This is a genomic window from Oceanobacillus oncorhynchi (assembly GCF_000821065.1).
Taxonomy (GTDB): Bacteria; Bacillota; Bacilli; order Bacillales; family Amphibacillaceae; genus Oceanobacillus; species Oceanobacillus oncorhynchi.
This window is the reverse complement of the sequence record NZ_CDGG01000001.1, coordinates 692,058-749,728: the sequence shown is the minus strand read 5'-3', so window position 1 is coordinate 749,728 and position 57,671 is coordinate 692,058. Positions and strand designations below refer to the sequence as shown.

General features: G+C 37.5%; 52 protein-coding genes, 3 pseudogenes and 2 riboswitches (2 of these 57 cut by a window edge). Of the genes and pseudogenes, 19 read left to right on the top strand and 36 right to left on the bottom strand.

Going from position 1 to position 57,671, the window contains the following annotated elements:
- The 4 genes in view from BN997_RS03405 to BN997_RS03390 are tightly spaced (at most 14 nt apart) and all read right to left on the bottom strand, a layout consistent with a single transcriptional unit that may run on beyond the window.
- Positions 1–395: the 5' portion of an ABC transporter permease gene (locus tag BN997_RS03405; RefSeq protein WP_042529682.1), read on the bottom strand. It extends 364 nt beyond the left edge of the window; the window shows 395 of its 759 coding nt (coding positions 1–395); the start codon lies at positions 393–395; its stop codon lies off the left edge, out of view.
- Positions 388–1,137, bottom strand: a complete 750-nt coding sequence (locus tag BN997_RS03400) for an ABC transporter ATP-binding protein (RefSeq protein WP_052484887.1) — start codon at positions 1,135–1,137, stop codon at positions 388–390. The genes BN997_RS03405 and BN997_RS03400 overlap by 8 nt, the downstream gene beginning before the upstream one ends.
- Before the next feature lie 14 nt (positions 1,138–1,151).
- Entirely contained in the window at positions 1,152–2,588 is a 1,437-nt protein-coding gene (locus BN997_RS03395; RefSeq protein ID WP_042529680.1) for an acyl-CoA reductase, read from the bottom strand.
- Positions 2,575–3,633: a LuxE/PaaK family acyltransferase gene (locus BN997_RS03390; protein ID WP_052484886.1), complete on the bottom strand. Its 1,059-nt coding sequence runs from the start codon at positions 3,631–3,633 to the stop codon at positions 2,575–2,577. The genes BN997_RS03395 and BN997_RS03390 overlap by 14 nt, the downstream gene beginning before the upstream one ends.
- A 93-nt stretch (positions 3,634–3,726) precedes the next feature.
- Positions 3,727–3,836: riboswitch (TPP riboswitch) on the bottom strand.
- Positions 3,837–3,935: 99 nt separating this feature from the next.
- A riboswitch (TPP riboswitch) is annotated at positions 3,936–4,036 on the bottom strand.
- Positions 4,037–4,305: 269 nt separating this feature from the next.
- On the opposite strand from BN997_RS03390, the gene BN997_RS23055 reads away from it, so the two are divergent.
- The 3 genes from BN997_RS23055 to tnpC all read left to right on the top strand — a co-directional run bounded on the left by BN997_RS23055 (position 4,306) and on the right by tnpC (position 6,476).
- Positions 4,306–4,476: a hypothetical protein gene (locus BN997_RS23055; protein ID WP_175296996.1), complete on the top strand. Its 171-nt coding sequence runs from the start codon at positions 4,306–4,308 to the stop codon at positions 4,474–4,476.
- On the top strand, positions 4,466–4,822 hold the full coding sequence (gene tnpB / locus BN997_RS03385) for an IS66 family insertion sequence element accessory protein TnpB (RefSeq protein WP_042528993.1): 357 nt from the start codon (positions 4,466–4,468) through the stop codon (positions 4,820–4,822). The genes BN997_RS23055 and tnpB overlap by 11 nt, the downstream gene beginning before the upstream one ends.
- Positions 4,823–4,919: 97 nt before the next feature.
- Positions 4,920–6,476, top strand: a complete 1,557-nt coding sequence (tnpC, locus tag BN997_RS03380; protein WP_052484885.1) for an IS66 family transposase — start codon at positions 4,920–4,922, stop codon at positions 6,474–6,476.
- Positions 6,477–6,795: 319 nt separating this feature from the next.
- On the opposite strand, the gene BN997_RS03375 is transcribed toward tnpC, so the two are convergent.
- The 3 genes and pseudogenes from BN997_RS03375 to bioB all read right to left on the bottom strand — a co-directional run bounded on the left by BN997_RS03375 (position 6,796) and on the right by bioB (position 9,442).
- Positions 6,796–7,137, bottom strand: coding sequence for a PHP domain-containing protein (locus BN997_RS03375; protein WP_084612830.1), 342 nt, complete (start codon positions 7,135–7,137; stop codon positions 6,796–6,798).
- 640 nt (positions 7,138–7,777) lie between these two features.
- Positions 7,778–8,106: pseudogene (locus BN997_RS23805) on the bottom strand (integrase core domain-containing protein); the annotation flags it as partial.
- 301 nt (positions 8,107–8,407) lie between these two features.
- Positions 8,408–9,442: a biotin synthase BioB gene (gene bioB, locus BN997_RS03365; RefSeq protein ID WP_042529678.1), complete on the bottom strand. Its 1,035-nt coding sequence runs from the start codon at positions 9,440–9,442 to the stop codon at positions 8,408–8,410.
- A gap of 195 nt (positions 9,443–9,637) precedes the next feature.
- Between bioB and BN997_RS22830 the strand changes: the two genes are divergently transcribed.
- Complete coding sequence (locus BN997_RS22830) at positions 9,638–9,826, top strand: ECF transporter S component (RefSeq protein ID WP_139088997.1); 189 nt, start codon at positions 9,638–9,640, stop codon at positions 9,824–9,826.
- Between the two features lie 203 nt (positions 9,827–10,029).
- Here the strand turns inward: BN997_RS22830 and BN997_RS03360 are convergent.
- The 5 genes and pseudogenes from BN997_RS03360 to BN997_RS03345 all read right to left on the bottom strand — a co-directional run bounded on the left by BN997_RS03360 (position 10,030) and on the right by BN997_RS03345 (position 13,530).
- Positions 10,030–10,415, bottom strand: a pseudogene (locus tag BN997_RS03360) (SRPBCC domain-containing protein).
- 372 nt (positions 10,416–10,787) lie between these two features.
- On the bottom strand, positions 10,788–10,925 hold the full coding sequence (locus tag BN997_RS23050; RefSeq protein ID WP_175296995.1) for a hypothetical protein: 138 nt from the start codon (positions 10,923–10,925) through the stop codon (positions 10,788–10,790).
- Positions 10,926–11,436: 511 nt separating this feature from the next.
- On the bottom strand, positions 11,437–11,856 hold the full coding sequence (gene arsC, locus BN997_RS03355; RefSeq protein WP_042529676.1) for an arsenate reductase (thioredoxin): 420 nt from the start codon (positions 11,854–11,856) through the stop codon (positions 11,437–11,439).
- Positions 11,857–11,870: 14 nt separating this feature from the next.
- Complete coding sequence (locus BN997_RS03350; protein WP_042529674.1) at positions 11,871–13,169, bottom strand: arsenic transporter; 1,299 nt, start codon at positions 13,167–13,169, stop codon at positions 11,871–11,873.
- Between the two features lie 16 nt (positions 13,170–13,185).
- Positions 13,186–13,530: an ArsR/SmtB family transcription factor gene (locus BN997_RS03345; RefSeq protein WP_042529672.1), complete on the bottom strand. Its 345-nt coding sequence runs from the start codon at positions 13,528–13,530 to the stop codon at positions 13,186–13,188.
- Positions 13,531–14,142: 612 nt separating this feature from the next.
- Here BN997_RS03345 and BN997_RS03340 point away from each other — a divergent pair.
- Complete coding sequence (locus BN997_RS03340) at positions 14,143–15,627, top strand: xylulokinase (RefSeq protein ID WP_042529670.1); 1,485 nt, start codon at positions 14,143–14,145, stop codon at positions 15,625–15,627.
- A gap of 483 nt (positions 15,628–16,110) precedes the next feature.
- Positions 16,111–16,428 carry a hypothetical protein gene (locus BN997_RS03335; RefSeq protein WP_042529668.1) on the top strand — a complete coding sequence of 106 codons (318 nt, stop codon included), beginning with the start codon at positions 16,111–16,113 and terminating at the stop codon, positions 16,426–16,428.
- A 494-nt stretch (positions 16,429–16,922) separates the two neighbouring features.
- Here the strand turns inward: BN997_RS03335 and BN997_RS03325 are convergent, their stop codons facing one another.
- The 13 genes from BN997_RS03325 to BN997_RS03265 form a co-directional block, all read right to left on the bottom strand.
- Positions 16,923–18,008 (bottom strand): NAD/NADP-dependent octopine/nopaline dehydrogenase family protein, encoded by a 1,086-nt coding sequence (locus BN997_RS03325; protein WP_042529664.1) that lies wholly within the window; start codon positions 18,006–18,008, stop codon positions 16,923–16,925.
- Complete coding sequence (locus tag BN997_RS03320) at positions 18,005–19,945, bottom strand: TRAP transporter permease (RefSeq protein WP_042529662.1); 1,941 nt, start codon at positions 19,943–19,945, stop codon at positions 18,005–18,007. The genes BN997_RS03325 and BN997_RS03320 overlap by 4 nt, the downstream gene beginning before the upstream one ends.
- Positions 19,946–19,987: 42 nt before the next feature.
- Positions 19,988–20,998, bottom strand: a complete 1,011-nt coding sequence (locus tag BN997_RS03315; protein WP_052484881.1) for a TAXI family TRAP transporter solute-binding subunit — start codon at positions 20,996–20,998, stop codon at positions 19,988–19,990.
- A gap of 32 nt (positions 20,999–21,030) precedes the next feature.
- Positions 21,031–22,506, bottom strand: coding sequence for an argininosuccinate lyase (gene argH / locus BN997_RS03310; RefSeq protein WP_052484880.1), 1,476 nt, complete (start codon positions 22,504–22,506; stop codon positions 21,031–21,033).
- 690 nt (positions 22,507–23,196) lie between these two features.
- Complete coding sequence (locus tag BN997_RS03305; RefSeq protein ID WP_042529660.1) at positions 23,197–23,910, bottom strand: GntR family transcriptional regulator; 714 nt, start codon at positions 23,908–23,910, stop codon at positions 23,197–23,199.
- A 543-nt stretch (positions 23,911–24,453) separates the two neighbouring features.
- Complete coding sequence (locus tag BN997_RS03300; RefSeq protein ID WP_042529659.1) at positions 24,454–25,092, bottom strand: class II aldolase/adducin family protein; 639 nt, start codon at positions 25,090–25,092, stop codon at positions 24,454–24,456.
- Between the two features lie 24 nt (positions 25,093–25,116).
- A complete protein-coding gene (locus BN997_RS03295; protein WP_042529657.1) occupies positions 25,117–26,508 on the bottom strand; it encodes a four-carbon acid sugar kinase family protein in 1,392 nt (463 codons plus the stop codon).
- 33 nt (positions 26,509–26,541) lie between these two features.
- Positions 26,542–27,054, bottom strand: a complete 513-nt coding sequence (locus BN997_RS03290; protein WP_042529655.1) for a TRAP transporter small permease — start codon at positions 27,052–27,054, stop codon at positions 26,542–26,544.
- A gap of 18 nt (positions 27,055–27,072) precedes the next feature.
- Positions 27,073–28,356, bottom strand: a complete 1,284-nt coding sequence (locus BN997_RS03285) for a TRAP transporter large permease (protein ID WP_042529654.1) — start codon at positions 28,354–28,356, stop codon at positions 27,073–27,075.
- The gene (locus BN997_RS03280) at positions 28,353–29,273 is read right to left on the bottom strand and encodes an NAD(P)-dependent oxidoreductase (protein WP_042529652.1); all 921 of its coding nucleotides are present in this window, start codon (positions 29,271–29,273) and stop codon (positions 28,353–28,355) included. Before BN997_RS03280 ends, BN997_RS03285 begins: the two co-directional genes overlap by 4 nt.
- Positions 29,274–29,380: 107 nt before the next feature.
- On the bottom strand, positions 29,381–29,863 hold the full coding sequence (locus BN997_RS03275; protein WP_042529650.1) for a PPC domain-containing DNA-binding protein: 483 nt from the start codon (positions 29,861–29,863) through the stop codon (positions 29,381–29,383).
- 51 nt (positions 29,864–29,914) lie between these two features.
- On the bottom strand, positions 29,915–30,931 hold the full coding sequence (locus BN997_RS03270; RefSeq protein ID WP_042535702.1) for a TRAP transporter substrate-binding protein: 1,017 nt from the start codon (positions 30,929–30,931) through the stop codon (positions 29,915–29,917).
- Between the two features lie 246 nt (positions 30,932–31,177).
- On the bottom strand, positions 31,178–31,894 hold the full coding sequence (locus BN997_RS03265; protein ID WP_042529648.1) for a FadR/GntR family transcriptional regulator: 717 nt from the start codon (positions 31,892–31,894) through the stop codon (positions 31,178–31,180).
- A 259-nt stretch (positions 31,895–32,153) separates the two neighbouring features.
- Between BN997_RS03265 and BN997_RS03260 the strand changes: the two genes are divergently transcribed.
- The 3 genes from BN997_RS03260 (at position 32,154) to BN997_RS22820 (ending at position 33,211) form a co-directional block, all read left to right on the top strand.
- On the top strand, positions 32,154–32,546 hold the full coding sequence (locus BN997_RS03260) for a helix-turn-helix domain-containing protein (RefSeq protein ID WP_042529646.1): 393 nt from the start codon (positions 32,154–32,156) through the stop codon (positions 32,544–32,546).
- Positions 32,547–32,712: 166 nt separating this feature from the next.
- On the top strand, positions 32,713–32,967 hold the full coding sequence (locus BN997_RS03255; protein ID WP_042529644.1) for a helix-turn-helix domain-containing protein: 255 nt from the start codon (positions 32,713–32,715) through the stop codon (positions 32,965–32,967).
- A gap of 37 nt (positions 32,968–33,004) precedes the next feature.
- A complete protein-coding gene (locus BN997_RS22820; protein ID WP_139088992.1) occupies positions 33,005–33,211 on the top strand; it encodes a hypothetical protein in 207 nt (68 codons plus the stop codon).
- A gap of 390 nt (positions 33,212–33,601) precedes the next feature.
- On the opposite strand, the gene BN997_RS03250 is transcribed toward BN997_RS22820, so the two are convergent.
- Positions 33,602–34,288, bottom strand: a complete 687-nt coding sequence (locus tag BN997_RS03250) for an SDR family NAD(P)-dependent oxidoreductase (protein ID WP_042529641.1) — start codon at positions 34,286–34,288, stop codon at positions 33,602–33,604.
- 153 nt (positions 34,289–34,441) lie between these two features.
- Between BN997_RS03250 and BN997_RS03245 the strand changes: the two genes are divergently transcribed.
- The 3 genes from BN997_RS03245 (at position 34,442) to BN997_RS03235 (ending at position 36,484) form a co-directional block, all read left to right on the top strand.
- The gene (locus tag BN997_RS03245; RefSeq protein WP_042529640.1) at positions 34,442–35,020 is read left to right on the top strand and encodes a TetR/AcrR family transcriptional regulator; all 579 of its coding nucleotides are present in this window, start codon (positions 34,442–34,444) and stop codon (positions 35,018–35,020) included.
- A 394-nt stretch (positions 35,021–35,414) separates the two neighbouring features.
- Positions 35,415–36,080 carry a PadR family transcriptional regulator gene (locus tag BN997_RS03240; RefSeq protein WP_052484878.1) on the top strand — a complete coding sequence of 222 codons (666 nt, stop codon included), beginning with the start codon at positions 35,415–35,417 and terminating at the stop codon, positions 36,078–36,080.
- A 29-nt stretch (positions 36,081–36,109) separates the two neighbouring features.
- Positions 36,110–36,484, top strand: coding sequence for a VOC family protein (locus BN997_RS03235; protein ID WP_042529639.1), 375 nt, complete (start codon positions 36,110–36,112; stop codon positions 36,482–36,484).
- Between the two features lie 667 nt (positions 36,485–37,151).
- Here the strand turns inward: BN997_RS03235 and BN997_RS03230 are convergent.
- The 5 genes from BN997_RS03230 to nagA form a co-directional block, all read right to left on the bottom strand.
- Complete coding sequence (locus BN997_RS03230; protein ID WP_084612823.1) at positions 37,152–38,483, bottom strand: UDP-glucose dehydrogenase family protein; 1,332 nt, start codon at positions 38,481–38,483, stop codon at positions 37,152–37,154.
- Positions 38,484–39,790: 1,307 nt separating this feature from the next.
- Positions 39,791–40,822, bottom strand: coding sequence for a YheC/YheD family protein (locus BN997_RS03225; protein WP_042529637.1), 1,032 nt, complete (start codon positions 40,820–40,822; stop codon positions 39,791–39,793).
- Between the two features lie 545 nt (positions 40,823–41,367).
- Positions 41,368–42,381 (bottom strand): YheC/YheD family protein, encoded by a 1,014-nt coding sequence (locus BN997_RS03220; RefSeq protein WP_042529635.1) that lies wholly within the window; start codon positions 42,379–42,381, stop codon positions 41,368–41,370.
- Positions 42,382–43,034: 653 nt separating this feature from the next.
- Positions 43,035–43,157 carry a transposase gene (locus BN997_RS23415; protein ID WP_244882326.1) on the bottom strand — a complete coding sequence of 41 codons (123 nt, stop codon included), beginning with the start codon at positions 43,155–43,157 and terminating at the stop codon, positions 43,035–43,037.
- A 725-nt stretch (positions 43,158–43,882) separates the two neighbouring features.
- Positions 43,883–45,073: an N-acetylglucosamine-6-phosphate deacetylase gene (gene nagA, locus BN997_RS03215; protein WP_042529633.1), complete on the bottom strand. Its 1,191-nt coding sequence runs from the start codon at positions 45,071–45,073 to the stop codon at positions 43,883–43,885.
- A gap of 756 nt (positions 45,074–45,829) precedes the next feature.
- Between nagA and BN997_RS03210 the strand changes: the two genes are divergently transcribed.
- From BN997_RS03210 to BN997_RS03190, 5 genes are all read left to right on the top strand, one after another.
- Positions 45,830–46,942: a C40 family peptidase gene (locus tag BN997_RS03210; RefSeq protein ID WP_042529631.1), complete on the top strand. Its 1,113-nt coding sequence runs from the start codon at positions 45,830–45,832 to the stop codon at positions 46,940–46,942.
- Between the two features lie 197 nt (positions 46,943–47,139).
- A complete protein-coding gene (locus tag BN997_RS03205) occupies positions 47,140–48,171 on the top strand; it encodes a YheC/YheD family protein (protein ID WP_042529629.1) in 1,032 nt (343 codons plus the stop codon).
- 259 nt (positions 48,172–48,430) lie between these two features.
- Entirely contained in the window at positions 48,431–48,823 is a 393-nt protein-coding gene (gene tagD / locus BN997_RS03200; protein ID WP_042535699.1) for a glycerol-3-phosphate cytidylyltransferase, read from the top strand.
- Positions 48,824–49,035: 212 nt separating this feature from the next.
- Positions 49,036–50,259, top strand: coding sequence for an LCP family protein (locus tag BN997_RS03195; protein WP_084612821.1), 1,224 nt, complete (start codon positions 49,036–49,038; stop codon positions 50,257–50,259).
- A 142-nt stretch (positions 50,260–50,401) separates the two neighbouring features.
- On the top strand, positions 50,402–51,382 hold the full coding sequence (locus tag BN997_RS03190; protein WP_042529627.1) for an ATP-grasp domain-containing protein: 981 nt from the start codon (positions 50,402–50,404) through the stop codon (positions 51,380–51,382).
- Between the two features lie 117 nt (positions 51,383–51,499).
- On the opposite strand, the gene BN997_RS03185 is transcribed toward BN997_RS03190, so the two are convergent.
- The 5 genes and pseudogenes from BN997_RS03185 to BN997_RS03175 form a co-directional block, all read right to left on the bottom strand.
- Complete coding sequence (locus BN997_RS03185) at positions 51,500–52,576, bottom strand: MraY family glycosyltransferase (protein WP_042529625.1); 1,077 nt, start codon at positions 52,574–52,576, stop codon at positions 51,500–51,502.
- 314 nt (positions 52,577–52,890) lie between these two features.
- Positions 52,891–55,122: a peptidoglycan-binding protein gene (locus BN997_RS22070; protein ID WP_425311625.1), complete on the bottom strand. Its 2,232-nt coding sequence runs from the start codon at positions 55,120–55,122 to the stop codon at positions 52,891–52,893.
- Positions 55,123–55,160: 38 nt separating this feature from the next.
- Entirely contained in the window at positions 55,161–55,556 is a 396-nt protein-coding gene (locus tag BN997_RS23800) for a hypothetical protein (protein ID WP_425311624.1), read from the bottom strand.
- A 214-nt stretch (positions 55,557–55,770) separates the two neighbouring features.
- Positions 55,771–56,055, bottom strand: a pseudogene (locus BN997_RS23795) (peptidoglycan-binding domain-containing protein); the annotation flags it as partial.
- 414 nt (positions 56,056–56,469) lie between these two features.
- Entirely contained in the window at positions 56,470–57,033 is a 564-nt protein-coding gene (locus tag BN997_RS03175) for a sigma-70 family RNA polymerase sigma factor (RefSeq protein WP_042529623.1), read from the bottom strand.
- A gap of 363 nt (positions 57,034–57,396) precedes the next feature.
- On the opposite strand from BN997_RS03175, the gene BN997_RS03170 reads away from it, so the two are divergent.
- Positions 57,397–57,627 carry a DUF1659 domain-containing protein gene (locus tag BN997_RS03170; RefSeq protein ID WP_042529621.1) on the top strand — a complete coding sequence of 77 codons (231 nt, stop codon included), beginning with the start codon at positions 57,397–57,399 and terminating at the stop codon, positions 57,625–57,627.
- 34 nt (positions 57,628–57,661) lie between these two features.
- On the top strand, positions 57,662–57,671 hold the 5' portion of the coding sequence (locus BN997_RS03165; RefSeq protein ID WP_042529620.1) for a DUF2922 domain-containing protein. The gene runs 203 nt beyond the window's last position; only the first 10 of its 213 coding nucleotides appear in the window; its start codon is at positions 57,662–57,664; its stop codon lies off the right edge, out of view.

Genomic DNA, 57,671 nt, shown 5'->3' with positions numbered 1-57,671 from the left:
AATGGAAAGAAGCAAACTAACGCTGTAATAACTACTTTAGAGGTCATACCATAGCCAAACCACAGCATAAATAAAGGCGCGAGTGCAATTTTAGGTATTGCCTGAGAAATGACAATATACGGAGAAAATACATTTCGCAAGAAGGCACTCTCACCGATAATAATGCCAGCCCCAATACCAAGTACTGTACCAATCAGTAAACCGATAAAAATCTCCGTCAATGTTGTCATTATATGCGGATAAAAATAACCATCTATGAATCCCTCCATCAGCACTGTAAAAACATCTGCCGGCTGAGGTAAAATCAAATCTGATACCCTGCGAGCACTATATTTCCATACAACAAACAATAACAATCCCACCATAATAGATGTTATTGCAGCTTTTTTACGCATGAGCTGTCTCCTCTAAGGATTGCCGGATACCCATACAATAATCACGAAATAATGGCGTATCCCGGCGGTGAGAATTCACATTACTCCAGTCCGGTGCCTGTTGACGATAAATAAAGGCTCCTTTTTCCATCACACCGATTTGATCAGCTAAAAACGCTGCTTCCGATACATCATGTGTGACAAAAAGCATGGCAATATTTTTACTTTGATTCAAATAAAGCAACTCGTTTTGCAGCTCTTCCTTCGTCAACAGATCCAACGCAGCAAAAGGCTCATCACAAAAAAGAAGTGTCGGCCTTGTAACCAATGCCCGTGCAATCGCAACTCGGCTTTTCTGGCCGCCGGAAAGTGTAGAAGGATACCGGTCAAAAAGATGCTGAATTTGAAGCATTTCCAGAAGTGCTTTGGCATAAGCAATATCTTCTTCTGTTATTTTTCGCTTCAACTGGATTGGTAATAATATATTATCGATGACTTTTTTCCATTGCAGAAGGGTGGCATCCTGAAAAACAAATCCAATATCCGAAAGAGGTTCTTCCACTGGAACATCCTGATGCAGAACTTTTCCACCTGTCGGCTGTTTCAACCCTGCTGCCAATTGCAGTAATGTTGTTTTTCCACTACCGCTTCTGCCAAGCCAGCAGTGAATCTCGCCACGATGCAGTTTCCAATTCAATTCTTGCACAGAAAATGTGTCCTTTTCATACTGATAGGAAACATTTCTTAATTCTAATTCCACCATATTACTGCTCCTCTCTAATCTGTATAGCTATTAAATGCATCAGCCTCCGATACGGCAGAAGGGTCTATATCAACCAATTGAACAAGCTCTCTCATTAATGACCTGCCATCTTGATGCCACCCTGCATGTAGCTTTGTCATCCTGCCAATACTGGTAATCCTGGTAATTCCAAATGCACTCAGCCGTGTTGAAATTTTAAATAATTCTTCCACAGGCGCGGCAATCCCCATTGTCTGTACAACAGCCCTTTTATCTCGAACAGCCTCCTTCATATCCTGCCAATTATCAATCTCGATGACATGAACTACTCGTGATAACGGGGAAGGCTCTATGGATGCTTCTTTTCCATAAGCCACAATCCATGAACCTTTTGAAGAAGAAAACAATTGCCACGATTCCTGCCATTCTTTCTTATTCCGCCATTCCGCTCTTTCCCCGGCTTCTTCTATGGACAATTTCCTAAGAGGATGCCGCTCTTCATATACTTGTAATTTTCTTGCAAGCAACGCTGCCCACTGTTTGGGTGACGTTTTTCCACCCTTCTCCACAAAAAAAGTATGCGGGGAAAAACACCCCTGCTGGTCATAACGAATAATATCCAAAGCCGCTTGCTTGGCAAGTGCCTCATCCTTTTGACGGTCCAGCACCTGATGATGCACTAAACCAAAGCTTAATTTATTCCCAAACGAAATAAAATGGGCAGGAGGAGTGACTTGCTGCTGCAGCATGGTTATCGTTTTATTGGTTCCATAACCTATAACAGCATCCGCTCCTGTAAATAATGCAGATTCACGCTCACTATCCCCTCCTTGCCATGATACAATCGCCATCGCATTGGCCAATCTCGGCTCCACTTCTGCTAAAATTTCACAAAATAAACCAATGAAAAAAGGTTCTGCGCTGGATACCTTTCCAATAACGCTCCCTTTCACCAATAAGCTTGCAATCAGGCTCCAAAGCGGCAGTCCCGGTACATTCCCTGCCCATACATGCGCGGTTAATTGCGGGCCAATAGCTTTTGTATACCCGCCATGCTGAAGGGGCTCAAACCTGTCCAATATAGACAGCGAATGAAAATTAACAGCCAGCCAACGATGCAGCTCATGCTCACGAAAGGTTTGTAATGATTGAGTCAGACCTAAGCGGATAATTTCTGCATCATATCCTGTAATAATAGGCAACAGCATTTCTGCCTTTATACGAACCGGATGATTCCGTTCTAACAACAAGTCGATTACCTTTGAGACAGCCTGTATGATTTCGGTCGTATCCATGGTTTGAACAGCAGAAGTTTTCATAATGCTTCCAAGTTGTTGGATCTGTTCTGGAGCAGGATAAGGCATATGGATATGCAGTTCCTCTTCTCCCTTTTTAAAGGAAAGCACACGCTTCTTTATCTCCATCTGCTTTGCTTTAGGCGGAAGATAACCGCCATACTCAACCGTTGACATGGTTATGTTCCTCCAGCCATTGCTTCGCAGATAATGAACATCCTTTAGGCTCCGCGCTTGCCTGCCGTCCCAGTAATTCAAACCCTGTTTCATGCTCCACCGCCAAGTCACTAGTCTGCACTGCCGGCACTGAATTGATATTCGCCAGATCAACATGAATAAGCAAACCCGCTTCGCCTTTTGGCATTTCTTCCCCGCTTACAGGGTCAACTACTTTAAAACGAATCCAGTGCGGATTCTTCTTTATATGCTTTTGTCCTTTACCAATCGCTGTATAATACTGTGTAGATAATTCTGTCATGCCATACATGTTCACCATATTCTCACGCTTCACATGAAAAATTTGTTCTAGCTTTTCATAAAACTCCTCTTCTTCTAAGGATCTGGAAATATTCTTAAATCCGCCCGTGTCAAATATAAGACTATCCTTATGTAAAGGCAGCGTTTGCTTTATCTCCTCCAACGCATCAAATAAATGAACAAAGCTGTAGCTTGCACCGAGAACAATCACAGGCGTATCCTTATACTCTTTCGTCCATTGAATGAATGATTGCACTTTCAATCCGCCCCTCGTGAAAAAATGCCTTGAATCCTTCGTCCCCTGATACTCCCGCAACATGGTCAAGTAATGGGCAAGCGATGAATTTGGCATCTCCTCTTCATCCGGGAATAGAATAGCTATTGGACGCTTCTCCCTGCTAACAAACTGTTGAAAGCTGTTTCGTGCAGAAAAATCGTAAATATCTAAGTTCTCATGATAATGCTTTCCTTGTTTCCCGCTAGTCGTCCCGCTGGTCATAAAAATACGCTCACAATCCTCCCCGGGAACCGTGCTTAAGAAAGTATTTTTAAAAGCGTCCGTAGATACAGCAGGAATATCCTTCCACGTACGGACTTGCCTGCTACCTATACCAATTCGTCTACAAAATTGCTGATATGCTTCATTCTCTCTATACAAATATCCAAATAGCTGCACAGCAAGCTCATTAAACGTATATTTACTTTCTTCCGGTCTTTCGATAAACATCTGGATATCTTCTTTCAACACATTCTCCTCCATTAAACTAATTTTGATAACAAACAAAAAAACACCCTAGGCATTTTGAGCCAAGGGTGCATACAATACTTCTTAAATAGAATGTAAATCTCGTATGTTCCCTACGCTGGCATCAACCAGATCAGGTTCAAAGGGTCTATATCTTACGGATACTATCTCAACCAGCAACACTGGTCCCCCTACAATTTTATTAAATTTTTATAGCTATTATAATTAAAGCCTTTCAATAAGCATTTAAAAATTCATTCAACGAATTCAGAAGCACGGAAATTGTATACAGATTATTATTACTAAGCAGGCCATCACTTCCCTACGCTAGGATTAACTAGATCAGATTCCAAGGGTAGAGCTCCCTCTCTTAGCAATAAAAATTGCTCCCCAAGTAAAAATTAAGATATTTATTTTCTATTAAAACATATCTGGTTTTGGCATTCAAGTTGTTTTTCCTTTCAAATTTTCATCACATGTCCTAATCTCCACTTCCATGCTGATTATTAATATCCATTTATTTCAGATTTTTCTACGTTCATTATTTTTTTATTACGAAGCGTATTACCTTACTCATAGTTAATACGTAAGCGGGAAATAATAGACCGCATTCTATTATAACGGAACTACCTCTATACTTGGATTTAACAAGTAATAGGAGGTAGTGTTTTCATGAAGGAAAACCCGATTGTTCCCGTAACGATCCCAGCATCAACTTCCTCTACGCCTGTAAATCCAGTAGCGGAAGTTTCTTGTCATTCTCTACAGCTAACAATTTTTGAAGGTTGTCAGGAATCTTTGGCAGTTGCCTTGATAAAGGAGGTGTGCCACCATGCTGGTTGACTTCTCCCAGATGAAAAATTGTTATTTAGTCTGTGGCTATACAGATCTTCGCAAAGGCATTGATGGTCTGGCTTCCGTAATCACCAGTCAATTTCAATTAGATATTTTAGATGAATCTGTTTTCCTATTCTGCGGGAGAAGGACGGATCGATTTAAAGCTCTCTGGTTTGATGGAGAAGGTTTTTATTTACTTTATAAGCGATACGATCAGGGAAAGTTAACTTGGCCGCGTTCGCAAACCGACGTTGAAAAACTGACACCAAAACAAATCGAGTGGCTGTTTGACGGTTTTTCCATCTATCAAAAACAAAAAATTCAACCTGCCAAATTAGGTGTCCTCACTTAATCATGGGGGAGAGAAATTTTTTTAAAAATTTTTTCTTCCCTTTTTGATAAAGTGTGGTACGATAAAAGAAATTATTTGGACACAGGGGGTGAATACGTTGACAGAATTGGAAAAGAAGCTGATGAAACAAATCGAACATTTGACAATTCAAAATGAAAAACAAGCAAAACAAATTGAACAGCTGATTAACCAGCTGACCAATATGAATCGTCGACTATTTGGAACATCATCCGAAAAGAATCCTCAAGGTCAACTCTCCTTCTTCGAAGAAGACAATAATTCCCCTTTTAGCGAGGCAGAGCAACCTGCAGACAAAGCCGTTGAAATAGAGACCATCTCTTATCAGCGAAAAAAATATCAAGGGCAGCGGGCCGATATCACAAGAGACTTGCCTATCGTGGTGGAAGAACACACTCTTCCGTCCGATAGCCAGGTCTGTTCGTGCTGTGCCAGCCCATTAAAACATCTTGGGAAGCGAGAAGCTCGAACGGAGTTAGAGTTTATCCCAGCTCATTTAGTAAAACATGTACATTATGAACATGCTTATGAATGCTTAGCCTGTAAGAAAACCGGTCAAAATCACATTCTCCGACAAAAAGCACCGGAACCAGCCTTAGCTAAAAGTTTAGCTGGACCGAGCGTGTTAGCCTGTAATCTCTATCAAAAGCTGGAGATGAGTATTCCTTATCATCGTCAGGAAAAAGAATGGGCAAGATATGGATTGAAGGTTTCCCGGCGAACGTTGGCAAACTGGGCGATTCGAAGTTCCGAAGAATGGCTGGAGCCATTGTACCAACAAATGAGAGAAAAATTACTTCTAGAACCTGTGCTCTCCGCTGATGAAACGACCTATCAAATTTTACGCCGGGCAGACGAAAAGTCAGCTACAGCCGATGCGAGGATATGGTTATTTCGAACAGCGGAAGCCGCCGAACATCCCATTATTCTCTACCATTCTTCCGAGACGCGCCGGTTTGAAGTAGCAGAAACCTTTCTCAAAGGATTTCAAGGACTTCTTCATTGTGATGGATATTCCGTCTATCAAAAATTAGAAGATGTGCAGCTTCAAACGTGCTGGGCGCATGTTCGGAGAAAGTTTTTAGAGACCAATGATTCAAATGGACAAGGCGCTGTCGGCGTCCATTACTGTGACCAGCTTTTCAAGCTGGAAAGGCAATGGAAAGATTTATCTCCAGAGGAACGCCTGCAGCAACGCCAGCTGGAAAGCAAGCCGTTACTGAAGGAGTTTTGGGGATGGCTGGACGCTCTCGTTACAATGAAAGGTCCTTTACAAAAAGCTGTGGATTATACACAAAAGTTAAGGGATTCCCTTCAACGCTTTTTAACAGACGGACGCCTTTTCATTAGTAATAATCTCGCAGAACGTTCCATTCGGCCTGTCACCGTCGGACGTAAAAACTGGTATTTTTCAACCAGCGTAGCTGGAGCTCATGCGAATACCATTGGATACAGTGTTATCCAAACAGCTAAAGAAAATGGAATTGATCCGTTTGAATACTTAACCGTTTTATTTACGGAACTTCCCCAGCTTAATATTTTTCAAGACTCGGAACAATGGGAAAACTATTTTCCATGGAGTCCTTATATCCAAGCCAAGGTGAAGCCACTTTCAAAACATATAAAACAAGCATAATAGCCCTAATGGAGCTTCTTTACAAAAAGTTTACTCCTTTTAGGGCTATTTGTCATGGCGTCATATTATTTCCCGCTTACGTTAATACTCTGATTCTAGCACTGTCCTGGCTGCTTTTGAAAAAAGCAAACTATCATTTAAGCAAATGAGTGATAGAAAATGAATCGGCTCAAAAACAGATTGGATCCTTATAAAAATAACTAGCTAAGAAATCCAGCAATTTTGTTTTGTGATTTGTGAAAAGAACTCTTTATACAAGTTCACCTAAATTCATTTAAATTATACTTATTTCACTCCCAAAATTGCCGAAATCATTATCTTATACTTGATGCGCACCAATTTTTAAAACATTAAAATCTGTTAATAATGCAAGCAAATCTATTACTGATATAAATGCCTTTTTGTCATGATAAGGATACAGCATTCGAGAAATAGTCATAATATCATCACGTGAACCAATAACCAAGAAATGTCCATTTTCCTTCACATCAATTTCCAGGCCGCAGAATACTTTGATTCCCTCAATCATATAATACTCCTCTTTATAAGAGAAATTTTGCTGAAGCATGTCATAGAACTCAATTATATTACCGGCATTAAAATGTTCCGTAATGGCTAAAGCAGAAAGTCCATTTCTTTTAGCTTCCTGCATTTTGTTCATGCCCCTTCCTCATCAGAAGGGCTTGGAAATTTGCTTATACATCGCTTAAAACGATTTGGGATTAGCATGGAGAGAACTGCGAAAAGTGGTCATGAAATCTATGAATCCATGATACATTTTGAAAAAGAGGACTGTTTAGTTATTTTTCAATATGTAAAATTGCTTCCCGAATCCAAAGCATTACTTGATTATGCTAGATAATTAGGAATGACAACTGTTCTGTTTACTGATCAACTTACCGCCGATGTAAAACAGCTCGCAAATTATATATTGTACGCTTATCGAGGAGATACGTGGAATTTTCATTCTATGGTAGCTCCTATATCAGTTGTTGAAACAGTAGTAATGTTAGTTGGATTGAACCTGGAAGATCGTTCTCTAAAAAATTTAGAAAAACTCAGTAAACTTAGAGAGGAGTATAGTACTATTGTGTCAAGTTAAACAAGCTTGGTAACTTCGGGCAGTTAGTTATCAAATTTGAACGGGGTAAGGCATGGAATGGCTGAATCTATGTCAGTAAATATGGACAATAGAAATGGTGAATTTTTTAAATTCCTACCACGCTCCGCTTGCTTCTCTCTGAGTTAAAAAAAGGGGAAAGTCTGCCTCTTTCTTTAACTCAGAGGCTAATGACGTTCTTCTATGAAGCTATCTTGCGCAAATATAATTTTTCATACGCTATTGGTGACATATATCCAATTGTTGAATGGATTCGTTTGGAATTATAAAACGTCATGATGTAAGAGAGATACTACACTTTGCTTCCTCTCTGATTTGATAATCTTCATGAAATATTAATTAACTTTTGATTACACTATGAAACGATTCGATACATGCATTGTCATAACAGTTACCCTTCCGACTCATGCTTGTGGTGATATGATGTTTTCTTAAAAGCGCTTGATACTCCATGGCTGCATATTGACTGCCTCTATCAGAATGATGAACCAACCCTTCCTGTGGCGTTTGCTGGCCGGGCTCTCAACCTCGTTAAAGAAGACTTAGCGATTGGCAAGCCAAGAGGGGCAGACAAAGTCGCACTTATGCCCTTGGACGAAAAAAAGAAGAGCCTTTTTCTGCGGGGTCTTCATATATTAAAGTTATAGATTTCTGTCAATTATAGATGTATTTACTTTGCCTAGCCCTAAGTCACATAACTCTTTTGTGTCATTTCCACTGCAGTTAAAATCAGACCAATAAAAAACGTAATGATATAATACGCAAATGGATTCTTTTAAAATTCATGTGCTATACATTACTTTACTATCTCTCATTGATCGAACTTTTTACCCCCTGCCGAGATCTCTTTTGGAGTTACAGGAGTTTCTAAATTATTATAATCAATTTCAAATCCAAAATCTTTCAACATTTGAATATCATTTTTAGCTGCTTGTCCAATTGTTGTTAAATAATCTCCTATAAAAATAGAATTGGCCGGATATAAGCTGAGAGGCTGGAGACTTCTCAGATTAACTTCTCTTCCTCCAGAAACTCTAATTTCTACTGTAGGGTTAATAAAACGAAATAGGCTTAGTACTTTCAAGCAATATAGTGGGGTTAATTCATCTGTCCCTTCTAAAAGTGTTCCTTCCATTGCATGCAGAAAATTAACAGGAATGGATTCCGCTTTTAATTCTTTTAATGCAAAAGCCATAGCATTCACATCCTGTTTCGTTTCTCTCATACCGACAATAACCCCTGAGCAAGGAGATATCTGAGCATCCTTCACTTGATTTACTGTTCGTATACGATCCTCATAGGTATGACTAGTAGTGATATTCGGATGGTGCGCTTCAGAAGTATTGATATTATGATTATATCGATCTACCCCTGCTTCTTTTAACTGCTCCGCTTGACCGGGCTTTAAAATACCAAGACAAGCACAAATTTTCAAAGGATACTTTTCTTTTATCTCCTTTACAGCGTCGATAACATTATTTAATTCTCTAGTTGTTGGCCCTCTTCCGCTTGCAACAATACAGTAGGTTCCTGCATTAACTTTATTAGCGCGTGCTGCCCCTTTTACAATCAAATCTTTATCCATCATTCTATATTTTTGAATTGGATTTGTTGAATCTCTGGATTGAGCGCAATACCCGCAATTTTCTGAACAAGATCCTGATTTCGTGTTAATAATCATATTCAGTTTAACCCTATTGCCGTAATAATATTTTCTTATCAAATAAGCACTATGCAGTAATGGCAAAACAGCGTCATCCGGGCACTCTAAAATAGCTAATCCTTCTTCCTCTGTTAATTCATATCCTTCTAATACCTTCTTTGCTAAAGCGTTAAAATCTAACATAATCCAAATCACACCTTTTCCATTTTTTGAACCAAAAGAAACTACCTTTTGCTCCTCATACTAAAATTGAACACCAAAACATAAAACCAGCATAGCAACTGATACCTTCATTGTCAACCAATAAAAATATAAGTTGACAATGAACAATTTTTTATTATTCTCTTGATATGATTATGGAAAAGAGAGGGAAGAATTTTGAACATAAAAGATATGATGTTTATATCATTATTTACTGCAATTATTGGGATACTAGCGTTTTTTCGGTCAATTCCAGTTCCATTTCCATCTGTTCCCGTTACTGCACAAACACTGGGAGTTATGCTGGCCAGCGGGGTTTTAGGAGCGCATCGCTGCGGAATGACTTTACTGCTTTCATCATGCTAGTTGCAGCAGGAGTTCCTTTATGGCAGGAGGACGTGGCGGATTAGGCGCCCTTTTGGGTCCTGGAAGGGGGTACATTTTTTCATGGCCAATTGCCGCCTTTATAAAGATACACACGTGTTTTTGTACATTTTAAAAACCACTAAAAATAATCCCTACTGTTCATTCACGAACTGTAAGGGATTATTTTCCTAAAATGCTTCTATCTAATGAATTAATGACGCTCTCAAATCACGAATTCCATGTTCCAAATAGCCCTTTAAACAAGTTAACATATATACCCAGCCTTCTTTTTGTCCCAGCATTTTGTATACTGCTTCGGGGTCTTATTCATTAATGCCTGATTCGTTCACTTCAATAATGGTACTCGTATTTTCAAACTCTTTTAGGGTAAGGCTAACAACTGTTTGGTTTCTTCGCCCCATGAAAATTTGATTTTCCTGTTTTCCTCGATGGTTAATACATTTATTTTACCTTCTGCTCCATATTCATCATACCTCAACGTAATGGACTTGCCTTCTTCCCATCTCTCGGAGCTCGAGGAGAACCAGAAGTTTCCGATTTTCAAAGGATTTACGATAGCTTCGAACACCGGCTTAACAACATCAAGTCCTCTTCATATGATTTAATATTTCTATTTGTCATTATACCCTACGGTGCTCTTCCTTATTTCTTATTTCACTAAATTTATTTTAGCAACCTAGTTCATATCCTAAAGAGGATTTTCATTTTTTGTAATATAGCCAAATTATTAATCAGCTACCTTATTTTAACCACAATAAGTCCCTTTGGACAAGAAAGAATCCAAAGGGATAGAATTTCACAACTTTATTTCAAGGTATTTCTTAAACAGCTTATTGTAACTGAAACGTTATAGGTAGAAAATTGGCTGTATTAAGGGGAGTCCAATCCGAACATAATACAGCCAATTACCAGCCTAATTAAAATGATAACTTTTAGAGGGTCACAACTGTTTATCTTTAATAATACCTGTTACAGCAATGACAGAATTTTTTCTTACATCGTTTGCTACGATAGTAATTTCCTTGATATCTATCATGGTCTTGGTTACCATAGTAATCATTTCTCCAACACCAATCATGATGACGCTCTTTCTTCTTGTGACAGCGGCACTTACAATGATTATCGTGTTTCTTTTTACATGGATCATAATTATAACACATAGCTTTATCACTCCTTTCGTATTCAATATACGGGAGATTGGACAAAGCTAATAGTTAGATAACACATTTTTCTTCCAAGACAAGTAATTACCATTATTATTTTTAGTCGTAAAAAGCGAGAAATTTATCTTTAAATGATGTGCCTGTCTTATATACTATATCTTCGTTGATTGATTAAGTATTTCAAATATATTAGAAAAAAATATATTGGTCATAATTGTTTTATGGAATGCCTCGCCATAGTTGGTGTTTATATATTTCTAAATCTTGGTTACTAGTTATTTTTAATAATTCTTTAACTCCCCGCACACCTAATTCATGTGCGGTAGCTCAACCGAAGTCAATCGAGGATGTTAATGAGCAGAAATAATTTCTTGATCATCAAACCCAACAATAGAAATATCTTTTATTTTCGTAGATATTATAATTTTATTCTCCTGTTTCCGAAAAACGTTTCATTCTTTCTCCTATTTGGTCACGGACGTTTTGGAATACAGCCCATTTTTCCTCTTCATTCCCTTGAGCTTTGGCCGGATCATCAAATCCCCAATGGTCACGTTTCACTTGTGGCGGTGTCATTGGACATTTATCCGCAGCATCTCCGCATAAGGTTACCACAAAATCCGCATTATTTAAGATTTCCGGATCAATCATATCGGATGTTTGGTTAGAAATATCAATATTGACCTCTTGCATTGCTTTTACTGCATTTGGATTTAAGCCATGTGCCTCAATGCCTGCACTTTTCACTTCCCAATCATCTCCAAGGTGTTTTTTCGCCCAGCCTTCAGCCATCTGGCTTCTGCAAGAGTTTCCTGTACATAAGAAATAAATTGTTTTTTTAGACATAATCATTCTCCTTGTTAAAATAGAATTAATGTTAGATATAGACCTACTAATGTAATCAATAAGATGGGAAGGGTTAAAATAATCCCTGTTTTAAAATAAGTCCCCCATGAAATCTTAACGCCTTTTTGAGATAATACATGCAACCATACCAATGTTGCTAAAGACCCGATAGGCGTAATTTTGGGACCTAAATCTGAACCAACTACATTCGCATAAATAAGAGCTTCCCGTAACACACCAGATGTATTGGTTTCCGCAATGGCTAAAGCGTCAATCATTACGGTAGGCATATTATTCATGATGGATGACAGAATGGCTGCAATAAATCCCATGGCAACCGTTGCTACAAATAATCCCTGATTAGCCACTGTTTGAATCATACTTGCAAGTGCAGAAGTAAGCCCAGCATTACCGAGTCCGTAGACCACCACGTACATTCCAATAGAGAAGAATACAATATTCCATGGTGCACCTTTCATCACTTCTTTTGTATTAACTGCAGCACTGCGTCTTGCCATCATGATAAAGGAAATCGCAATGACCCCAGCAATAACGGAAACAGGTACATGGATAAATTCACTCGTAAAGTACCCAATTACTAATAAACCAAGTACAAACCAGGATAGATGAAACATTTTTAAGTCCTTAATCGCTTCACTTGGTGTTCTCAATTTCGATACATCATAATTTTTAGGGATGTTTTTTCTGAAATAAATTAATAATACCGAAATCGTTGCGATTAAAGAAAATAGGTTTGGAATAATCATTCTTGAAGCATATTCGACAAATCCAATACCAAAAAAATCGGCTGAAACGATATTAACTAAGTTACTGACAATAAACGGCAGGGATGTTGTATCAGCGATAAACCCACTTGCCATAATAAATGGAAAAATCATTTTTTCTTTAAAATTCAAATGACGTACCATCGCAAGTACAATCGGTGTTAGAATAAGTGCTGCACCATCATTCGCAAATAAAGCTGCGACAATCGCACCCAAAATGCTGATATAGACAAACATCCTGATTCCATGTCCTTTTGCAATTCGCGCCATATGTAATGCTGCCCATTCAAACAATCCAATCTCATCTAATACTAATGAAATAAGAATGATTGCCACAAATGATAATGTTGCATTCCATGTGATGCCAATAACTTCAAGTACATCACTAAATCCCACTACTCCTGCGAGTAAAGCAATAACTGCTCCTCCCATGGCAGACCAGCCAATATTTAAATTCTTCGGTTGCCAAATGACCAGGACGAGGGTTAATACAAATATTAAAATGGCGAGTATAAGTGTTGCTGACAAAATAAGACCTCCAAACCTAACAACAAGAAATGCGTATTCCTTTTTCTTCTAATTCTTTCAATTTATCATCTTGATCCGGTAATTGATCCAAAATTGGTTTGATGAATGAATAATACGCACTCTTACTATTGACCGAATAAAATATCCATTGTCCTTTTCTTTCTTCCTTCACTAACTCCAAATCTTTCAGTTTGCGTAAATGTTGGCTAATGGATGGTTGGCTCGATTGAAATATTTCAACGAACTCACAAACACAACAAGTCTGTTCATCCATTAGTTTCAACATAGTCAGCCTTGTTTTATCACCAAGTAATTTTAAAATCCCGGCAGCCTTCTCCATGCTGATTGTTGTTTGTAACATCTAGATTCCCCTTTCACTATCCTAATGTCATATTATTATATAACTATTCACTTATATATACAATAAAAACACTTTTTCCACAGTTGCTGAATATCCGTACAGCAATCCCCTATGACCTGCTCTCTTCAGTTTATTTTAGGAATATCTATCCTCTAATCTTTTAACCACGCCTTCAGAATAATGTAAAGATATGTAGTAGCTTATTGCTGCTGAAGTATAAATGAATAGACTCCCCCAATCAAAAATTTGAGTGTATAAGTAACTCCTACATTCAAGTACCGCTCCTATTACTAGTTCTGCAATTGCATAATTTAAGACGCTCCACCCTTTCACTTGCCTACATAACACAATATTCAAGAATCAATTATTCTTTGACCGCTCTCTACGAATATAACTCCAGAGTCTTCTGACAATTAATCATTAAAAAAATCATGTATAATAGTCTCATACATATTTGCATGCAACTTTATAATCTAAGAAGTATTCTACAGCAAGGTCATGATGGGACAGTTGCGGGCAGTGAATTCGTCCGGCTTGTAGCTTTAGCAGAGGAAGCGGCATAATATCAATTTATTGAAGAATAAAAACAATCATAGAAAAAGTAGGGGTAATATGACATATGTAGCTGTTTTTGATATCGGAACAACCGCAGTAAAAGGAATTTTGGTGGATAAAGACGTACAGCTTATGGAAGAACATTCGGTGGAATTAACAACCTTTGTCTCCGAAGAAGGAATGATCGAACAACAACCATCGGATTGGTGGGAAGCGGTCATACAGATTACATCGCTTTGGTGGAAAAACGGCATTTCTCCTGAATCTGTTCGGGCAATAACCTTTTCAGGCCAAATGGAAGATGTCATTTCCATTAGTGAAGCGGATGCATATCGCGCTATTTTATACTCTGATATGAGAGCTGGAAAAGAAGCGAAATGGATAACGAAGCAGTGTCCGGAAATTCGCAGTTATACAGGGAATAATGTCAGTTCCTCCACACCACTGGCAAAAATCAAATGGTTGGAAAAGCATTCCCCTGATCAGTATGAGAATACAAAGAAATTTGTATTTAGTTCAAAGGACTACGTTATTTATAAACTGACTCAAGAAACAGTTACCGATCCAATCACTGCAGCAACTACAGGAATGATGGATCTTAAAAATCGCATCTGGAACGAGACAATCTATCAAACTTGCAGGATCGATGAAGAAAAATTACCTGCATTACTAGAAGCAGATAGTGTCATAGGAACAATCACCGAAGAAGCTAGTAAAGTCACCGGATTTTTGACATCGACTGTTGTCATCAATGGAACGGGTGATGCGGGAGCAACCACCCTCGGAGCCGGGGCAGTCCATGAAAATGATTGTTATTTTTATATGGGGACAACCGGCTGGTTAGCCATTGTAGAAAAAAATAAAGGACAGTTAGACACCTTATCCGAAAGTCATTTTAATCTGGCTTTTGTAGAAAAATCACATCGTATATCGGTTGCACCATTACTTAATGTGGGAAATGTCCACCAATGGGCAGCTCAATTGTATATCGACCAGCATGTTGCACATAAATATGAAACATTTGAAACGTTAATCGAACAAACGGAGCCAGGCAGCGGCGGTGTATTATTTTTGCCTTATTTGAACGGGGAACGGAACCCCATGATTGACCCACAAGCAAAAGGTGCCTATTGGGGAATTACCCCACGTACAGAGCGAAAAGATTTAGCACGTGCAGCCCTGGAAGGGGTCACTTTCTCCTTAAAGCAAACATTAGAAATGTATGATTTAAAGGATCAACGCACGATTACATTAATTGGCGGCGTCTCAAAGAGCAATCATTGGTGTCAAATGATGACAGATATTATGAACCATCCCATTCGAGTTCCGTTAAATAGTGAATATCTGCCATCTATCGGGGTGGCGTCTACGGCTTTTATCGAGCTGGGATGGTGTGAATCTTATCGGCAGTTTGTTAATAGTTTTGTGAGAAACATCCCTAGTAAAAACTATACGCCGAATCAAGAAAGAGTAGAGGTTTATGCAGCACAATATGAGACTTTTAAGAAATTACATCCTGCTTTGCAGTTAGTGTATATGTAGGTGTACTTTGGGGTTGTTTTAGGTAGATTTTTTCCATTAGAAATTAGTACTCGGCTAAATTTTACATTACATGCTGTCATCTTGGATTGTAATCGTTTTGAATTTAAATGAATTATTTGGTAAATTCCCTTTTTGATAGTGAAGTAGTTTTATTCACAATATATAGGTGGTATTTTTTGAAAAAGTTATTAAGTCAGCAACCATCATTTCAAATGGTGTTTTGACAACAGCCCTATAAGAGCATTCCTTAGAGGCGTGTACCGCAAGGCTGTTGAAAATCAGTGACTCATCATATTAGAAATACAGCCTAATCAGGAATGAATTTATGTTATTTTCAAGTTAATGAATATTTTTTCTCTTCGTAAAAATGCAGTATAGTTTGACTAAGCTCAGTAAACCTTTAAAATACTGGATTTAAATATTTCGAATTAAAGAGGTATTGGACAATATAGAGGTGTCATATGTTTAATTGAGGTGAAAACAATGACATCGAAGGTTAAGCTTATTAGTTTGCATAATATTGATACTTATTATTACAAGAAAATCGAAAATACCATAACTGCAGAACGAATTATTGAAGCCGAAAAAAGTAAGAAAAGCCGTATCGTTTCTCTTGTCGCAGAAGAAATAAGAAAAGGTGAATTTATTCTGATTGAAAAGTTTCAATATTATGCAGCCCTTAAAAAGATAAACGGGGATTCAAGGATACCTTGTCTAGTTTATCCTGGCAGAAGTGAAAAAGAGCGTTTAATTCATATTTTAAAGGTCACTATTCCGTTAAAGAAATACCCAAAACGATGAAGGCAATTTTATATGAAAAAGCAATTTTAAATAAAAATCATGTTTACAGATTAACTATTAACAAATTAAAGATGGTTAAAATAATCTGCGAAAAACATAACATACCGGATTCTTTACTATACAATGAATTGGAGTTAGAACAATTTATTAATGACTTGCTTTCTAATAATTTTTACCTAGATGAACATATGGAATCTCTGACCCCTAATTCTCTTCAAACAAAGCACAGACAATGGTCTACCCTTATTACTAAGTATGGACAATCAGTTCAGTAAACGATAACTGTAAAGTCACTCTTCAGGTTGAAGTCTTACACCACTTTTTAATTTAATTTCTAATAAACCAAATCAGTCCTATTTTACCTTTTATAACCCCATCCAACAAACAAAAAAACACCCAGATCAAATCCAATCCAGGTGCCTAAATAACATATTTACTATCAATCAACTAAAACAAACTCTAATCTCTAAGCCGTTCCCTCACACTTCATACCTTTAAACTCCCTGCTTCACCCCTTCAATCAAATATTTCTTCATCTCATCGCCTGACATATCAGCTAAACCTAAATCAGATAATTCCAGCCCATCTTTTTGTAAATCCTTATCAACCAATAATTCAGCCGTTTCTATGAGCAACTTGGCTGTTTTCATTTCTACCCCTAATTGTTCACCCAGCTTCACCAGCGGATACAGCCCATATGGGATATCCTCGTAGATATAACGGTAGTTTAGCGTTGTGGGTGCTTTTCCTGTCTGATAAGCAGGATTTTTTTGAAGAGCTTCGTACAAGCTTTTTTCCTCTACTTGATAGAAACGGGCAAGCAAATCTTGACAGGAAGCTAAATCTATTTGCAGTTTTTCAGCAATCTGTCTTTTCTCCTCTTCCAATTTTTCCATGATCTGAACAATGGAAGGGGTTGCTCCATCCGGGTAAAAGTAAAAGTCTCCCTCTGCTTCAATTCTGCCTGCATTAAATAATGTAATTGGCACATGAAAAACAGGATTTGTGTTATTCAAAGTTGTGGTTAAAACGCTATCCGTCAATTTGAGCTGCGGATAAACATCCATCAATTGACTTTTTACTTTTTCTCCATCCACCGCTGGGAGCGTTGCAAATTCTAATCCTTCTTTTATTTTTCGAATACGGACATATCCCGGCTCAATGGAACGACAGGTGTAGATAAGTGACTCTGTTTCAGCAACATATACATTTTTTTCGCAACCGGCCTCTTTGAAGACATTTCTAAACTCAAGTGCTCCCCAATACCCCGGTAAAATCATAATCGTCTGTTCATCTTGTAGAAATGGAACAACAGCCTTTGCAACATGTTTATGAGCTGGTCCGGTTGTTGTCACCATAATGACGTCTGTATCTTTCATAGCCTTCTCTATATCTGTGGTTGCTTCTACACTTGCAAAAAAACCTTCCACTACACCTTCCGCTTTGATTCCACCACGCTCATTAATCGCTGCAATCAAATCCGTTTGCACATCATATAAAATGACATCCTGTTCTATAGAAGTTAAATGAGCCGCCATGCTTTGTCCACCATTTCCAGCTCCAATAATCGTAAATTTCATATCGCATTCTCCTCTTCTTGTTTTATATGTGTTCTTTTCTTTTTAACAATAATTTGATAAAAAACAGCCAATACTACAATTGCAATCCCAATAATATCTGTTAAAATACCAGGAATAATCATCATTAAAGCACTGCTAATCAATAAAATTCTTACAACAATGGATGCTTTTGCTGCTAAAAACCATCCTTCTACTGCACTCGCTAACATAAAAGCACCTGCTAAAGCAGTAATTGTAGCAAGAATAATCTCCATAACCGAACCATTCAAAAGAATAGCCGGACCATAAACAAAAACAAACGGAATGATAAATGCTACAATGCCAACTTTCATTGCCGTCATAGCAACTTGCATTGGCTTAGCTTGGGAAATTCCAGCTGCTGCATATGCTGCCAATGCCACAGGTGGCGTGAAAGCAGACAAACATGCAAAGTAAAATACAAACATATGCGCACCGATCGGATCGACTCCCATTTGAATTAATGCTGGTGCAACAACTGCAGCAGTAATTAGATAAGCTGCTGTTGTCGGCAGTCCCATCCCTAAAATAATCGTTGCGCACATGGTTAGAACAAGTGCAATTGACAGGTGCCCTCCTGAAAAAGAAATAATTAGTGATGCAAATTTTAAGCCTGCTCCGGTTAAATTAAGTACACCGATAATAATACCTGCAGTTGCACAGGCAGCAATCATACCCAAAGCAGAATCTGCTCCATTAGATAGACTTTTAATAATCCTTTTAGGCCCTAATCTCGTTTTCTTTCTCCATATAGTAACCACGATAATCGATGCGATTGCCCAAATCGCTGCTTTGATAGGACTTGCTTTTAATACAGTCATTACAAATATTAAGACTAGCAATGGAATAAACAGGTAGCCTTCTTTGATGATGATTTGCTTTAAATTCGGAAGCATATGGCTTGGCATCCCTTTTAAACCTAACTTCGCAGCTTGTAAGTCGATAATAATAATGACAGTAACAAAATATAATAGCGCAGGAATAACAGAGGCTGCCACAATATCTAAATAAGCAACTCCTACTAACTGTGCCATAATAAAAGCTGCTGAACCCAATATCGGAGGCATAATCTGACCACCCGTGGAAGCTACCGACTCAATCGCCCCTGCATATCTCGGCGAGTAACCAATTTTCTTCATTAAAGGAATTGTAAATACACCCGTAGAAACAACATTAGCTACAGAATTTCCAGATACAGACCCAAATAGTGCGCTGGATAATACTGCTGCTTTAGCTGGGCCTCCCCGTTTTCCTCCTGTTGCTCCAATTGCAAAATTAATAAAGAATTTACTCCCTCCAGATTCAGCCAAGAAAGCTCCAAACAGGATAAATAGGAATACAAAACTCGCAGACGCACCAATTGGAACACTAAATATACCTTCCAAACTAATCAGATAACTTAGAACTCTATCCCATCCATATCCTCTATGTTCTAAAATCCCGGGAAAATACGCACCGAAATAAGAATATAAGATAAAAAGTATTGCCAAAATTGGTAAGATAAGTCCCGTTGTTCTTCGAGTTATTTCCAAAACAACTCCAATTAACAAGATACTGACGATTAAATCTAAATTAGTTGGTGCCACACCAATCCGATATATCAGCTGATCCATTTCCAATATAAGATAGGTGCCTGCAAAGATAACAGATAAAATCAGTAACATATCAACGATGGTTACGCTTTCACTTTTGGTTGACTTTTTAAAAGGATAGACCAAAAAAACCAATATCGCTCCCAATCCTACATGGACAGTGTATAATACCCATGGTGTAATAGGGTAAAATCCCAATACAAAAAGATGAAATAATGACATAAAGGATGCAATCGTAATAAACACTTTCAATTGATATCCTTTTAGACTTCTTTTTGTACTTTTCACTTCTACTTCGGTATTCTCAGGTTTTGAATTATTAGACATATATACCTCCTGGTACCACAGAATTGAATATCATTTTATCCCCTATTCCATTTCTGGCGGGATAAGATCATCTGGTATATCAATCCCCTGTTCTTCATAGTACTTTATAGCACCTGGATGAAGCGGAACCGTACTATACGTAATATTCTCCGCAATGGTATCTTTTGCTGTCGGATCCACTGCTAATAATTCTTCATGTTTTTCAAAAGTTGTTTTCACCAAGTCATATACTAAGTCTTCTGATAAATCTTCCGATGCAACAGCTAAATTCCAAAAAGCAACTACAGAGATATCTTCTTCTAAATGCTGATAGGTATCTTCAGGTATAACGATAGAATCCCAATATGGATTTTCAGATAAAACTGTTTCCATTTCTTGATTAGATAAGCCTATATGCTGAACATCATGTGTTGTTTCTAAATCCAACATAAAAGGTCCTGGTAATCCCGTGATGGCAAACCCCGCATCATTTGTTCCATCTCTTAACCCGTCAACGGCTGTATTGGTTGGTATATTACTTACTTTGCCTGGTTCAATACCAAGTGCATTCATCAATATTTCTCCCGCCTCTGCACTTGTACTTCCTGGCGGTCCAGTACTAACATGATTTCCACTAAAATCTGCTATTGTCTTAATTCCATTTCCTTGCAGAGAATACATATGCATTACACTCGGATACATGATAAACATCCCGCGAATCTTATCATGTTCTACATCTGTCCATCCTTCGCCGTTATATCCTTCTGCACCCAACCATGTTGTCACAAATCCTAAGTCCATTTCTCCACTCTGAATTAATTGAACATTCGAAGCTGGACCACCCGACACTTCTACAGACACATCTACTTCCGGAAGTGTATTTCCGATAATATCTGCCCAGCCGCCTCCCCAAACATAATAGGTTCCTCCTTGGCTTGACGTACCCAATAACAGGTTAGAGCTGTCGTTTGGCCCTTCTGCTTCACCAGCTTCATCATTTGAGCATCCATAAGCAAAAACAAGAATTACACAAATAATAATCATAACCTTAATAATATTCAATATTTTAAGCATACACATTGACCTCCTATAAGTTAATGAAAATGTTATTTTATGAAATTCGATAAATCTTCTTTTCGCTCTTCTATAACTTTATATTGCTCTTCTAACCATTTACGATCTTTATGAAGCTTGTTCCTCATTGCTTCTAATTGCAATTCTACAGTGTTTGGTGCAGGACCACCTTCTGCATTTTTTGCCTTTGCATTCTCCGCTGGGTCTAGTGCTTTATTAATAGAAACTTCTGTAATAACGAGTTCTTTTCCTAATAGTTGATAAGAAATTTTTCCGATTGCTTCTGATGTAACTTTAGTGACTGGTGTATTCGCTTCTATCATTTCACTAACAAGCTGGCCAACAATCTGATGCGCTTCACGAAAAGAAATCCCCCCTTCCCTTACCAGTACATTGGCTAATTCTGTGACAGTGGAAAAATTATTCTTCGCCCGTTTTATCATTTGCTCTTCTTTAAAACTTACTGTATCAAGCGTTTCATTCATTAAAACAGCAGCTGCCTTTATTTCAGAAACAGCTTCCCAAAATCCTTTGTGACTCTCCCCTGCCAAGTCCCGTGAATGTCCATATGGCGTGTTCTTCATAATGCTCGTCATAGAAACTAATCCGCCCAGCACATGTCCAGACTTTGCTTTAATATGTTCCAATGTAATTGGATTCTTTTTCTGCGGCATAATACTGCTGCTCGCAGCTACAGAATCATCCACTTCAACAAGTCCAAATTCATCGGTCGACCAAATATACAGATCCTGACTGAGACGACTCATATTGTTTGCAAAGATATTCATTGCAGATACAATTTCCAGCAAATAATCACGAGAAGCAATCCCATCCAACGAATTCCCCATTGGATTGATAAAGCCTAACAATCTTGCTGTCTGCTTCCTATTAATCGGAAATGTCGTTGATGCCGTAGCTCCCGCTCCCAAAGGAGAATAATTCGTACGATGAAAAGCAGCTATGAATCGGCTAAAATCCCTATCTAACGCATAAAGTATTGCCGAAAGATAATGTCCTAATGTTATCGGTTCAGCTGGCTGCATATGCGTATAAGCCGTCATCACAGCATTTTTGTACTTTTCAGCAAGCGTAAGTAGCGTATAACGAAGCTCAATCAACAAATGACAGATTTCGAGCACAGACTTCCGGCTATTTAATCTAAGTACGGTCGCATATAAATCATTTCTGCTCCTTCCTGTGTGTAACTGACCGCCAATTTCTTTACCTACCTTATTAATCAAGACTGCTTCTATATTAAAATATAAATCTTCCAGATTCGGATCAATTTCCAGTTGCTCCGGACCAGCTTCACCGATTTCTTCTAATGAATCCATAATTTCTTTACCAACTTCAAGTTTTATAATACCTTCTGAAATTAGCATAACTAGATGTGCTTTATTTACTTCCATCATCGATTCAAACGAACGGTATTGTTCTATTTCTATGGATGGTGCAAATAGATGCGTAATGATATTATTTGATAAATTTGATTTTAGGCGTTCTCTCATTACAAAAATTCCTCCTTATCAGAAAGTGTCTGCAATTTATTTATGAGGAAAAGAAGGTGTGACAATTAATACTATTTTTACTTCAGAAACATTTGTTGTTACTTTATAAATTGTAGTAAACTCACCTTTTAATCCAGTTCTTTCTAATGTTTCAAGGTGTATTCCTCCTTTCTCCTTAATTCTGCTAATATAACTTTATGTCCTCGTAAGGTTAATCTGTGGCTGCTGCTAAACACCATCGCCCGAACCTATAATACAAATTTTTAAGTCGTTTAAGTTTGTATTTTTAATTTTAAACACCTCCTTTTTAACAACTAATTTTTATGGGAATATCACAATATAGTATGCGCTTACAATAAATTGTGAAATTATATAAAGATACTACAATTTTCCCTAAAATTACTTAATTCATAACTTTATACATCAATATTAGGTTCTACTTCTTTCTCTTTTTTTAACTATATCATTGGATGTAAGTAAAATTAAAAGTAATTCTAATATAAATAAGCATTTTCAATTTCCTAAAGTATCCAATTGAAACAATCCTCTCCTCTTATGTTAGTATGTGCGTACATACGAAAGTTGAATTATTCTAGGTTTATATGTACCTAAGAAATATATAAACCTAGAAATGAGGATACATGTCAGTATGTACGTACATATATAGAAAAATAAAAAATATCTTTATTCCTATACATCATATTGAAAAAATAATTTACTTCTATCTTCTCTAAAGATACTTATAGTTAATAATATTGGCAAGTTGTTTGAAGTTTCGCATATCTTTGTTGTTTTTAAGGCAGGCTGACCTGAATCAACTCCTAACAGATTAGCATCATACTCATCAAGTAATATTGGTTCTATATAAACTTTATGACGAATTATATTAATCTTGTAATCATCTATAACAGTATCATATATAGGTTTTTCCATATCTTTATTTAAAATATCTGGAAAAAGATAATAGGGAAGATAAGTTCTTTCAATAATAGCCGGATCTTCCTTAAAATACCTTAAACGAATTGTTTCATTTATTTTTTTACTGTTATATAACTTAAAGATATGCAAATATTCTAATGGCCCTTCTATAACCTTGGCGCTAATTGGAATATGCTTTTTTCCAAGTTCATCGGGATAAGAAAAAGTCATAAAGTTACCTTCATGTTGGAGTTTTTTCACAAAAGTACCATGCCCTTTTTTTCTTGTCAATAACCCTTCGTTCACTAACTCCAAAATAGCCTGTCGAACTGTTGATCTACTGACGTTAAATTGTTCTACTAACTCCAGTTCATTTGGTATTTTTTCATCATTTTTCCATTCCTCAGATTTTATCTTTTCTTTTATAACTTCTTTAACTTGATAATATAATGGGATGCTACTATTTTTATTAAGAAAATCTCTCATTTTATCAACTGTCCTATTTTCATATATTGTCTATCATGCCCTTACGATTGATACTTATATTAATATTGTTTGAAAGCTTTGTCAACATTTTTATTATTAGAATTTTTTGTGATGTTCTTTTCTTGTTGTTCTACCGTCAAAAAAGAAAGGCAACATTGTAAACGATTAATAGCTAAGAATATAGAAAAACACCCACCCCCTAGATAAACTATACTTTAAGAAAGGTTAACCAACGCATTAGGTATTTTTTGATTTTGCTTCTCCTATGGAAAATAATTTTTCTTAGCCTCGTTCTTTGACCTTAAGCTTCCATAATAATAACTTATACTTTAGAATTACCAATTATAGAGAAAAATGAATGATTCTATTAGATTAACTAATTATTCATTAAATCTACAATGGCTGAAATTAAACCTACATATGTAATACTTTTAGATAATTTGGGATATCATATGTTTCTGTTCATCATTTTATTTTTAAAAAAGCTACCCTCCCCAGCCAAAAACAACCAGAATGAATAGCTCCCACCAAACCCATATCAACTTATCTATCTCTATTCCTATACCCCGAATTCTCCAAAAAGTCCTTTACGATATCATCGGACAACGCGCTCAACGCCACACCCGAAGCCTTAGCCATAACCATCATCCGACAAGTAAACTCCAACGTTTCCAACCGCATTATCGCTTCTTCCACACTATCATCGAAAACAATAATCCCATGATTCTTCAAAAATAGAACATTCGCCTTCTTCGCTGCCTCTCCAACTTCTTCTCCTAAAGCTGTACTGCCCGGATGAAAATATGCGACTTCTTCTATTTTCTCAAGATAATACATCGATTCAATAAATAGTTTCGATTCTATGACCTCTTCCGAACAAGCCACAAGCGTTGACCAGAACGGGGATGCATGAATAACTACGTTGGCATCAGGCCGATTCCTATATATTGCGCGATGCATTGGTATTTCCTTAGAAGGCTTCCTCGTCCCCTCCCATGCTTGCGTTTCGATATTAACAAAAACACAATCACCTTCTGTCAGATTGCCCATATTTGTCCCTGAACCGGTTATAATCATTTGATTTTCGTTTTTACGGACACTCATATTTCCGGAATTTCCCCATGTGAGATGCTTCTGCAGTAATTCATTTCCGGTATGAATGATTTTTGATTCTATATCCATTGATCCTCCCTCCAATCGTCTCCTCTATACAGTTACGTTGCTTCCCAGATGCACTTTAGAAAAGTAATCGACTTGACCCAGCTGGCCTCCCTTTAAGGCTATCTCCACTCCATCAAATCGTTGCGTATTTGAATACGATTTACAAAGAGGCGCCCCTGGAGCGACACTGCGTATCATTTCTAATGCATAAATACCCATTTCCTGTGTCGCATAGCTTGATGTATCTCCTCCAGCAATGACGATGCGGTTTAAGGATGTATTTTCTACTGTCTTTTTTATTAATTTTCCGAACTGCTCGCCTAGAAGCTGTCCGCTGCTGGTAGGTTCTGCTCCGATAGATTGCAGGTATTCTCTTGTTTCCTCAATTGATGAATCATCCGATCCAAGTGCTGAGTAAACGATGACGTTCTCCCCTGCATTAATCAATTCCGTAACTGTCTTCATAAGGTCATTAAAATAGGATGAGCCTGTTTTCGGATCTATCAATTTAACAGGAGAAACTTTTAAACCAGTGAATCCATTGTCTAAAGCATGTTTGATTTGTTCAGAAGTAATCGGGGAACAGCTTCCGGAAACAACCAATATCTGCTCTTTTTCTGTCTTATTTATCTTATCCACGTTAGCTTCCTGTTTCTTCAGGTCCTGCATAGAACTCCAATAATTCGTCAACGCATATTCCACTCCAGAGGAGCCTATGACAAATAGTGGCTTCTCTTTAGATTCTTCGTAAATAAACTTTCCTATTTTCGTTAAATGATTGCTTGTCAGCATATCAAATAGAAGTCCCTTTGGTTTTTGCTTTGTAACGATTCGCTCCACCGTTGCTTCAAGCTCGGTAAAATGATCATCCATGGATAAAACATCTACCAAATCAACCGGATAACTCGTTTGTTTACTCAAATGTTTGATTAAATTAGCTTCCTGCATCGGCGTAATCGGATGCCTCGACATCACAGGGTGCTCATCCAGACGAAACGTTTTACTATCCACTCTGGCAAAATGATTGCCGAACACGGTATAACGCTGTAATGGTGTTGCTCCTGCAATGATAGGGACAAAGGCTTGCGTATGATTTATATCTAAAATCATTTCCAGCACTCTTCCGATATTCCCCACCGTCGGGGAAGAATCAAAGGTAGAGCATATTTTATAGTGATTAATCGATGCACCGAGTTCTTGGATTTGTTTTAATATCGGCTTCAAATCTGTTTCCATTTGCTCTGGACTCATCGTTCGGCTGATCCCGGCAACTCCGATACAGGCTACATCTGTAAACTTTTCATCAAGCAGTTCTTTGGTAGGCGGTTCTAAAAATAAAATGGTTCGTAAACCGCTAAGTGTCAATGCCTCCATTGCATCAGTTGAACCTGTAAAATCATCCCCATAGAAGCTTAAGAGTCTTTCTTCTAACTGCATTTGTCAATCCCTCCATCAGGAATATACTATCTCCTATATAGAAGATGCTTCATTATTTACTATTTCATAATGACTATTTTTCTTATTCGCTCTTTTTATCATATGATCTATGGCATGTACTGCCATAATGAAACCGGATATCGGAATGATGAAATAGACGTACCCCATTGGAATCCCTGATTGGAGACTGACTACATTCATATTAAGTATCGCTAACTCGGCCCCATAATAGATAAACAAAGCAAATAGAATCAGCGCAAAAATATCCTGCAAGGCTTCCACATATTTTGCTGCTTTTCCTCTTAATTTACTGACGATAAAATCCATCCCCATGTGTTCTTTTCGTTTAAAAGCAATTGCTGCACCGATAAAGGTCAGCCATACAAACGTATATCTTGAGATTTCTTCCAAGGACGCAAAGGAAGTGTTAAAGAAATTCCTGCCAAAAATCATGATGACCAGGCTGCCTGTCATCACTGCTGTAATTACAACTAACAGAAGTATGCATAGCCTGTCCAAGCTTTTACTTACCTTTGAAATCAACATGTAAATTTCACCTCTCTTCTATCCATTTAATAAGCTCGGTATAAATGTAATAATCTGCGGAAATACGAGCATGAGAATAACGCATGTTAATAACACGATGACAAATGGGACAAGATCCCGCATCAGTTCGTCAAACCTCAAATTCGCAATCCCGGCAGCCACATACGTACATAAGCCTACTGGAGGCGTCAACAATCCTACCCCTAATGTTGCAATTAATACAACGCTGGCATGAATCGGGTCGATTCCAGACGCGACAATTACCGGAGCAATCACAGGAACCGTCATAATAATAGCTGCATTGGCATCTAAGAACATTCCTAAAAACAGGAATAACAAAATAAACATAAGCATCAGCAAAAAGGGTGATAGATTCATGTCAATCACAAAACCAGCCAAACTGCTCGGTACATCGTTAATAGTCAACAAGTAAGAAAAAGCTGATGCGCTAATAATAATCATCATAACCGTGGCAGTCATTTTGCCGGAATTAATAATAATATCCTTCAGGTGCTTGATTTTTAATTCTCGGTATACAAAGAAACCAAGTATCATCGAATAGATCACAGCGACAACTGCCGCTTCCGTTGGGGTAACAACCCCGGTAATAATTCCAACAATGATAATTGCTGGTGTGACCAAAGCTAAAATACCTTCTTTCCCTTTCCCGAATACATTTTTAAATGAGAAAGGAATCGATGACTTATACCCTCTTTTTATCGAAACCACCGTAGACGCTGCTAATAAAGCAACACCGACTAAAATCCCCGCTCCGATACCAGCTAAAAATAAATCAGCTACCGAAAGACCGGCAGTGAAGCCCCATAATATCATCGGGATACTTGGTGGTATAATAATTCCAATAGGCGATGAAGCAGCTGTAATGGCTGCTGAATACTTGGAGCTGTAGCCCTGCCTGACCATTGCCGGAATCAGTATCGTTCCTGTCGCAGACGTATCAGCTACAGCGGAACCAGAGACTCCTCCGAAAAACATACTGGCCGTCACATTTGTTGCTGAGAGACCGCCCGGCAGAAATCCGACAAGTGCATCTGCAAAATCAACCAGACGTCTGGTTACCCCGCCCTTTTCCATGATATTACCGGCAAGGATAAAAAACGGGATGGCTAGTAGCAGCCAGGAATTTGCGCCAGAAAACATCTTTGAAAAAACCTGTGTCATCATACCAGAATCTATCATTAGCAAGGATAGGATAGAGGCCCCTGCCAGCCCAAAAGCGACTGGTATTCCCAGCAGCAAAAAGATAAGAAAAGATACAAATAAAACGACGGCCGAAGTCATTGTATTACCGCCTTATTCCGTTTGATTACTTCCGTTTCTGCTAACGCTTCGTATAACGTAATCACTGCCGAATTATCCTTTCCACCTTCCCCTTTCGCCTGTAATGTTTTAAATAGTTCATGGACGAGCGAGGTGGCATATAACGGTACCTGCAGTTCTTTCCCCACTTCCAGCGCCAAGGAGATATCTTTTGTATGCAAATCGACCGTAAAGCCCGGTTCAAAATTCCGATCTAAAATAACCGGCATTCTATCCTCAAGTGCCCAGCATCTTCCAGAACCATTTAAAATAACCTCACGCATAATTTCCGGATCAACGCCTCCTTTGACGCCTAACGTAAATCCTTCTGACATGCTGACTAGGTTTACTGCAGACATCAGCTGGTTAACAATCTTCACTGTCTGACCGCTCCCAACTTCCCCGCAATGAATCACTTTTTCTCCCATGATTTGCAGCAATTCAAGTGCTTTATAGTAATTCGCTTTTTTTCCTCCAACCATAAAGGTCAATGCTCCATTCATAGCTCCATTCTGGCCGCCGCTGACAGGCGCATCGAGCATGTCGATGTTCTTTTCCTCCAGCTTTTTATTTATTTCCTTTGTAACCGTGGAAGAAATACTGCTCATATCAATAAGTAAAGCTCCAGCCGGCAAACTCTCTATTAGCCCGCCCTCTCCAGTCACTGCTTCTTTCACATGCGGACTGTTTGGCAGCATAAGCAGTACCATATCAACCTGTTTTGCTAATTCTTCCTTCGAGGATGCAATGGTCACACGCTCCTGATAGGGAAGCCGCGCTGCTTGTTCGGCATTAATATCAAAAACGACTAGTTCTTTGCCTTCCCGTAATAAATTGCTGGCCATGGGGAATCCCATGACACCTAAACCGATGAAACCAATTGAATTTTTGTTATTCATATCGTATAATCTCCTTATAATTGATTTGCATAGCCATCTGAACAACATTGTCGGAGATGTTCTTGGTTCAGATGGCTATGTCTTTTTTAATGCGTTATTTTAGCCATCTATGCTTTTGCTTTCGGATTAAATTGAATTAGTTCTGTCTCTTTATCATAATCGCGATACATATGCACATGTTTCACTTCATTAATGACCAGATCAACAGTTGTCAGAACCGGTGTTTTATCCTTCACCATGTGCCCGCCGAATACCTTTCCTTCTTTATCACACATCGTAGCGTGAAAATGCGTATCATAATCTCCGTCCCGCTGACAAACAACGCCCGTACCATTTAAAAACTCGACTGGACCGTCTGCCACAAATAATTCGCCATATCCGGCACCGACGACAGATTCTTCTTGTGGAACGAGATACATATAGGCCGCTTCTTGAAAACTGCCAAAGCAGTTGGCAATAGACGCATACGTAATATCATTCGCTTTACAGATTTCTTCAATCCCAGTAATTAAATCCGTTCCCGGCAATAATCTCCCCGCTACGGTTTTACCGATTTCTCCAGTTGCATACTGTACTCTTGTTTCTTTCATTATGTGATACATCCTTTCTAGCAATTTATTTTCTGATAAAATCATGTCTATTTAATTTGCTGCAGCTTGTACTTCTTCTAAGAATTGAACAAATTCGCTGCCATACTCTTCTTCATAGACTGGATAAACATCTTCTACAACTTGCTTAAACGCCTCCCAATCCAGGTCTTCCTTATGAATAATTTCTATTTTGTCTTCTAATTCGGTTAGGATTTCTTCATTTTCTTCGGCAGCTTCTTCTGCCCAAAGCTCTGCCGTTTCTAATGCCGCCTCATCCAATGCATTCTGCTGCTCCTCTGACAACTGCTCCCATATCGAATCACTCAACGCCAGAACATTTGGTGTATAAGCAAAATCCATGACCGTCAGATAATCCTGTACCTCGTAGAATCGCTGTCCTTCAATATGCATTAACGGATTATGCTGACCGTCCACAACTCCTCTGTCCATCGCTACATATAACTCTGAAAAAGACAGCGGAATCGGGTTCGCTCCAAATTCCTGCAAAGCAACACTGTACGATTGTACTTCCGGACTTCTTATTTTAAGTCCCTGTAAATCCTCTGGTGTATCAATAGGTCCTCTTGAATTGGTAATCTGTCTAAATCCATGCTCCCACAAAGAAAGGGCTTTCAATCCTGCGTTTGCTTCGAGATTATCCAATACTTCTCTGCCTATCTCTCCATTGTTGACCGCTAATGTATGCTCGGTATCTTCAAATAAGAACGGTACTTCAAACGCTTCCATTACATTGTAGCTGGAAGCAAACAAGCCTGCGGAAATAATCCCTCCATCGATTGTTCCCATCTGCACCCCTTCCACAAGCTCTCTTTCGTCACCGAGCTGGGATGAATTATAGATTTTAATTTCAACGGAGCCGCCTGTTTTTTCTTCTACCAATTCCGTAAAGATATCTGCTGCCCCTTGTTGTGGACTGACCGGCGCCCCAACATGCCCAATACTGATTTCTACTACTTCTTCTTCCGCATTCGTCTCACTGCTGGAACCTCCGCAGCCATACATGACGAGAACAGTAAACAGTCCTAAAATAAAAATGAGTTTTTTCATGAAACGTATTTCCCTCCCTTTTGCATTTTTTATTTTCCAGACAATATAGCTTTGCATCACCCCCTTTAAGGATATAAAACGAAACTTCATTCAGTGGGAGTGTTTGTTCTTCTTCCACTGAATTAGCCTAAGTGATTCAGAGAGTTAGCGTCAGTTATCTCCCGCCAAAATAAATTTGTGTTTACTCTTTATTTGAAGGCAGGAGTTTTACGGACGCTTCTCCGTGATAAATCATAGATTGATTACTTAGCCATCCTTATTTTGATTAATTTGCTCAAACAACCTCTGTTCGCCGCGTTCCAGATGTGCTTCCATCACCTTTACCGCCTGCGCAACATCCTGTTGTATAATTGCTTCTAATATTAATTGATGCTCCGCAATCGAGTTCTTCACATGCTCGGGATTCTTCAGTACATTTTCAAACCATTCTTCCAGCGACATTCGAATTAAATCCAGCAGATTATAAATCATTTTGTTATTACTCGCCTTAGCTATAGTCATATGAAACATCAAATCATTTTTCTTATTGTGATGTACCTTCCCTTCTTGCTTCATTTCATTAATCCAGGATTCTAATTCGATGATCTCTTCTGCTGTCCGGTTTAAAGCAGCCCGCTTCACAGTTTCCAGTTCTAAAACCTTTCTTAATTCAATCAATTCGTTAAAAGGAACCGGATCAAGGTATAGTCCCCATTGCAGCTGTTGTTTAATATCATCCGAATCCACTTTTCGCACAAAGGTGCCTTCCCCTAACCTTGCTTCAAGCAATCCCATGGAAGTCATACTTTTAATCGCTTCTCGGATCGTCGACCTCCCGACACCAAACTGTTCTGCCAGATTTCGTTCAGGAGGGATTTTATCACCTATGGACAGCTCCCCTTCTTTAATCATTTTCGTAAACTGATTCATTATAATCTCACGTATGGAATCTCGCTGCGGTATTTTTTCAAATAGTGGTTTCATTGGTTTTCTCCTGTTAATGGTAGTATGTCTCATGGTCTGACCTTTGAGAGCTTATGTATTTAAATTTTTTATCTACTCTACTAACCTTTTATCTCAACACAGAGTAGCTCAATATCAACTAACTATTCTAACTATTAAAATCCATTATACACAAACAAATATTGTTTGTATATACATAAAAACAATTAATTATTGTTCAAGAAAAAATAAACCTTTTATGACGATATAATTTTACTAATAGTAAGGAGGAAATCTATACATGGACGTGTTTAAAGAACGGTTAATAGACCTTCGAGTTGAACTTGGATATAAGCAAGAGAATGTAGCGAAAGAACTGAATCTAACAACAAGCGCATATGGTTATTATGAACAAGGTAAAAACGAACCTTCATTAGAAACACTTTATAAAATTGCTAATTTCTTTCAAGTATCCATTGATTATTTATTAGGCATAATAGATACTCCTCAACATCCTGTCTATTATCCAATTTCCAATGAACTAACTTTGAATGAGTCGGAATTAAGTGCTATTCAAAGAATGAAGGAATTAAATCTTCTTGAAAAAGTCGGTGAAAACTCTAAATTAAATACAGAACGGTTAAACCGCTGTTGGGAATTTATAAAGACAGAGTTAGCAATTGATGAAAAATAAAGCAAGTTATTATTGATAATGAAACGAGCCCGCTCTTAATAGGAAGATATTTGGATGCAGACTCGTTTTTTACTTCTATACTTACTATGCTTCTAAAAAAATATTGTCTCCTTTCTTTTTCTTAGTTAATTTAGCAGTTAGATGATTCTAAAAGGGGCATGGTACGATGAATAACAATAAAATTGGCAAACAATTAAGAGCACTTCGGAAGTCAAAAAATATGTCTACACAAGAACTCGCTGATAAAGTTAGCGTTTCACAATCATATATAAGTAAATTTGAAAATGGGCGCTCAAAACCAGATATAGAAATGCTAGAAAATATATTAAAAGCACTTGATACCAATCTTTCAAGCTTTTTCGCATCGGAATTAGAAGAGATGCCGGATCAGAAACGAACCTTCATTAGAGACACTTTATAAGATTGCGGAATTCTTTCAGGTATCCATTGATTATTTATTGGGTAAAATAGATACTCCTCAGCATCCTGTCTACTATTCCGTTTCTGATGATTTGGCTTTGAATGAATCTGAATTGAGGGCTATACAAAGAATGAAGGAGTTAAAGCTTCTTGAAAAGATTGGTGAAAATCCTATGGAGAATGCAGAGCGTTTAAGCCGTTTTTGGGATTTTTTGCAGAATGAGTTAGCGATTGATGATAAATAACGTGTGTTATATACAGATAATAAAAGAGTCTACTTTTAATGCGAAGGCATTGGAATACAGACTGATTACAGCCATTGAAATGTACCACCTCTGACATAGTTTTTACCACTGAATGACACGGAATGTACCAGTAAATGACAGGTGATTACCACTTCACATAAAAAACATACGTATATTAAATTATAAATGTTATGCTTGTTGTACGAATTTGATTGGTTTTCAATCAGAACAGTATTCAACAATCGGGCCATTTAGTTGAATAATACTTCCTAATAAAACAGGATACTCATGTTAATTTTGACAGAGAGGTAAATAGCTAAATGTTGCACTAAGTACTGGAAAAAGAGATAAGACAACTATCATTTCAATAGTTGTCTTATCTCCTTTATATTAATTTCCGCCAAGAAGTATAGTTTGATCGAGTCCTGGAGGGAATACTTCTTCAAAATGGTCATTATTCTCATATAAGTTATACCAAGCTTCAGCAATAAGATCTGGGTCTCCTTCTGTTCCAGGTTGTATCATGGCTCCGATTGAAAGATGTCCGATAAACACCCCTTTTTCTTTCAACTCATTGTGCAGGTTTAAGGCATAATTACGCATACCAGCCCCAACGATTCCGGCATTTCCCGCATATGGTAAAGGGAAAATAGTAGATACGCCTGTTGTGAATAATATGGCACCAGAACCGTTACTTATCATATCTGGTAGCACCTCATTCACGGAAAGAATGCCAGCCAACAAATAGCTGTTCATAATATCTACTACACTTTGCGGCTTCGTTTCAAGCACAGAAGTGAATATATCCTCCTTAGCATAGGGGCTAAATTCTAGTACATCAATCGAACCGAATGCTTTTTTAGCTGATTGAATAGCTTGTTTTAAGGCAGCTAAGTTCGTAACATCGGCTACAAAAGATTGTGTTTCAATATTTAGTTCCTTGAGTTTACGTTCGATAATTGCTAATTTCTCAGGATTCCTTGCAATGGTCGCTACCCTAAAACCCTTCTCTCCGAATTTTTTTGCTATAGACAATCCTAATCCAGGGCCTGCACCAACGATAGCAATAGTTTTCATTTTTTATAAACTCCAATCTGTGATATATTAAAACAACATGTGTTGCTTTAATGAAAACTATACAGCCAATACATTTTTACAACAACCAACAATCTACTGCCGAATGTTGCTATAGCAACAACATTACGAAATTGTCGGGTGGGAGGTGAGACAATGGCATCGAAAGTAAGGAACCTACGTATTACACAAACAAAACAGTTCTTAATTAATGCTTTTTACAATCTAGCTTCTCAAAAGGATTTTGAAAAAATTACAATAGCTAATATAACAAAGGAAGCGCAGGTTAACCGGGCTACATTTTATGCACATTTTAATGATAAATACGATTTAATTGACTATATTATGGGGGATTTTGCCTCAGCATCTATCGAAAGTCATACTTTAGATGATATGAAATTCGGTGAGGAGACCATACATCAACTCATTTTTGCAGTATACGATTTTTACCAACAACCGAATATTGAATGTCGCAGCAGCTATGGTAAATGGGCCTTACCTCAAATGAAGGAAAAAATACTAAATGAATTAAAGAGTTTTTTATCAAAAAGTTTGGATTATAAGTATTCAGATATTGAAAAGGATATGTTCGTGCCAATCTTATCACAAATCATTCATGAAGGTGGATTGCAATTGTATCTTGGTAAACATACCTTAAAAAAGGAAGAAGTAGCCAAAAAGATTGCATCATTTGTAGTTGGTGGATCTCAGTCTTTTAAAGGAGTGTCACGCTAACAGGTAACGTTAGTTCCGTGACTTTCTAGGTTAGTGTGTCTAGTCAATGACTGCTTTTTTTCGAGTCCATTTAAGTTATTTTGCTCGGACGAGAATGTCGTTAGAGCATAGAGAAACGCCAAGTTGAACATGGCCGGGGCGTAGAGTATACATTCGTTAAAATATTGACGGTTCAGTTTTCCAACAAACAGGCGTTATCCTTAAATAAGGATAAGCGCTTATTTTTCATTGTAGGACCTGAATAAGAGAGGGCATTATTCTAAGTAAAGCGTGTTATAGGTAAAATGAACTGAAGAAAGTATATTCACCAACTTGACAGTTAACGATATATCGTTTATTCTTAGCGTAACGATATATCGTTAACTTAAAATAAAATTAACAGGAGGTTTTGAATGTGTACAAAAGACCTGATATGGCCCAATATCCTTTTTTAAAAGGACAGAGTCATTTTTATCATCATGGTGTCTTTAGAGGCAACAGATTCGACGCGGAAGTTGGGATAGGAAACGGTAACTTTGACGGGCAAGGCAGACCTCATATCTTCGCAGGCAAAGAATCTGGTGAGGATACTAGTGGTGAACGTTTCTTCGGGCGTGGTGATCTCAAGATTGTCTTATTAAAATTGTTACAAGAACAATCAAGACATGGATATGGATTAATCAAAGAGCTTGAGGAAAAGTTTAAGGGGCTTTATTCGCCTAGTCCCGGTTCCGTTTATCCTATTCTACAGATGCTTGAGGATCAAGATTTAGTTAATGTAATCAAAGAAGGTCGGAAAAAAGTTTATCATCTTACAGATGAGGGGCAAGCCTTTTTGAAAAAAAACCAAGATGAAGATCCTGTTAACTCAAGAATGAATGTGCTTGAAAATGTGGACCTGGACGAAATTCAGACTTTAAGATCTGACATTCAGGGTTTATTCCATGAATTTTTCAAGGTGGGCCGTCAAGCTATAGAAAAGCCCGAAAAGAAGGAACAACTACAAAACCTGCTCGAAAAAACACGGGCAGAGCTTTTGAAAATAGTTGATGACGAAGAGAAAAACTCAGATGGACAATAATTTTTAAAAATATATAAGGAGACTTTAAATTGACAATTACACTTAACCACACAGTGGTATTCGCTAAAAATAATGATAAAGCTGCACACGAATTTGCAGAGAATATGGGCCTAAAACTTAATGGTTATGAAGGGATAGACAATAAGTTTGCAGAAGTGCAAGTTAATGACGATCTTTCTGTTTTCTTTATGACAATCGAGGATGATACTCCACAACAGCATTTGGCTTTCAGTGTTGATGGACATACTTTTGACCAGATTCATGAACAACTTCGTAAAAGGAATGTAGCCTTTGGGAACAGCCCGTTTGAAACAGAAAATCGACGCACAGATCACCCATTTGCTTCCCGTGGGTTGTTTTGGACCAATTTAGATGGTTGCCTATTTGAAGTTATGACTGATTAGCCATAATCAATGTTGATAAAAACGTTGGATATTGCAAATATGGACTCTTTGATTCTGCCTCAATCGGGCGCGATTGTTGAACATCAAAAGCCTACGTTATCTTAAATCTCCCAATTGGTAAATGCGGTGGCAACAGGTGGTAAGTTCTGTGGCAATCACTGGTAAAAAAGATGGCGCAAGTGGTACATTTCCTTGGCCGTAATCATACAGACTCTTTTTTACTTCTATTATGTTGTCTCAAAATGCAGTGACTCTCTTTATCTTAATAGCTAGTTTAGTAAGACTATCTATTTGAAAAAATACACCTAGATGCAATAAAGGATTATATCATGACTATTATTTAACATATTTTAGCAGGTGAAAAGAAATGATCCCACACTCCAGTTCATAAGATTGATCCATATAAAAGCAGCCCCAAATAAGTGCTTTCTCAAATTACTTTTAATTCAGTAAGTTTAATGTTTGTTCTACTTACTACATAAACAATGAATGTAAAATGAGAGATCAACATATACACATATTATAAGTATAGAAACGACCCTTGATATTCCTCATTCTAAATATCAAGGGCCCTCCTACTTATCAACTCTTCAATTCATAATAATATCTATATGCCCAACCGTAAACTGCTGCTAATAAATATGCTAGTTAAATCAAAATGCACTAATTAATTTATATTCTTAACCGGTCTGCCAATAGAATGATACTCCACTCCATTATCAGCCATTTCCTGAACATTATAAATATTTCTACCATCAAACACCAATGGAGTCTGCATTAAATCTTTATACTGATTTGGGGTAACAGCTTTAATCTCTCCCCACTCTGTGAAGATGAGACATGCAGCTGCTCCTTTTAAAGCATCTTCCGGACTATCCACGTAAGTGATATTCCCCTGCCCATGACTTCCTTCTGAATAAAACTGTTTAAAGTTATCGACCCCGATTGGATCATATGCATAGATATCTGCCCCTTGTTCTAAAAGCAATGGGACATTTGCAAGTGACGGAGCTTCACGAAGGTCATCTGTACCTGGTTTAAATGTTAAACCCAGTACTGCTACCTTGATACCTTCAAACGTTTCTAACCGCTGCTTCGCTTTATCATACAATTTCAATTTTTGTTCAGAATTTATCTTAATCGTTGCTTGCATTGTCCTCAAGTCATATCCATATTGTCTTGCAAGATACTCTAAAGCACTAGTGTCTTTCGGGAAACAAGATCCCCCATAACCAATACCAGCATTTAAGAACTTGCTGCCAATACGGTCATCATAACTCATTCCTTCAGCAACATCTTGAATATCTGCACCAACCAATTCACATAGGTTTGCAATATCATTCATGTAAGAGATTTTTAAAGCAAGAAAGTCATTAGAAGCATATTTAATCATCTCAGCAGAACGACGATTGACAGATACAATTGGCAGGTTAAACGGTGTATAAATCTCTGTTAAAAGATTCTCTGCCCATTCACTCTCCGTACCGATAACGATGCGAGCTGCCTCTAATGTATCTTTTACGGCAGATCCTTGTGCAAGGAATTCAGGGTTAGATGCCACTTCGACTCTAACATCATTAACAAGTGACTTATTAATAAGCTCCTCAATTTTATCATTCGTGCCAATTGGTACCGTTGATTTAATTACAGCTAAACAATCTTTTGCAACAGACTCAGCAATTTGTATTGCCACTGTTTCTACATATTGCAAGTTCGCTGACCCATCTTCTTTTTCCGGTGTACCAACACCAATAAATACAGCATCCGCTTCTTTATACGCAGATGGATAATCAGTGGTAAAATGCAATCGGCCAGCTTCAATGTTCCTACGCATCAATCCTTCCAGTCCTACTTCATAGATTGGAGAGATTCCTTCTCGCATCATTTTTACTTTTTGTTCATCTATATCAACGCATATTACGTTATGTCCGTTTTCTGCCATACACACGCCGGTTACGAGACCGACGTAACCGGTGCCGGCTACTGCTATGTTTTTCAAGAAGTTCCCTCCTATAAAATCACTTTATGTTTTTCTACCATATGGTAGGTTATTTTGTTGGAGTATGTTTAATGTTTATAGGAATAGCAATATATTCACCAAACTTAACTATCGCTCATCCTCTCATTACTAAATAAAAGGAATACAAGGTTTATTATTATCAAATTTTAATGCTCTCATTCAGTTACAACTTATGGTGAACATAATCCGACAAATTAGATTAAAAAAAGAAAAATCCAAACCATCTGTCATATTGGTAAAGTATTCACACAAATACCAACAAAAGGATGATATGGATACTTTACTATTATATCATAATGAATAATGGAAATGAAATGCCTTTTGTTATTTATTATCAAGAAGAAATTCCATTTAGCTATCTAAACGCAAGAGTATTCCATCACATTCAGTTAATCAATCAGGGAGTTCATTGTCCCGATCGTTTTTTGGATCACCAAAGTACATGAATATCATCGTAAACAGGTTATTGCCAGTTCTCACAATGGTACTCCTATTATTGATTATTTCCATCACCATCGTTTTTTATGTGAAACTTACCATCATACGTTTATGTAGCCTTTGCCTTGGCTGGAACGATATCAATGCATTCCCAAGATCGGTTACAAAGCATTTCTGCACGCCACTGCCGATCGTACTTTTATAGCTGTTAGGGAAGTCATTCATCGCAGCGGTCAAAATGAACGAATTCATGCGTTGGAGAACTATTCGGAGCACCCCGGTCTTGCTGAGCATTCTAAGCTGTCGTTAATTGAAATAGACAAGGTTAGTTTGGCGAAAGGAAAAGACAAATATCGTCTTGTCATATAGACTCTCTCTGTTCCATGGCGTCCACAATTGTTTCTGGTGCATGAAAGCCAGCTCAAAAATGAAGTCATGAAGATCCTTCGGGAATTAGCTCAGCCCGAACATGTCATGGCGGCTGCCATTGATATGTGGTAAGATTATAAAATTGCTGTTCAAACCTCCCAAAGCGCTATTGTGGTAATCAATGCATTCCATGTTATCCAAGCAGCATTTACCAAGGATTGGGACGAAGTTCGGAAAGTCGTTTAAACCGATGAGCAAGCAACAACGTAATGACCTGAAACGAGATAAAGACCTGTTCACCGGAGCCTTTGACGATTTAACAAAATAAGAACAGAAACGGCTGGGTCAATGGGAGAGATATCTCCTGAATTGGCCCAAGTCATGCACATTCATCAGCAACTTTGCGCCTTGTATCGTTTTAATGATTTGGAATAAGCACTAGAACTTCTGGTTGAATAGGAAAAGAAAATCCTTGAATTTTAAACAATTTCCTTTGGAATAAGCTCGACATTTGCTTTCAATAAATAAGTATAATAATCCGTACGCAATTTAGCTACTTCCTCTTGTAGTAAAGAAGTGTCTGGAGCACTGTTTGCTTCAAAAAGAAAGAGTCTTTTACTATCGTCTATTCCAATATCTAGGCCAAGTGTTACCAACTTCTGCTTTCGTACTGTTTCTATTTTTTTGGCCATATTTAATGCAAAGGAATTTATATGATCATTAATTGATTGTGCATCTTTTTCGAATTTTAGTTTAAAAAACATACCGGTATCCAGCATGCTGCTATTTTGTCCAATATTGGAAGCAACCTGCTGACCTATTCCGACTCTAATATATTTTTTTGCAATTACCCATTTTCCTTCTTTATTTTTCTCCAAATGGGCACGACAGTCAAAGGGATCCCCAAAATGTGTTCTGGAAGGAATGTATTTTTGAACAATAAATTTATCTTTTGAAATGATATTTTGAAAATATGAAAAAGTTTCCTGTAAATTCATTTTTTGGCTAGTTTTATTGTAACCGATAATGAACTCATCTTTATTTACTTGTGATATTTTATATATTTTCTCCCCTAATTGACTATAGATAGGCTTGACAACAACTTCGCCATATTTTAATAAATAGCCTTTAATAACAGAGAATGTTTTACATCTGGATGTTGGAATGGCATACTGTTGTAAATGTTCATCTTGCTCCATTACTTTCTGTACCTTCTCTTTTGAGATTTTATTTCTCCCACCTTCAGTTAAGTATGCGCGATCTTGTAAATAGGCTATTTTTTGTTTGGATTTTAAACAGAATGCAGAAACATCAATAATTTCTGGGATAGGCATCTCTGTATCTTCCCATGTATCTCCCTTTAAAACCAACCCGGAGGCTATATGGTCATCTTCGTTGATATCGCTTGGGTTCATATACAGAATCTCGATTCCTTTAGATTGTGCTTCGATGGATATTTCTTTTGCCAGATCTGTTGGTTCTTTGAAAGGTTGCAGTAGTCCTACTAACATGGAATCAATTCTCCTCCTAATCATTCGTTATCCTAGTTATCTAGATATAATTCTACCACAATAGAAATTAATTTGAAGTATAAATTTTTTTAAAAAATGATAGTGACGCATTTGTCAAGTTTTAAGATGTACCATTTTTACTATTTACTATCAAAAAATAAAGGCTTTTTTCGTGAAAATATATATTTCTCCAATATTTCAATCGGGAAAGAACGCATCAAATGTTTTCTGAAAATCCGGCCCCGAAAAGGAAATACGTATCTTGTTGTCCACAAAAAGCGTTTGGTGATTTTCATTATCAACGTGTGGATAAGAGAGTCTAGGATACCAGACTTCCTTAGGGAAATAAATTTCATACCTGTTCTAAATTCTTGTCTCAATTGAGATTTGTAGCATCACAATTAGCTTTGTCATATTTTCATACAGAGATTGTATCAAATTGCAGTCGTAAAAGCAGCACGCTTTACAATTACTCTATAACGAAATGCACTAAGCAATTTGCACTGAGGAAGAGAAAGAAGTCGTTTTGTCCTTCCTCTTTTAGTTTAATTATCTTTAATTGTTTTTAATAAATATCGGTAATAATCTGTTCTTAACATAGCTATTTCACCAAGTAAATTTGTCGTTACAGGAGCATCATTTGCTTCAAATATAAATATATCATCATTATGATCTATCCCTAAATCTATACTTAAAGTAGCTAGTTTTGTTTTTCTAAGTAATTCTATTTTTGCTGCTAATTGAAGTCCATATTCTTTCATTTGCTCTAGTTTTATTTCTGCTTCACTGCCGTATTTTAATTTCATAAATATATCTGTATCAATAATTCCTCCCCCTTGTCTCCAATTTGTTGTAGTTTTTTGATTGAGACCAATGCGAATCTGGTTACTAATAATTCGCCAATTTCCATATCCAGTCTTTTCGAAATGAATTCGCAAATCGAAGGAATTTTTCTCTGGCGTTACTGAATCTATGTATTTTTGTATAATATAATTTTTTTTGAGAATTTCGTTTTTACAAAATGTGGCGAGCTCTTCATAAGAGACTTCTATTGAAGTGTTGTAATAGTCTAAAATATACTTCATCGGGCTAATTTTTGTAATTTTATATACACCTTCTGCTTGTTTACTGTGTATAGGTCGTAAAACAATATCGTCGTATTCATTAAGAAATTCTTCAATTTCCGAGAAGGAAGAACAGTTCTTTGTGGGTATAGTAAATTTTTGATAGTTTGAGTCTGCCTTCAATTGTTCTTGCAATGATAGTTTTGATAAACGATTTTTTCCATTTTCAGTTAGATGAGCTCGCTTTCTCAAGTGTCTGATAACTTCCCTATGTTTTAAACAATTAGAATTCACATCAATGATTTTAGGTATTTTTGCTTTTACGAGCTTCCATTCACCGTCCTTATAAAGCAATCCTCTAATCCTGCTTCTCCTTACGTCAACATCTTTAGGGGTGAAATATAATATATCTACTCTTTTAGTTTGTGCAACTGAAGCAATTAAACCTGCTAATTGTTGAGGTTGTTTAAAGTTACGTAAGTACCCAATTCTCATAATTTACTATGCCTCCAAATTCATTGTTACTTAAAAATTAAAGTCTACTATACTACACTATTTTAATTTATACATGATAAATTTCAATGAGTTATATTCTTCATTCATTTTAAACTATCTCTTATCAAAACATGTAAAAAGTATTGGTTTTATTCAAGTTACTATAGAAATACCAATTAGAATTTATTAGGCGATTTGTTTTGAATTTTTTAATGTGCAGTAATACATGATAGAAATTAGAATAAAAAAGTAGTTTATCTATAAAGGGGAACAGGAAACAAAGTATAAAACAATTAAACGACCTACCCTGCTAAAGCATGTTGATCTGAACATAAATATCGATGACTAATGTCGTTACTAAGACTGAACTTAACCTTCTATTCGAAATGTTTTTTCTTCGTTATTATAGTTTCTAACCGTTCCCTCATTTACTTTACCTACTGACGCCAAAAAATGCTGCCCCCAGCATCTCTTTTTTTATCTCTGGAAACTAATTTTGAAGTAATCAACAAAGTCTTTCTTTTAGGTACTGCATGATTTTACTTGGTACTAGATTAGTAAAACATTTTAGAAGTAAATATGAATATTATTCCCCCCAAAATTCCTTGCAAGATGGTTATTCCTCTTCCTTCACACCTTTGTCTTATTAATACCTATGTTCTTACTGCGATTTCTCCACGTAATACTTTATATCGATACTTGGTTACCAAAATAACGTGATATTTTATATCATATACGGTGCGGCTATTCTTTTTATATCCGTCCTTACTTTTCATCTCATCTCTTAGTATGAGCAGCTAAAGATAAGCCTAAAAGCCAACACCATCTATAGATAATGGAGTTAGACCACGTATTTGGAAATTAAATCACAATCGAACTGAGCATTTGCTTTAAGATCAACAATCAGCTTTTTTGTACAGTACGTCAATTGAATGGAGTTGACAGGTCCATAAAGAGCTATTAATTATGCTTTATTAATGTTACTATTTGCTATAATCTTTGGGTTCTTCATTAAAAGCCTTTCTAGTAAGGAGTAAACTTCGCGCGTGCATATTTCAAGTCTAGGGAGAATACATATCTTTATTCCCAAATGGTTTGTCGCTTTATGAAGATATTTTTATTGTAGCGTTAAATACATCTGCATTTACACAGGTAATTAAATTTATTTTTCCGCGTTTATTGATAATATACCTTTCACAGCCAACTGCAAACAGGGTCACTGTTTACCTGTATATATTGCTTTTCTTTTATATTGCACCATATAAAAGAAAAATATGAGCAGAATATCTAAAGAAAACACTAATTATCTGAATGTTAAATAAACTAACAATTGAGTCAGGGAGGTAAGGAATAGAATCGAAAAAAGTAAAGGTATTTTGACTTAAAATACCTTCACTAAAAATAAAAATAGTTATTGACCAAATGATTTAAAACTAACATTCATTCACTCTTTCTTTATAGCAGACATGGATATTACTATTTAATAGTATAGAAAACTGCTTCACTTTCCATCCTGATAAACGACTTCCCCTTTACAAACCGTGTAAGCAATATCCATCTGCTCATCTAACAAAACAAAATCTGCATCCTTTCCAACCTCAACACTGCCTTTTCGATCAAAAATCCCAACTTGTTTTGCCGGGTTAACTGCATTCATCTTCACAATATCCTGTAATGTTACCCCATCTAGCTTCAGCATCATCTTCACTGCATCAATCATTTTCAAAATACTGCCAGCCAATGAACCATTATCCAGGGTAGCCTCTCCATTTTTCACAAAAACAGGCTGTCCGCCAAGCTCATATTCTCCTTCATCTAATCCTTTTGCCCGCATCGCGTCTGTAATCATAATAATACGATCAGACCCGACATTATCAAAAATAAGCTGCAGCATCTCTGGCACAACATGAATACCGTCTGAAATCAACTCTGCGCGTAAATCTTCCAACTGAAAGGAAGCTCCAACCGCTCCAATATCCCGATGATGTATGCCATTCATTGCATTACATAGATGCGTCAGCTGTCTAACACCTAATTTCGTTGCATCCTTTATTTGCTGGAAGGAAGCATCAGTATGACCTGCAGATACATTCACGCCAGATTGATTTAGTGTTTCTATAAATTTCCCTGTTTTATCATGCTCAGGAGCCATGGTAATTGTCCGAATTTGTCCGTTTGCATCGTCCTGCCAGGCTAGAAATTTAGCTAAATCAGGCTCTGTAATATATTGCTTCGGCTGTGCTCCTGCTTTGGAAACTTCTACAAAAGGACCTTCTAAATGAACACCGACTAAATCTGCTCCCGATTTTTGTCCGCCAGCTGTCCATGCAGCAACATTCTTTAAAGCATTAGAGATTTCTTCCTCTGATTGGGTAATGGTCGTAGCGAGATAGCTGGTCGTTCCTTCTGATGGCAGTTTATCCGCAAGTGTCTGTAAGGTTTCTGGTGTTGCATCCATGATATCAACGCCATAGCCACCATGAATGTGCCCATCAATAAACCCCGGCAGCAATTTTAATTTATGCTCTGCATCGATGACTTTCCCGGAAAAGGATAGATTAGTTGCTTGTTCTTGTGTCAGAATCTGTGTTATTTTTCCGTTCTCTGATATAACCGATGCATTTTTTATAACTTCTTCCGGCAGATAAGCTTCTTGAATGTTTTTTATAAGCAATGTTGATTGTTCCACCATCTATTCCTCCAATTAATCATTTATCTATTTCTTCTATTATAACGCTATCTCTTTAATAAATGTATATTTTGTTGTTATTTCCCGGGAAATGATATGATTTATCGAAATAAATTCAATGGAAAGTTACAAGTAAACGTCTGTTCAATGTTCATTAACATTATTTGCCAAGAATGATTATGTAATTAATTACTTTTTCTATATCAATATGACTATTTCTGTTATTATTAACAATACTTTCAACACGGTTATATACCTGAGATTTAAATGAAAGTGTTATCAAAACAGTTCTATCGACCTTATTTTTTAAAACATTACAAACATGTTACATTTCTCTATAAAACCTACCATTATTATCTATAAAACGATATAATTCTATAAAGATGTATTTATTGGATTATTTTTCATAGACAGATGTGCTAGATTACATACTTGTACTATGCCGTAATGGAATAAACTAGTAATACTTCTTTAAAACTAACAAACTACATTCTATCAATCACAATAAACAAACATCTGGAAGTAAAATACATCTTGTTCGTTTATGGAATATGGGATTTGTACTTATACCGGGATTGTTGCGTACATCGTTTATGGATTTATTTCTTCATTAATATAACGTACGGACAAAGCTAATAGAAAGTATACCTGTCACACACAGTTATTTTCTTGATGCACTCCTCCTTGGTCTCCTTACAAATCATATTCAAACACATCTATAAAACCCCAAACATTAAAATCTAAGGAGGAAACGCACACATGGCTAACAAAAAAATCATCTTCTCTGTTACTGCATCTGCAGCAATTGCATCTGCCTTTGTAGCAACAGACAGTGCCGACGCAGCATCTTACAAAGTAAAAAGCGGCGACAACCTATGGAAAATCGCCCAAAGTCAAGGAACTACCGTGTCCAAATTAAAATCTATCAATAACCTTTCTTCGGATATTATTTTCCCGAATCAGGTTTTACAAACAACTGGGTCTTCCAGTTCGAATTCTAGCTCTGGTTCTTCTTCTAGTTCCAGCTCGAATTCCAGTTCAAGCAATTCCAGCGGAAGTACATATACAGTGAAATCTGGTGATACTTTAAGCGGTATTGCCTCTCGACATGGTATTTCTTTAAATAACTTAATGAAGTGGAATAATCTATCTACGACATTAATCTACCCTGGAAATAAATTAACTGTCAGCAACAGCGGTTCCAGCAGTTCAAGCTCTAGTAATTCTAGCAGCTCTAGTTCCAATTCAAGTTCTGGATCAAGCTCTTCCAGCACCTATAAAGTGAAATCTGGCGACAGCCTTTCTAAAATCGCAAGCCAGCATGGAACGACTGTATCTAAATTAAAATCACTCAATAACTTGTCATCTGATTTGATTATTGCCGGCCAGACATTAAAAGTAAATGGTTCCAGCAGCTCTAGTTCCAGCTCATCTAACAGCAGCAGCTCAAATAGCAGCTCTGGATCATCCAACAGCTCTTCCAGCAGCTCATCATCCAGTGCAGGTTATAATGTAGATACCCTTATCTCTGTTGGAAAAAGCCAGCAGGGTGACCCTTATGTATGGGGAGGAAGTTCTCCTGGCGGGTTTGATTGCAGTGGGTTCATCTATTACGCTTATAATCAGGCAGGTAAAAATATCCCTCGTACCAGTGTTGCAGGCTATTATGATAGAGCACAGACGATTAGCAATCCGCAAGTAGGAGATTTAGTATTCTTCTCTGGAACGTATAAATCTGGTCCATCTCATATGGGTATCTATGTTGGAAATAATCAGTTCCTTCATGCAGGTTCATCTACTGGTGTTACCATCACATCATTGGATAACCCTTACTGGAGCTCTCATTTCGACAGCTTTAAACGTTTTTATTAAAATACGAGCATTATTGAAAAATCTGTACCCGCCTGTTCCAGTCGAACAGCAGGTACAGATTTTTATTTTGCCTCCCGCTTGACAAACCGGTCATGTTCATGTCTTTTCAAAAAATGGTACTTCATAACACAATAGATTATGGTAAAATTAAAAATAAATAATTAGAAATACGAATAATTAGGAGGAGAATTGATTCCATGTTAGTAGGACTAATGCAACCTTTCAAAGAACCAACCGATCTGGCAAAAGAGATATCCATCGAAGCACAATCCAAAGGAATCGAGATTCTGTATATGAACCCAAGCGATATCAACGAAGATGACCATATGACCTCCGGGATGGTTTTAAAGGAAGATACGTGGGAAAATGCCGAGATGTCTATTCCAAAGATTATTGATGTTTCTGCATTCTGCTTAAAATCCAAACAAAAAATAGCCTATTTACAAGATCGCGCCTACTTAACCGAGGATGGGAGAAATAAAATCTCCAAGGAAAGTGTCCAGGAAATGTTAACAAAGGATCCGCAGTTTCAAAAGTATGCCATTCCAACCTTGCGCTGTAAAAGCTTCTCTATCATTAAAGGCTTCTTAATAAAGTATGGAGAAGTCGTTGTGAAGCCTGTCTACAGTCAATCCGGAGAAAACATTTATAAAATCGTACAGGCAGATAAAGATTCCTTCCTGGTCAGTCACCAGGAATCCACTACGAACATGACATTGAAAGAAGCCTTTGCGTTCTTTCAATCTATTATTTCCAAACGTAAATGTATTGTCCAGCCATACATACCTTCCAGAACGGAACAAGGTGAGCCCTTTAATTGCCGTGTTCATTTAGAAAAAAATAAAGAAGGTAAGTGGGTCATTGTGAAAAAATATATCCGCGTTGGTACGGAAAAACAAGTTTCTCCCAACAATCAAGAAAGCGGCGTCACCTTTGATGCAGGTATGTTTTTAACATTAAAATTTACTGAGGATGCCTCTGCAGTGGATGAGCATCTGGATTCGTTTGCCTTAAACGTTGCAAAAAAGATAGAAAAAACACGAAAAAAAGAATTAGCTACACTTGGTCTGGATATTGGAATCGATAAGGACCAGAACCTTGTGCTCTTTGAATCTATCAGTGCCCCTGATTCTTCACTGCTTCATCAAGAAGTAGCACAATTACGAACAGACTATTATGTTTACTTAGCTGAACAAAATGCGAATAACTTTCCCAAGGAATTAGCTTAAGAAGCTCGGTTCTCTATATGTTTTTTAATGATGTATCCCGCCAGGAATGTCACAGCGACATTCCTGGCAATCCTATATCCATTTCAGCTATCTGTACGTTCAGCTTACCTTATGCCATGCAAGCTGCTTTTTGCACAGAACTTCATTATCTAAATTCCCTTTTTTTATAGCGAAAAAACATATTTTTTGTCCTCAGATTTATTCCTGGTTCTATTCTTATGTTACTATTACGTTAATACGGTTTTAGGAGGTGGAAATGATACGTACTATTCTCACTTATGGAACGTTTGATTTACTGCATGTAGGCCATGTGAATTTATTAAAGCGTGCAAAAGAAATGGGTGATTATCTTATTGTAGGATTATCCACCGATGATTTTAATATACTCAAGCATAAGCAGTCTTTTTATTCCTATGAAGATCGGAAAATCATTCTTGAATCTGTTCGTTATGTCGATAAGGTTATCCCTGAAATCTCCTGGGAGCAAAAGAGAGAAGATATTTTGACCTATCACGTCGATACGTTTGTTATGGGGAATGATTGGAAGGGAAAATTCGATGCTCTGCGCTCTTTTTGTGAAGTCGTCTACCTCCCCCGGACAGATGGAATCTCTTCTACGTTGATTAAGGATAATTTAAGAGACGACAGCTAAAAATAGACACTCTGTCCTATAGATAAAGCTGGCGCCGTTTAAGCGTGTCTCTGCTGTACTTATGCGATGGATAAATTGTTTGATTTTTCCTGTTACATCATCATGAATATGTAATGCAATTGTAAATTTACTAATAGTTCATTCCATAGTAAAATTAAATGGGCTTTATCAAGAAATCCGTCGATATTTCTTGTAAAAAAAGGAGATTTGTAATGGTAAAACAAAAGAATATGCGAGGCCGCCGGGTTACGCGAAAAAAGCGTAAACTCCGTAAAGGTGTCTTAATTACCTTAATTATCATAGGCTTGGCTTTAATTAGTGTTGTCGGTTACGGAAGTTATTTATATGTTAAAGCAAATAATGCAGTCTCTGATTCTTATGAAGATGACGGTCGTGAAGGTTCGGATTTACGGGATTTTGAAGTGGACCCGAATATCGACAATGTGTCTGTCCTTATTATTGGAGTCGACGAAAACGAACATCGAAATAATGCAGAAACCTCTCGCTCCGATACATTGATGTTAGCAACGTTTAACAGAGATGAAGGCAGCGTTAAATTAGTTAGTATCCCGCGTGATTCGTATGTATACGTTCCAGAAGTAGGCCGGGAGGAAAAAATTACTCATGCTCATGCCTATGGCGGACCAAAAGCAACGATTGAAACGGTTGAAAATTTAATGGACATTCCTGTGGACTATTATGTCCGTGTTAATTTCCACGCCTTTGTTGACGTGGTAGATGCTATTGGCGGCATCGATGTTGATGTGCCTTATGAATTTAAAGAATCTGATTCCATGGATAAAGGCGATGCAATCCATCTGCTTCCTGGGGAACAATCCGTTGATGGGGAAGAAGCATTAGCATTCGCCCGGACCCGTAAACTGGATAATGATATTGAACGCGGAAAAAGGCAAATGGAAGTTGTCAATGCTGTAGCAGATAAAGCAGCATCACTCAGCTCTGTGTTTCAATTTGATGACTTGATTGCCGCTGTCGGCAACAACATGAATACGAACATGACGTTTAATGAAATGATGACTTTTATAAAGTACGCTACCGGCGGTCTTGATATTGAAGATATGACCTTAGAAGGCAGCGATTATCAGCCAGGTTCTACGTATTATTGGCTGCTTGACGAGCCGGCATTAGAAGAAACGAAAAGACTGCTTCAAGATCACTTAGAAATCTCCAGTTCCTCTGCGGAGGAATCAGGAGAAACTTATGAGGATTCTAATTCGGAGGAACCGACCGAAGAAAGAACGTACGAAGAGGAAGGCTCCTATGAAGAACAAGGTGATCCTTATCAGGAGGAAGAACCTTATCAAGAAGAGCAGCCTGGTGAAACCTACAAAGAAGAGCCATATCAAGAGGAACAGGATCCTTATCAGGAAGAAGTACCTCAAGAAGAAACGGACGAATATGGAAATCCTTTATAAACACGAAACTCTTTCCCAATTTTATTGGGAAAGAGTTTTTTGCTTATCAGAGAACTAAAATAGATGTTTATACATTAATATTCTTATCTTTTTCTTGAAAGTGATATAATAAAAGAAAATTTGTTTAATGAGGTGTACATGCATGAATATAAAGGAAATTACTGGCCGATCTTTAAGCACATCCAACAGAATGCTCGCTCAAGAAGCTCACCAACGCGGTATTACATTTGAAATTCTCCCGAGAAAACGATTTAAAATGTCTTATGGTAAAAAAAGTTATATTATACGCGGGGGTAAAATATCAACTGCTTATAATACAAGGCTGGCAACAAAACTAACAAAATATAAAAATGCAACTGGGAATCTACTACGCGGAATGGGTTATTTTGCTCCTGAGAATGCAATTTTTTCGAAAAATCAAGCTGATAGAGCATGGAAATGGGCAGAGGATATTCTCCCTGTTGTGCTAAAACCAAACGATGGCATTATGGGTAAGCTTGTATTTGTAAAAATAGATACCTATGATGAATTTAAATCTTGTTTCGAAAAGATTGCCGAAGTTCGCGATGAAATTTTGATTGAAAAGTTTGTTGAAGGGATAGAATATCGATTTACATTCGTAAAAAACGAAATTGTAGCCATCGCAAAAAGAGTACCTGCCAATGTTATCGGGGATGGGTTACATAATATAGAAGAATTAATTGCAGCAAAAAATGAACAACGTGCCCAAAGGAAGAATCCGCTTCATAAAAAACTGGATACTGGTGAAGAAAGTGAGCGCGTTTTAAAAAAACAAAATTTCTCCTTTAAGGATATTCCGAAAAAAGACGAGGTCGTCTATTTAAGAAATAATTCAAATGTTTCCACCGGCGGTGACGCAGTCGATGTCACTGATGATATCTCACCAGAACTGAAAGAAACCGTACGAAAAGCAATTCTTGCTATACCTGGTTTGCGAGTCTGCGGCGTAGATATATTGATTAATGAAGACGACTATCATATTTTAGAAATTAACTCTCACGCGATGCTGACAATGCATCATTTCCCTTGGGAGGGTGAAGAACGTGAAGTGGTTTCAAAAGTAATAGACGGTATGTTTCCCAGCACACTAAAAAAAGAATAAACTTTTACTACTATTACTGAAAAGGTTTCCCCCTAGATATATCAAAGTAACCGAGTTCTCATTTTCGCAGAAAAAAGTCTCACTATTCTTGTTTCAACCCAAGAATAGTGAGATTCTTTATTTTAACCTTCTCTTATGCAATTCTTCTTTCTTGTTAACTAAAGAAATAAAGCTTCCTCTCGCCCTGATTCCACATACCACTGAAAATAGATGTATCCCTAATAGAACAAAGCAGAAGACAGCCAAGGACGTCATCAGTTGTGCGTTATTAACGACAATCGCCATTACCCCAAAAAACATACTGAATGCGTAGATAATCCATACGGATTGTCTATGCGAATAGCCGTTTTTCAGTAATAGATAATGAATATGATTTCGATCCGCTACCGAAATACCTTGTTTATTGTTGATTCTCCGGATGATAGCAAGCAATGTATCGAATACCGGGAGTGCAATTACAATAATCGGGATAACGAAGCTGAAGAAGGCTACATTTTTGAATAAGCCGAGCATGGATATTATCGCAATCGAATATCCTAAGAATAATGCTCCGGTGTCTCCCATAAATATTTTTGCAGGATGAAAATTGAATGCTAAAAATCCTAATGTTGCACCAATCAACAAGACACATAATCCAATGACAATCACACGATAATCCATGATGGCCATAATCAAAATGCTGGTGAAGGCAATGGTTGACACGCCTCCAGCCAGACCGTCTAATCCATCAATCAGATTAATCGCATTTGCAGCCGCCACAATCCAGAAAATCGTAAGAGCTATCCCAACATACTCTCCCAAGAAAACCGTTCCCATAAAAGGTAATGTCACTTTCTCAATGACTAATCCGGAATAGGCAACAACCGAAGCTGCTCCTATTTGGCCTAACAGCTTGGTGCCGGGACGAAGATCCAGTATATCATCCAGAAACCCTGTCAATAGCATGATGATTCCGCCAATGATAATCGCCGTCATCTGCGGATGTTCCGGCTGCAGATAGAGGAATCCTGCAGCGATACCAATAAAAATAGCTAATCCGCCAATGCTTGGTACCGCCCGTTGATGCTGTTTTCTATTATCAGGCTGATCTACTAGATTGCATTTTTTAGAGATCCATATAATGATTGGTGTCGTGATGATTGCTGTCAACAAAGCGATAACAAACGCAATCAGCAACTCAGCAGCACTCCACATAGTTGTTCACCTACTTAATTATATTCTAGTAAACTTACCTTTGCCACGGAGAATCGCCCGTAAAACTCCCTTCTTAAAAATGAGAGTGAAAATGAATTTATTTAGGCGGGAGATAACGGGCGCTAACTCCCTGATTCACTCAACTAACCTTCAGTGGGGGAAGAGCAAAAACTCCCACTGAATGAAGTTTCGTTTTATATTCTATTACCCATTCTTTCGTTTATCATACCATAATTTGATACGAACTGTTATATAAAAAAGCAAAAAACACCCGAATCGATTTCCAGAGAAAGTAATTCGGGTGTTAAAACATATTAACGATATTGCGTAATGTTAAATTTGAATACCGGGTTATTCAGCATATCATATAATCTCTTGATGCTTGGAACTTGCTTCACTGCCCAGCCAATATCTGTTGCATATTGCGGGTAGCCAGGATTCGCAGGGTTCCATCTCATTTTATATAACGTATTTTGGTTATATTGATTATGAATGTAGCTATTTCCGATAAATCGGGCACCGCCAATGATAGCCTGTTCTGGTGAGAACCAGCCTTCATTATAAGCTCTGATGGCTCCACCATTATGCGCATTGCCATCTACCGCACCAATACCATACATATTGTATGTGGTTCTAATATTTCGAAGGCTGCTTCGGTTAGATGAAGTAACTACAACAGGATTTCCGCTGCTATTTATCCCTACTTCAATTCCTTTTGCTAAAGCAGAGCTTCCATTACCAGTTTCCAATAACGCATGTGAAATCAAATAGATTTCGTTGACACTATGCTGTTTACCAGCTGTTATAAAGGCTTGTCCTCTGCCGGCAAGAATGCCTTTCCCTTTTAGAATATCGTTATTTAAGGAAGAGGCTGTGACACCAACACTGCTGGTTAAATCTAAATGCTGGAAGATATCATTATTCTCTGGATTCAGATAACTGCTTACATCACTTCTAGTTGGATTTCTCCAAGCATTGTAGCTGATTCTGTACCAATTACCTGTAGAACCAAGAATTGTGACCTGTGTTCCCTTTTTTATCTGACCATAAATGTGGCTCGAACTGCTTGCGGATGAGCGAACATTTACATTTGCTGTTGTTCTGTTTGAACCATTCACATAATTTTTATGCACATAAGCAGGTTCATTTCGATACATATCTGTCTGCTGTAATTGGTTCATTTGCGTGTCCAACGCCTGATTGAATGTTACGTCATACGTTTCGTGGTTAATTACCCAGCGATTGCTGATTGCTTCATCTAGAGCAGCGAGTGTTCTTTCATCCGCTATACCACTTTGGGCTAATCCATTATCTCTTTGGAATGCTTTCACGGCATTTTCTGTTTGCACACCATAGTAATTATTTGGATTTGATAACGTTAAGTAACCTAAGCTTTTCAAATTCTCTTTTAGCTGTTTGGAAGATGCATTGCTCTTTCCTCTTTGCAGCGAGCTATTTAACACTTCTTCAATCTTATTTAAAGTTGTTTGATCTGCTGTTCCATTTACAGCCAGCCCAAACTGTTTTTGAAAACCTCGCACGCCTTTTTCCGTTTGTACTCCAAAATAGTTATTTGGGTTTGGAAAGGACGTAAATCCTAAGCGGTTTAGGTTCTCTTTTAGATTTTTCACTTGACCGGTACGCGTTCCTTTTTGTGGAACTTTGTTCAATTCAGTTTTTATCTTTTCTAATGTGATTTCATCTGCAATCCCGCTTTGAGTTAGTCCATTGTCTTTTTGAAATGCTTTGACAGCATTTTCTGTTTGAACACCATAATAATTATTTGGATTTGATAACGTTAAGTAACCTAAGCTTTTCAAATTCTCTTTTAACTGTTTAGAAGATGCATTGCTCTTTCCTCTTTGCAGCGAGCTATTTAACACTTCTTCAATCTTATTTAAAGTTGTTTGATCTGCTGTTCCATTTACAGTTAAACCAAATTGTTTTTGGAAATTCCGGACTCCTCTTTCCGTTTGTACTCCGAAATAATTATTGGGGTTCGGAAAAGATGTAAACCCTAAGCGGTTTAGATCTTCTTTGAGTTTTTTTACTTCCTTAGTACGGATCCCTTTTTGCGGAACTTTATTCAATTCAGCTTTTATTTTATCCAATGTAATTTTATCGGCAATTCCACTTTGCGCTAGACCATTGTCTTTTTGGAACGCTCTAACGGCTTTTTCTGTTTGTACCCCATAGTAATTATTTGGATTTGATAACGTTAAGTAACCTAAGCTTTTCAAATTCTCTTTTAGCGTTTTAGAAGACGCATTCCGTTTCCCTTTTTGTAATGGGCTTTTCAACACTTCTTCAATTTTTGCTATCGTTGTTTGATTCGCAATTCCATTTACGGTTAAACCAAACTGTCTTTGAAAATCTTTTACAGCTTTTTCTGTTTGTACTCCAAAATAGTTATTTGGATTTGGTAAGCTTAAATAGCCTAAGCTTTTCAGATTCTCTTTTAGCTTCTTAGCTTGTGCAGAGCTTGTTCCTTTTTGAAGACTATTTGACTGTGTAGAAAATACTGTTGCTCTAGCAAAACTTTGTATGCCAATTTGCTGTTCTTTTACCTCAGCGTCTTCCTCTGCTACTTCCGCATTTTCTTCTGGCTCTGCTTTAGACTCTTCCTCTGTTGCTTCTCCAGCTTGCTCTTCTGCATCTGCTCCAGACTCTTCCTCTGTCGCTTCTCCAGCTTTTTCTTCTGCGTCCGCCTCAGACTCTTCCTCTGTCGCTTCTCCAGCTTTTTCTTCTGCGTCCGCCTCAGACTCTTCCTCTGTCGCTTCTCCAGCTTTTTCTTCTGTGTCCGCCTCAGACTCTTCCTCTGTCTCTTCTCCAGCTTTTTCTTCTGTGTCCGCCTCAGACTCTTCCTCTGTTGCTTCCTCAGCATTTTCCTCTGCGTCCGCCTCAGACTCTTCCTCTGTCGCTTCTCCAGCTTTTTCTTCTGTGTCTGCTTCAGACTCTTCCTCTGTTGCTTCCTCAGCATTTTCTTCTGTGTCCGCTTCAGTTTCTTCCTCTGTTGCTTCTTCAGAACTTTCCCCTGCTTCGGCTTCAGCGTCTTCTTCCACATCTGCTGCCGGCAGTTCTTCGACTTCTTCCTCTTCCGTCACAAATTCTTCAGGTTTACTGAACTCCAGGTGCTCTTCACGGTCGAATGAATCGTCTCCTAAAATGTATTCTATTTGTAGTAGTGTGTCTTCATCTGCAACTCCCGTGTCTTCTATGTCATAAAACTTTTGAAATGCTTTTACAGCTTCCTCTGTATGTAGGCCGTAATAAGTTGTAGGTTTTTCTAATGCTGCAAATCCAAGCTCTGTTAAATCTTCTTTCAGATCTAGAATTTGTTCATCGTCATCCCCTAATTTAAGCTTTATTTCTTCTGACACCGCTTCGTCCGTGGAAGAATCCTGTTCATCAACATCTGATTCTTTATCCCTATCTTCTGGCTCATTATTTTGCTCATCTTCTTTAGATGAATGACTCATCGCATATACTTCACTGACGGAAGCAAATGGAGAAGTTACCAATAAAATCACCAAAAAGAAAGGAAACCACTTTCTTCTCAAATCTTTCCACCTCCTATATTTAATTCTAGCTTTCTATCTATATATCGGCAATACCTAATCTTTTCTTAAGTCATTTTTTTTAAATTGAAATCGTTTTACCGCGGTAAAACGTTCACGAAAGGTTCACTATTTTACTAGATTGTTTTATTAGCGCCAAAAGTCCTGATTTTTGCAGTTTTTTAAGTAAAATAAATTGAAAACTTCACTTAGGGATTTATTCCCTGTTATATGAATATAAATCTTCTAAATTTCTTTCCTTAGATAGAAAGGACTATAATCGTCCAAAATAATAATTATAGCCCTTCCATTTATAATGTGTGTGCTGATTTCCTTTTAGCCTCTATCCCAATCCATTTTCCGAAGTTTACGTTTGGCGCTCTTTGCCCAGCTTTTTACTGCTTCCAAGCTTACCTGTTCTTTCTCTGCAATTTCCTGATTGGATAGTCCTTCTATAATTGCACAGTTAAACCAGACTTTTTGCTTTTCCGTCAGTATCGATGTGAATTCAGAGAAATCGGTTTCACTTTCCTGATCCAGTTTTTCCTGCGGATTCGTTCCCCCTTCATTTTTAGAGAGTATTTTTTTCTTTTTCCCATCCATATAATTTCCTGCCTGCGTCTCTACTTCTTGCTGATGCCCTAGCTGCTCTATGTATTTCCTTTCCAAAATGGATTTATGAAATACATTCACCAAACGATTTCGAATTTCAAAATTCATGTATGTCGCTAATGGTCCTTTATCCGGATTATAGTTTTCATACGCTCTCCACATGGCTACAAGTCCTTCTTGAAAATATTCCCCATCCTTATCATTAATTTGCAGCCTTGCCATTTGGTAGTATACCCTACGCTGATTCTGTTCAATAAAATCCTCCAGTTCCCATTTCTTCTTTGTCATTTTTGAACTCCCCTTTCAATAGATTGCTTTTAATCTAGCAGAAGTTAAAAATTATGTCATATTGCCAAACTAGGATTTTCTCGGAGTAAAATCCTAGTTTGTCCGGGTAAACTGTCGTTTTTTAATAAATATGCTACCGTTTAACGCTACAAACGGTAATTTATAACTTATTTGACCTTTTTAATGACATTTTTCGACATTCTCTGCAGGGCCCCTGCTATAAAGTGTGATATAGAGCGTTTTATAGGATCATTCTTCCCTTTTTAAACAAGTAATTTTTTTATCAAAACATAAAATCTTTTTATAAACATGCCCCTTTTTGTCTCTGAGAATTGAATATAAGTGTGAAAGGAGGTGATGACCATGGCAGTCGCAGAATTAACCGAATCGGTTTTGCAGCTTACGCTGAATGAAGGTGTAGACCCCATCACCGGCGAGTTTGTCCTAAAGCAAAAACGATTCAATTATGTGAAACCAGACGCTACTGCTGAACAGCTCTTATTAACAGCAAATGCATTCGCATCTGTTCAGCAGCATACCCTTTACGCAATCAGCCGTCGGGATGTTTCCGAAATTCATGAAAGAGAGGCTTAATGGGGGATTCAGTAAAGAAAGGAGGTGAGAACCTATGCGCAAGC

What these genes read in the sequence shown, in the direction of transcription:
- BN997_RS03320 (WP_042529662.1), bottom strand. Translation starts at nt 19,945, where the DNA reads ATGTCTAATAATTCAAAACCTGAGAATACCGAAGTAGAAGTGAAAAGT.
- BN997_RS03335 (WP_042529668.1), top strand. Translation starts at nt 16,111, where the DNA reads ATGACATCGAAGGTTAAGCTTATTAGTTTGCATAATATTGATACTTAT.
- BN997_RS03285 (WP_042529654.1), bottom strand. Translation starts at nt 28,356, where the DNA reads ATGACTTCGGCCGTCGTTTTATTTGTATCTTTTCTTATCTTTTTGCTG.
- BN997_RS03295 (WP_042529657.1), bottom strand. Translation starts at nt 26,508, where the DNA reads ATGCAGTTAGAAGAAAGACTCTTAAGCTTCTATGGGGATGATTTTACA.
- BN997_RS03325 (WP_042529664.1), bottom strand. Translation starts at nt 18,008, where the DNA reads ATGAAATTTACGATTATTGGAGCTGGAAATGGTGGACAAAGCATGGCG.
- BN997_RS03280 (WP_042529652.1), bottom strand. Translation starts at nt 29,273, where the DNA reads ATGAATAACAAAAATTCAATTGGTTTCATCGGTTTAGGTGTCATGGGA.
- argH (WP_052484880.1), bottom strand. Translation starts at nt 22,506, where the DNA reads ATGAGAGAACGCCTAAAATCAAATTTATCAAATAATATCATTACGCAT.
- BN997_RS03290 (WP_042529655.1), bottom strand. Translation starts at nt 27,054, where the DNA reads ATGTTGATTTCAAAGGTAAGTAAAAGCTTGGACAGGCTATGCATACTT.
- BN997_RS23415 (WP_244882326.1), bottom strand. Translation starts at nt 43,157, where the DNA reads ATGAAAAGTAAGGACGGATATAAAAAGAATAGCCGCACCGTATATGAT.
- BN997_RS23800 (WP_425311624.1), bottom strand. Translation starts at nt 55,556, where the DNA reads ATGCTGAGGAAGCAACAGAGGAAGAGTCTGAAGCAGACACAGAAGAAA.
- BN997_RS03270 (WP_042535702.1), bottom strand. Translation starts at nt 30,931, where the DNA reads ATGAAAAAACTCATTTTTATTTTAGGACTGTTTACTGTTCTCGTCATG.
- BN997_RS03250 (WP_042529641.1), bottom strand. Translation starts at nt 34,288, where the DNA reads ATGAAAACTATTGCTATCGTTGGTGCAGGCCCTGGATTAGGATTGTCT.
- BN997_RS03265 (WP_042529648.1), bottom strand. Translation starts at nt 31,894, where the DNA reads ATGAAACCACTATTTGAAAAAATACCGCAGCGAGATTCCATACGTGAG.
- BN997_RS03260 (WP_042529646.1), top strand. Translation starts at nt 32,154, where the DNA reads ATGGACGTGTTTAAAGAACGGTTAATAGACCTTCGAGTTGAACTTGGA.
- BN997_RS03225 (WP_042529637.1), bottom strand. Translation starts at nt 40,822, where the DNA reads ATGTTAGTAGGACTACTGCAACCTTTCAAAGAACCAACAGATCTGGCA.
- nagA (WP_042529633.1), bottom strand. Translation starts at nt 45,073, where the DNA reads ATGGTGGAACAATCAACATTGCTTATAAAAAACATTCAAGAAGCTTAT.
- BN997_RS03375 (WP_084612830.1), bottom strand. Translation starts at nt 7,137, where the DNA reads ATGAACAAAATGCAGGAAGCTAAAAGAAATGGACTTTCTGCTTTAGCC.
- BN997_RS03300 (WP_042529659.1), bottom strand. Translation starts at nt 25,092, where the DNA reads ATGGATATAGAATCAAAAATCATTCATACCGGAAATGAATTACTGCAG.
- BN997_RS03195 (WP_084612821.1), top strand. Translation starts at nt 49,036, where the DNA reads ATGGTAAAACAAAAGAATATGCGAGGCCGCCGGGTTACGCGAAAAAAG.
- BN997_RS03245 (WP_042529640.1), top strand. Translation starts at nt 34,442, where the DNA reads ATGGCATCGAAAGTAAGGAACCTACGTATTACACAAACAAAACAGTTC.
- BN997_RS03220 (WP_042529635.1), bottom strand. Translation starts at nt 42,381, where the DNA reads ATGAGAATTGGGTACTTACGTAACTTTAAACAACCTCAACAATTAGCA.
- bioB (WP_042529678.1), bottom strand. Translation starts at nt 9,442, where the DNA reads ATGTTAGATTTTAACGCTTTAGCAAAGAAGGTATTAGAAGGATATGAA.
- BN997_RS03175 (WP_042529623.1), bottom strand. Translation starts at nt 57,033, where the DNA reads ATGACAAAGAAGAAATGGGAACTGGAGGATTTTATTGAACAGAATCAG.
- BN997_RS03340 (WP_042529670.1), top strand. Translation starts at nt 14,143, where the DNA reads ATGACATATGTAGCTGTTTTTGATATCGGAACAACCGCAGTAAAAGGA.
- BN997_RS03400 (WP_052484887.1), bottom strand. Translation starts at nt 1,137, where the DNA reads ATGGTGGAATTAGAATTAAGAAATGTTTCCTATCAGTATGAAAAGGAC.
- BN997_RS03170 (WP_042529621.1), top strand. Translation starts at nt 57,397, where the DNA reads ATGGCAGTCGCAGAATTAACCGAATCGGTTTTGCAGCTTACGCTGAAT.
- tnpB (WP_042528993.1), top strand. Translation starts at nt 4,466, where the DNA reads ATGCTGGTTGACTTCTCCCAGATGAAAAATTGTTATTTAGTCTGTGGC.
- BN997_RS03190 (WP_042529627.1), top strand. Translation starts at nt 50,402, where the DNA reads ATGAATATAAAGGAAATTACTGGCCGATCTTTAAGCACATCCAACAGA.
- BN997_RS03275 (WP_042529650.1), bottom strand. Translation starts at nt 29,863, where the DNA reads ATGAAAGAAACAAGAGTACAGTATGCAACTGGAGAAATCGGTAAAACC.
- arsC (WP_042529676.1), bottom strand. Translation starts at nt 11,856, where the DNA reads ATGTCTAAAAAAACAATTTATTTCTTATGTACAGGAAACTCTTGCAGA.
- BN997_RS03255 (WP_042529644.1), top strand. Translation starts at nt 32,713, where the DNA reads ATGAATAACAATAAAATTGGCAAACAATTAAGAGCACTTCGGAAGTCA.
- BN997_RS03205 (WP_042529629.1), top strand. Translation starts at nt 47,140, where the DNA reads ATGTTAGTAGGACTAATGCAACCTTTCAAAGAACCAACCGATCTGGCA.
- BN997_RS03305 (WP_042529660.1), bottom strand. Translation starts at nt 23,910, where the DNA reads ATGAGAGATTTTCTTAATAAAAATAGTAGCATCCCATTATATTATCAA.
- BN997_RS03395 (WP_042529680.1), bottom strand. Translation starts at nt 2,588, where the DNA reads ATGTCAACGGTTGAGTATGGCGGTTATCTTCCGCCTAAAGCAAAGCAG.
- BN997_RS03345 (WP_042529672.1), bottom strand. Translation starts at nt 13,530, where the DNA reads ATGTTACAAACAACAATCAGCATGGAGAAGGCTGCCGGGATTTTAAAA.
- BN997_RS03185 (WP_042529625.1), bottom strand. Translation starts at nt 52,576, where the DNA reads ATGTGGAGTGCTGCTGAGTTGCTGATTGCGTTTGTTATCGCTTTGTTG.
- BN997_RS03210 (WP_042529631.1), top strand. Translation starts at nt 45,830, where the DNA reads ATGGCTAACAAAAAAATCATCTTCTCTGTTACTGCATCTGCAGCAATT.
- BN997_RS23055 (WP_175296996.1), top strand. Translation starts at nt 4,306, where the DNA reads ATGAAGGAAAACCCGATTGTTCCCGTAACGATCCCAGCATCAACTTCC.
- BN997_RS03315 (WP_052484881.1), bottom strand. Translation starts at nt 20,998, where the DNA reads ATGCTTAAAATATTGAATATTATTAAGGTTATGATTATTATTTGTGTA.
- BN997_RS23050 (WP_175296995.1), bottom strand. Translation starts at nt 10,925, where the DNA reads ATGATTGGTGTTGGAGAAATGATTACTATGGTAACCAAGACCATGATA.